The following is a 57,671-nucleotide window of genomic DNA, read 5'->3' on the forward strand; positions in this document are numbered from 1 at the left end:
CCGAGTCTTTCTTTGAATGTCCCTTACCCATTCCAATTACTTCGCCATTCAACAGCACTTTTGACGTAAACTCACGCGCATGAGCAGGACCCTTTTCCGTCACAAGCTCATAATCCAGTTCACCTAAACTTTTTCGCTGAATTGTTTCTTGAAGCTGGCTTTTGTAATCCATCACATGGGAAAAAGAGCCATCGCTAATCCTCGGATAAACCACTGATTGCAGAAACCGTTCGACTTCGGATAAACCCTGATCAAGATAAAGAGCACCGATAAATGCCTCGAATACATCCGCAAGAAGCGATGGCCTTTGTCTCCCACCTGTCACTTCTTCTCCGCGCCCCAGGAATATCTTATCCTCAAAAGATAGGGAAGAAGCGAATTGGAACAATCCGGTTTCGCATACAATCGCTGCACGAAGTTTTGTCATATCTCCTTCAGTAAGATCTGGGAAGTACTTGAATAAATGTTGGGAAATCAGTAATTCCAGCACTGCGTCTCCGAGAAACTCGAGCCGTTCGTAATCTTCCTGTGACTCACGACGGTGCTCATTCACATAAGATGAATGTGTGAACGCTTGTTTCAGCAATTCTTCATCATTGAATGAAAATGAGAAATCATTGAGAAAATGATAAAGTTTTTCTGTAATTTCTTTTTCCTGATCTTTCATTTTTTTTGAACCCGGCAAAACTGTCACCTCCACTCACTAAAAAACCAAAATCCATTTCAGCTATATTCTTTGAATTGAATAAGAAGAAGCCCCGCCCTTATAAACGTATTTATAAAAACGGGACTCATGGATAGCATGTCAGGATTTGTGGTTCTCTATGTAAGATACGACGTCACCGACGGTCTGAATCTTTTCCGCATCTTCATCGGAGATTTCCAAATTAAATTCATCTTCAAGTTCCATGACAAGTTCTACAATGTCAAGCGAATCTGCGTCTAGATCTTCTTTAAATGAAGCTTCAAGCTTTACATCCGCTTCATCTACGCCTAATCGGTCGACAACGATTTTCTTGACACGTACCAAAACATCTTCTTCTGCCATGTCTTCACCTCCTCTCGAGGACTTTTTCAATTTTTAAAACAGGTTCTCCGTCCTCCGCTAGATCGAGGAGGGGCAAAATACCCTTCTTAAAGCGTACCTCAATTATTTTATTGCATTGCCATACCGCCGTCAACACTTAATGTTTGTCCCGTCATGTATCGGCTCTCATCTGAGGCCAGAAATGAGACAACATCCGCCACGTTTTCTGGTGTACCTAATTTACCAAGCGGAATCTCACTCAGCATTTTTTCTTTAACATCTTCAGGGAGTTGGTCAGTCATCTCTGTTACGATAAAACCAGGTGCGACGGCATTCACTGTGATACCGCGAGAAGCCACTTCACGCGCTGTGGCTTTCGTTAAACCAATCAAACCCGCCTTAGCCGCCACATAATTTGCTTGTCCAGGATTGCCTAAAATACCGACAACAGAGGCAATATTAATAATTCTCCCCTGTTTTTGCCGCATCATCGGACGAAGTGCGGCTTTTGTGACAAGAAATACACCCTTCAAGTTCGTATTCAGAACGGCATCCCAGTCTGTTTCTTTCATGCGCATAAGCAGCCCATCACGCGTGATGCCTGCATTATTTACAACAATATCCAAATGTCCAAAATGATCTACGGATTGTTTGACCATGTCCTGAACAGATTGTTCATCAGAAATGTCGCTCTGCCAAACGAGCGCTTCAGCACCCGCAGCACGAATGTCAGCAGCTGTTTCTTCAGCACGAGCTTTATTGCCTGAATAGTTCACGATGATGGACGCTCCCTGCTTTGCAAGCGCAATCGCAATCGCACGACCGATACCTCTTGAAGCACCAGTAACAAGCGCCACTTTCCCTTGAAGTCCCATATTATTATACACGCTCCTTCAGTTTCTCAGACACCTCATTCAGACTCTGTGTGTCATTGACTTGAAAAACCGTAGATTTTCGATTAATTTTTCTGATCAAACCAGAAAGAACTTTGCCTGGCCCGACTTCTACAAACGTATCGACACCAAGCGCGTTCAAACGTTCCACGGATTCGGTCCAGCGCACCGGAGAGTACAGTTGTTCAATCAAATGATTACGAATATCCTCTGCACTTGATTCTTCTAATGCAGTGCTGTTTGCGACTACTGGGATCTTAGCATCCGCTACAGGTAAGCCGTCTAGCACCTCTCTCATTTTTTCCGCAGCAGGTTTCATTAACGATGAGTGGAAAGGGCCGCTTACTGAAAGCGGAACAACTCGGCGTGCACCTGCATCGGCAGCCAATCGTGAGGCTTCATCCACACCGGCAACCGTCCCAGAAATCACAATCTGTCCCGGACAATTGAGATTAGCAGTTTGCACAGGCTCCCCCTTTTCAGAGACACTCGCACAAATCTGCTTCAGTTGCTCTGCATCCAATCCAAGTACCGCTGCCATAGTTCCTTTACCAGCAGGTACAGCAGCCTCCATCAGCAGTCCTCTCTTACGCACAGCATAGACTGCATTTTCGAAATCAAGAACACCTGCGGCAAACAATGCACTGTATTCACCAAGGCTATGTCCCGCCAGATAGTCCGGTTTAATCCCATTGTTTTCGAGCAGAGCGCAGAGCACCGCACTGACCGTAAGCAAGGCAGGCTGAGTATTTTCAGTGTTCTTCAGCACATCCTCCGGTCCATTCAAAATCAACTCTGTCAATGGAAAATCTAAACGTCTGTCTGCTGCTTCGAACATTTCTTTCGCTTCAGGAAATGTCTCGATCAAATCGGCACCCATTCCCACCGCTTGTGAGCCTTGTCCTGGAAAAACAAATGCGAGTTTACCCAAAATTCATCAACCTCCGGATCCTATTGAAACAAAATTCATTTTGGCTGCTCATTTAGCAAACCTTGCTGCTTCAGCCTAAGTTAACAGAGCATTTCCGCTAATCTTGAGTCTTCTATTATCCATCTAAGCAAATCAAGCGTTAGCGAAAATTGCTGCTCACTCTTTTGATTAATCTTTCCCCCCATGGGCACGGTACATCGTAAATACGCCTTTAAAAACATGATCATGTCCTGAATAGCTATTGACTTCAACAATTGTCCGCACTCTTTCCTTGCGAGTGACTTTCGCCTTAGCTACCACACGCTCTCCTGATTTCACAGGACGAATATATTGAATCTCCGCTTTTGAAGTTAGGGCTAAGTCATCATTGATCACAGCCACAGCAAGAGAATTCGCCTGCGCGAATAGGTGGTGACCACGAGCAATACCTGTTCTGGAAAAAACAAGTTCGGAAGTGATTTCAAGGATAGAAATTGCACTTGTATCAAGCTGCAAATCAAGAATATCCCCAATCACTTCTTCTTGGTGAAGTGCCTTGACTTCGTCGAATTGCCGTTTTGCCACGTGTTTAATCCGTTCTCTCAACTCAGGAATGGAAAGTTCGAGACGATCCAATCGAATCGTTTGCACACTAACCGTAAACTTTTTTGCCAGCTCGTCATCCGTAATAAATGGATTGTCAGCGATCGTCTGCTTTAGGGACTCTTGACGATCCTTTTTACTTTTTCTCATGAAATGAACACCGCCGCCGTTCATGTTCGTCATTCATTGTGAAGTTTCACAATTAAGACTAGGTAATAATAGTTAGTATATCATAACTTGCTTGCAGCGGGTAGCTAGGCAATGATTACGGAAAAGGACATCTGTGAGAAGCACGCATAACATACGTGCTTTTGTATGTAAGGGTTTCGTTTTATTACTTATTTAAAAAACGTAACAATTTTTGAAATAAAGGCTTGAACACCCTAATAAACAAACGGTCCATGAAACCACAAGGAATAAGCCAATTCCCCCCTTAAGGTTCATGAACCGTGCGTAATCATTGAGATAGCTACAAAGGTATTAACACCAGCCTAATCCAAATGAAGAGAATCCGTCAAACCCGATGCGATTAACGGATCGCGCAGCCTAGCATACACGTCATCGTGCCAAAATTGTGGATCTTGTACCAATCTTGCTGCGTCATCTCTGGCTACGGCCAGTGTCCGATAATCATGTACCATGTCGGCCAATTTAAAGGAAGGCAGTCCGCTCTGTTTCTTCCCAAAAAAATCACCTGGTCCTCGAAGTTTCAGATCATAAGCAGATAGCTTAAATCCATCCGTTGTCTCGGTCATCATCCTCATTTTTTCCCTGCTCGTTTCTGATTTAGCATCTGCGAGAAGTATGCAGTAGGATTGATAATTTCCACGACCAACACGCCCGCGCAGCTGATGCAGCTGGGATAATCCGAAGCGATCAGCATCATAGATCACCATCAGTGACGCGTTTGGAACATTCACGCCGACCTCGATAACCGTTGTTGAAACAAGAACATGAGCCTGCCGCCTCTTAAATGCATCCATGACTTCATCTTTTTCCTCAGAAGACAGCTTGCCATGCATTAGAGCAACATTGTAGCCGGATAATGCATGAGATAAATATGCGTGAACATCGAGCGCATTCTGAACATCCAGTTGTTCAGATTCCTCGATTAATGGACAAATGACATAAGCCTGCCTTCCCTGATTAAGTTCTTTTTTCATAAACTCGATAACACGATCCATGACATTTTCCTGTACCCAATACGTTTTAATTTCTTTTCTTCCTCCGGGAAGCTCATCAATGGTTGACACATCCATGTCACCAAATACAGAAAGCGCAAGTGTTCGCGGTATCGGTGTCGCCGTCATATATAAGATGTCCGGTTCTTTGCCCTTAAGTCGCAACTCACCACGTTGCTGAACACCAAAACGATGCTGCTCATCCGTGACGACCAGCCCAAGCTTCAGAAAATGTACCTCAGGCTGAATTAACGCATGTGTGCCCACCAGAATATGGATCTTCCCTTCTGCCAACTGCTCGAGCAATTCTTTTCTTTTTTTTCCACGGACTGCACCCGTCAGCAAACCGACGCTTATTGAAAAAGGAGCAAATAACGTCTGAAGATTTTCAGCATGTTGTTCAGCCAGTATTTCCGTAGGTGCCATTAGTGCACCTTGATAACCACCGGTGACAGCTCCATATAGTGCAACCGCCGCCACAATGGTTTTTCCTGAACCCACATCGCCTTGAAGCAGACGATTCATCGGAGCAGCATCAGCCATATCTTTTAAAATTTCACTGATCACCCGATCTTGCGCCTTGGTCATTGCATAGGGCAACCGGTCAATAAATAGGCCGATCGCTTCTTTGTCCAAAGAAATACTAAGACCTTTGGTTGATTGACGTTTCACCCGTTTATAAGCCTGTAATTTCAGTTGATAAATTAAAAATTCTTCATAAACAAGCCGTCTTCTTGCCTGATGAAGGCTATTTTTCTCACTCGGGAAGTGAATAGTCCGGACTGCTTCTTTTCTTCCGATCAATTTATAGGCTTTAAGTAAGTTCAAGGGCAGATTTTCTTGTACGTAATCTGGAAACTGCGTAAATGCCTGCTTTATCAGCATTCTTAATCTTTTTACCGACACCCCTGATTTTACAGGGTAGACAGGCGCCCACTGTGCCTCCTGATAAGGCGAGCCCACATGAAAATCAGTCGACGTTAGCATTGCACGATTTCGGTCCCACTTTCCTGTTACCGTCACCGTTTCGCCCAGTTTCAGATTTCGTTTTAAATAAGACTGATTAAAAAAAATGACCGTGATCAGGTAACGGCCGGATAGTACCCGTACGGTCAATCTCGATTTCTTCTTTCCGTAAAAGCTGAGAACTGGCTCACTTTGAATTTTACCTACAACCGTTACATGTTCTTGATCCTGAACTTCGGCCAGATCGCGGAGTTCATAATCATCATAACGGTATGGATAATAGGCGAATAATTCATCTAGTGTCACAATTCCAAGCCGTTCCAATTCCTCTGCTAATCGGACGCCGACCCCTTTGACTTCTGTAATCGGCAGGTGCTTCACTGTCACTGTCATTGCCCTTCAGTCACAGATGCGTGAGCATCCGATCCAAAAATTTTCTTTTTCAGTGCGCGCCCTGTCTTCGTATCGGCAAGTCCTCCAAGTGCGGTCTCTCTTAAGGCGACCGGCATCATACGTCCGACGCGATACATGGCTTCAATCACTTCATCGCAAGGAATCAGGCTTTTAATTCCTGCAAGCGCCATGTCGGCAGCGACAATCGCGCTAGATGCGCCGATCGCGTTCCGTTTTACACAGGGCACTTCTACTAAGCCTGCGACCGGATCACAGATTAGTCCCAACATATTTCCAAGTGCAATCGCCATCGCGTGTGCAGACTGTTCCGGGGTTCCTCCCGCCAGTTCTACCGCAGCTGCGGCTGCCATCCCGGTCGCCGAGCCCACTTCTGCTTGGCATCCACCTGCGGCGCCTGAAATAGACGCGTTATTTGCCACAACAAATCCAAAAGCGCCAGCCGTAAAAAGAAAATCAACCATCTGCTTACGGCTAGGATTCAGCTTTTGTCTAAGCCCAAACAGCACGCCTGGAACAACGCCAGCAGAACCCGCTGTGGGGGTGGCGCAAATTATGCCCATGGCTGCGTTTACTTCATTCGTAGCCATCGCCTTGCTTACAGCATCAAGCAAAACGGATCCGGAAAGAGAACGTCCGCTATCCAGATAGTGCTGTAAAAGGCGCGCATCACCACCTGATAAACCTGAACGCGACTTGATGTCCTCATTAATACCACGTTGAACTGCCTGTTCCATAACGTCCAGATTCCCGGCCATTTTAGAAAAAATTTCTTCACGGCTTCTTCCGGTTGTTTCCATTTCCGTTCGAATCATTACTTCAGAAATAGATATTTGTTGGCGATTAGCGATGTGTACTAATTCCTCTATTGTTTGAAACATTAAGCCCCCTCCTTTTTCAGTTAATCGATTTATTATGACAACACCGCAACATTTAATATATTCGGCAGACCTGCAATCTCAGCGGCAAGCCCTTCATTGATCTCTTCATCGGTTTGGATGACCATCAATGCGAGTCTCCCCTTTTCTTGGCGGGAGACTTCCATATAGGAAATGTTCAATTCATATTTTGCAATTAATCCGGCAACTTCAGCGACCGCACCGTATTTGTCATAGTGAAGCACGAGAAGAGCGGGGTTACTTCCGGTCAGAGAAATGGAGAAGCCGTTCACTTCAGTTAACTCAATTTTCCCGCCGCCAATCGATACACCGACCAACTCAAGTTCAGTGTTTTCCGCAGAAAGATGAACACGCGCTGTATTAGGAGCTTCCACCTGGGTTTCTTTATCTACGATAAATGAAACATCCATTCCTTTTTTTTCAGCGATTTCCAGGGATTGAGGCAATTGCGTATTACTTTCATCGAAATCCAGCAATCCAGCTACAATGGCTACATCTGTACCATGCCCTTTGTACGTTTCTGCAAATGAACCATAAAATGTCACAGTTGCATGTTCGGGAATTTTTCCTAAAAGTTTTCGGGCCATTCGTCCGATTTTCGCGGCGCCGGCTGTATGCGAACTTGAAGGACCAACCATAACCGGTCCGATGATGTCAAATACACTGCGGTATTTCATAACTGGAGCACTCTCCTCACGCCTGCAAGCTTTGATCTTCAGGCACGTTTTCTTCCTCTGTCAGGCGAACGCCCTGAACAAAAATATTAATTGCTGCAGCATTCAAGCCCAGCATATCATTTAAAGTTTCTTTGACTTTGTTCTGTACATTGATCGCCACTTCTGAAATGCGTGTTCCATAACTGACAATAATATACATATCAATGAGTAAGTTCTGTTCCTCATCGAAACGAACAATGACTCCGCGGCTGAAGTTATCCTTCTTTAGCAATTCTGCAAAGCCATCCTTCAATTGATTTTTGGAAGCCATGCCGACGATTCCGTCACAGTCCGTCGCTGCTCCTCCGACAATTTTTGCTATCACATCAATGGATATATCAATTTGCCCGTAATTATTAGTTATTGAAACAGTCATCAATGAACCCTCCTGGTCAGGCTGTTTTTTTGTTGTCACAACAAAGATAGCATTTGAAAGCTCCTGCGAACTTCACTTTGTCTACTTATTTGACTTATCGTTATTTTACACTAGCCGTCTTGAATTTTAAAGCAGGAGGCGGACCGGGTGTGTGAATATTTCATTTCGGATCTTTCTCTAGTTGCACGCTAACGATGGACGTGTTACTATAAAGCTATTGCGTTAATGAATTGCATGGTCAGGGAGGTCATATATATGGGACGTCGATGCTTTGTTACCGGCAAAACAACGAAGTTCGGTCAGAACCGTTCATTTGCTGAAAATAAATCAAAAAGAACGTTTAAAGCAAATCTGCAAAAAGTTCGTATTCTTGTTGACGGTAAACCAAAACGTGTTTATGTATCAACAAAAGCGTTAAAAGCAGGTAAAGTTGAACGCGTTTAATGCGCCTTCACAAATCATTTGTACCCGCCGCGTACAAAAAAGCCAGATCCCTTTTTATTTGGGATCTGGCTTTTTTCATTCTCACAAAAATAATTACCTTAACCAAAAAAGGTCTCTCTGTGGAGAGACCCTTTTTGATGATGCGAGTGTCTTACCCCTTCCGAAAACCGAGGAGGGCTCTCACAATACTAGCCAGAAATCTTGGCAACTTAATCGTGTAAAATTTCATTGCACTGCTCCTCCTTGTCTCAAGCGCCGTCATCCTTTATCACGTGCTTCTAGAATATATGAGACGTTTGCAAAATCTATGACCGGAAATAGACAAGTTAGTCACTGCAACGCATCATTAATAGATATCCCTGTGAAAAGGTGACGGCAAGGATATCCTCCTCAGCTTCATTGCTGATGCAGAGACTTGATCCCATCGGCAGAACAGCCTCTTGAAGCGGGTACTTCACACCAGACAATGTCAGCCCAGCCACTTTTTCAGTAAAAGCAAGAAATGAAAGATATCGGTAATCTGGATTCTTCTGTATATGATATGCGCCCGGTGTGAGTAAAGTGATACAGTTTTTCTGATCGACGATCGCAAGTTCCGTCTTCAAATCAACTGCTTTCATCAGCAACTGCACACTGGCCAGAGCATGATCCTGGCGTCCGCCGGTCACTCCAAACAACAGACAGCGTTCAGGATTTTGGCTTAATGCCCAGTCAAGAGCCAGTTCGAGATCTGTCTTGTCCTTCTCTGCAGGATATTTATAAAGGCGGAGTCCGAGTTTGGCAACGTCTTCTTTTTCGTTGTCAGATAAGGAATCAAAATCACCAAAAGCACGAATGGGACGGATCTGATTATTCATCAGCACAATGGTTCCATGATCTGCACCAATCCATTGATAATCGCAATATTCAGGAGATCTGAGATCAGGTAAAAGGCTTTCCGGACCGCCAGCTACAATTGCCAGCTTCATATGAATTCACCCTCCATTCTTAGATCACAGTTAGCAACTTGGTACTGATGACTAATACTTTTTCCTCTGACTAATCTCTTGAAAGAATAGTTGATAATGCTTGTAACGTCCCTGATCAATTCTGCCTTCCGCCAATGCTTCTTTCACTTTGCAGTCAGGTTCCGCTAGATGCGTACATCCTCTGAAACGGCAGCTCTCACGATAATCATTGAATTCAGGAAAACATCTCTCCAGGTCAGCCAGAGTCATGTCCGGCAATTCTAATGAACTGAATCCTGGTGTATCGGCAACATAACCATTGAGAGCGATTGGAAGCAATTCAACATGACGGGTGGTATGTTTCCCCCGCCCCAATGACTGTGAGATGGCTTGGGTATCAATGTTTAATGATTGATCAAGGCTATTTAGAAGTGAAGATTTCCCCACTCCTGATTGTCCGGTAATAACACTGATCCGGTTTTCCATGTGTTCCTTGAGCATCGCTATACCTTCTTTTTTCAGGCTGGACGTGACCAAAATCGGATACCCTATTTTTGCGTAGGTAGTGAGCCGATCGTGAAAAGATTCTGCTTCCTCATGTGTCAGCAGATCCCATTTTGTCAAACAGATTAATGGCTCAATATGGTACGCTTCCATTTGAACGAGAAAACGATCAAGCAAATGACTGTCAAAAGCAGGCTCAGCCACTGAAAAAACAAGGATGGCCTGATCTATATTAGCAATCGGCGGACGCTTCAAGGCATTTTTTCGTTCTTTTATTGATAAAATGTAGCCGTCCGTCGGTTTCTTTGCCTCATAACTGACATGATCCCCTACCAGCGGACTGACGCCCCGCTTTCGAAAAACACCTCTTGCTCGGCACTGAATCTGTTTTTCGCCGTCCTTGACATAATAAAATCCACTTAGTGCCTTAACAATCGTTCCTTCCAACATGTTTGAACTCCTTAATGAAGGCTATGCTCCGTTTCAATCCGGATAGTTGACCGTTCCGGTTTTCTGTTCTACTCCATCAATTAATACCCTGTAGGAACCACTCTCATTCGGGTTGATTGTAAAAGGAATTGTATATGTTTTCGTTGCTGTTAGTTCTTCGTCAGCAAAAACCGAGTTGTCATGATTTGCATCGGTATAATAAATTTGCACGTGAATCGGTGTATTGCCCTCACTGGAGTCGCCTGGCGCGCCGTGGTCACCAGGGTAAACAACCTTTATCGGCTGATCAATCTCTTTAGGTTTAGGGGCGCTGCCTTTGGACAAAGTAACGATGATCGTTGATCCCTTCTCTACTTGACTTCCGGCAGCAGGATCTTGATCGAGCACACTACCTTTTTCGACATCATCCGAATAGTCACCGACTGAAAAATCTGCAGTCAGCTCCTGAGACTTCAGCAATTTGTTCACATCATTCTTGGTCATTCCTTTTAAATCGGGAACCGTTACTTGAGGATTTCCTGTGCTGTATGTCAGCTCCAGAATCGTATCCGCCGGCACAACTTTTGTTCCGGCAGCTGGATTTTGATGAATAATTTCATCCGTCGTTTTAGAAGACTCTTGTTCATGCCAGACGACATCCTTGAATCCAGCATCCTTAATAGCGCTTGTAACCGTGTCGCGACTATAGCCGACATAGTTGTCCAAAGTAACCTTTTTTGATCCTTTACTGACAACTAAAGTGACTTCAGCGCCTTCCTTAACTTCGGCGCCTGCTTCAGGAGTCTGGCTGATCACGTTCTCTTTAGCTACTGAGTTGCTGACCCGATCCGTGCGAACAACTTTCAAATTTTGATCGGTCAGCGCTTGTTTTGCAACCTGATACGTCTTGCCTGTGACATCAGGTACCTGAACATTTGATACATAAAAAAGTTTTGGCAGCATTGTCATGCCGAGAATTAGCCCTGCGGTGATTAACAAAATTAAGATGCCGGAGATCGTCAGCCATTTTTTTGCTTTCGATTTTTTCGTTTTTTTCCCCTTCTCCGGGTCTTCAGAAATTGCAGCCTTCTCTTGAACTGACTTGTCATTATTCTGCTGATAATGAGCAACTGGTGCCATTTTTATTGTTTTTTCATCGTCAGGTGACTCGTCCTCATTCTGAGGGTCAGCAAATATCAGCCTTTCCTCATTCGCTCTTTCTGGATCCAAAGCGGTGAGCAAATCTTCATACATATCAGTTACGTTATCATATCGATCAGCAGGATTTTTAGCCAGGGCACGAATCACGGCATTTTCAACAGATTGAGGAATATCTTCCCGAAAATCACGTGGGAAAGGCATCGGAGCACTAAGGTGTTTTAGCGCCACAGTTACAGGTGAAGTACCTGGAAAGGGCAGCTTCCCGGTTAACAGTTCGAACATCACAATACCGATTGCGTATATGTCGGACTTGACCGTTGCTTTCCCGCCCCTCGCTTGCTCAGGTGATAGATAATGAGCTGATCCCATAATGGAACGGGTATATGTGATGGTTGCCCCACTCACAGCAAGTGCAATGCCGAAGTCTGTGACTTTTACATGCTCAGTTTCATCAATTAAAATATTTTGCGGTTTAATGTCACGATGAACGATTCCACGCTTATGTGCATGCGTGATCGCAAGCAAAATCTGTTTCATGATATGTATTGATTCATTAATTGAAATAGGTGAATAATCTTTAATAAATTCTTTTAAAGTCATGCCTTCGATATATTCCATGACAATGTAATAACAGTCTTCTTCTCCAATATCGTATATAGCGACAATATTCGGATGCGACAAGCTTGCAACAGATTCGGCTTCCCGATGAAAACGGCGCACGAATTCTTCATCATCTGCCAGTTCCGGCCTGAGCGTTTTCACCGCAACAATCCGGTCAAGAATCAGATCTTTCGCTTTATAAACGACTGCCATTCCGCCTTCTCCAAGACGTGACAAAATTTGATATCTCCCGCCGACTCTTTTTCCAATCATTGTTTTTCACCACCACCATCTTGAGAGATAATGATCACCGAAATATTATCCTCACCACCCGCGTGGTTTGCCTCATTGATCATTTTCTCCGTTTTTTCATGTAAACCTGTTGCTTCTTCCATAATCTCACTTAACTTTTCACCAGAGAGCTTATTGGTTAATCCATCAGAACAAATAAGAAGATGTGATCCTTTTGACCAGTCAAAAACAGACGTATCCAATGCAATGGTTGGTTCTGTCCCCAGCGCCCGCATGAGAACATGTTTTTTCGGATGAATTTCTGCATCTTCCTTGGAAATTTGCCCGGATTTTAACAGTTCATTGACCAGGGTGTGATCTTCTGATATTTGCCTTGCGGTGCTACCTTGATTCCATATGTATACTCGGCTGTCGCCGACAGTGGAAACCACGACAAAATCATTTGTACAAAAAGCCGCTGCGAAGGTCGTTCCCATTCCTCTGCATGCTTCATGGGTTCCGGAGTATTCATAAATACGCAAGTTGATACTTCGCACAAGATGATTCAGCCATGATTCTGCTTCATCTCTAGTTGGGGTTCCCGAACGTTCAGCCCACTTTGCTGATGAGAGATCCACAGCCATTCTGCTAGCGATCTCGCCAGCCGCATGCCCTCCCATCCCGTCGGCAACAATGCCAAGCAGGCAGTTTTCCCCGAAAAAAACGCCAACACTATCTTCATTGTGATCCCTGACTTTCCCCGGATCGGTACAATATGTGGATTCCATTTTTCGCACTCCTTTCAAGAGGATCAGTCCGTTGCATCATTCATACGTTCAAGACAGCAAATGAAAAAACCATCCGTGTCAAATTGATACGGCATAATCTGCACCATGCCAGGACGATAGAAGGATTGATCATGCGTCAGCACACTAGGAATTCTTTCTGAAAAAGTCGGTTCTACTCGATACTCCTTATGTGTGGATAAAAATCGTTCGATTTGTCGCTCATTCTCTTCTTTATGAATCGTGCAAGTACTGTAAATCAGCCAGCCGCCTGGTTTAACAAGTGATGCTGCTTCTTCCAAAATCATTTTTTGAATCGGAATGAGTCCGCAAATGTCTTCAGCGTTCTTCATCCATTTAATTTCAGGCTTTCGCCTGATAACGCCCAATCCTGAACACGGCACATCAAGAAGAACGCGGTCAAAAGCTGCATCACCAAACGTGTCACGTGCCGACCGTGCATCCATGGCGATTGTTTTTACATTTGAGAGTCCAAGTCTTTCTGCAGCATGATCGATTAATTGCGTTTTATGCGGATGCAAATCGAGGGCAATGATTTTACCTTTGTTTCTCATCCGTTCGCCAAGATGCGTCGTTTTTCCACCGGGGCCGGCGCAGGCATCAAGCACCGTCATATGATCTTGGGGTGCGACGACATCAGCCACAAGCATGGAACTTTCATCCTGAACCGTGAACCGCCCTTCCGCGAACGCTCGAGTAGCCGTCACATTCCCGCTCTCCACGATCAAACAGTCCTTGGAAAGTGCTCCATTTTTCGTTTGAATTCCTTCATTCTCTAGCCGATTGGCCAATTCCTGTCTGGATTCCATGAGCTGATTTACACGAATAGTGACATGCGGCGCCCGATTATTCGCTTCAGCAATCTGAAGAGCAATAGCTTTGTCCCATTGCTCTTCCCACAGACTTAGAAGCCATTCAGGATGACTGTACTGAATGGAAAACCGCTTGCTTTCGATAATAGATGGTCCCAATTCCGGCTGCCCTTCACGGAGAAACCTACGGAGCACGCCATTAACAAATCCTGCTATACCCCGATGACCTCTTCTTTTTGCGATATCCACCGCTTCATTCACCAATGCGTGATCAGGAATTCGATCAAGGTACGTGCGTTGATAAAAAGAAAGCAGCAGAAGCATTTTAACCCAGTCATCCATCTTTCTTTTTTCGCCGACTAATGCTGTTAAAAAATAGTCCAAGGTTAGCTTGTGCTGCAATACCCCATAAACAATGGTTGTAACCAAGCCTTTATCTTTATCGGACAATCGACTCGCAATCAATGTTTCATTTAGAGCAATCTGGCTGTAGGCATGCTTTTTCGTTACTAACAGTAAGACATCCAGGGCGGTTTCGCGCGCCGATGGCTGATTCATGATTTGCCCCCCAAGACGATACCTTTATCCAGCGTTTTTCCACGCAGAAAATCAGCAGCACGCATCCGTTTTTTCCCGGCAGGTTGACATTCTGTCACTTTGATGACTTGTCCTCCACCTGTTGCCACGAAAAATCCATCATCATCTTTACCGATAATCGTGCCCGGTTGTTCATGAGTTTCCTGACTTGTTAATTCTGCGGCATAGATTTTAAATACATCGCCAGTAAGATACGTAAATGCGCCTGGAAATGGATTTAATCCCCGAATCAAATTGCGAACGTCAGAGGCTTGGTTCACCCACTGAATTTCTTCATCCTGATGCTGAATGCTTGGCGCAAATGTCGCCTCGGCTTCATTTTGCACAACAGGTGTCAAGCTTCCAGCTGCAAGCTGGGGTAATGTTTCCATTAATAATTTGCTGCCCGCCGCACTCAGTTTGTCATGAAGACTTCCAAACGTATCTTGTTCATCGATCGGAACACGGACTTGAGTCAGAATATCTCCGGCATCTAGCTTCTTCACCATGTACATGATTGTTACGCCCGATTCCGACTTGCCATCAATAATCGCTTGCTGGATCGGCGCTGCGCCTCGATAGTCCGGCAATAAAGAAGCATGCACATTGACACATCCTAAAGCTGGTCCTTTCAGAAGCGACTCTGGTAAGATCTGTCCGTAAGCTGCCGTAACTAAGAGATCAGCCTCGAAGTCCAGTATTTCCTGTACTGCTTCCGGTTTGCGTACTTTCTCCGGTTGAAGAACCGGGATATTATATTTTTCAGCTAGTGATTTAACCGGTGGCGGTGTCATTTTATGTTTTCTACCCTTGGGACGATCCGGTTGAGTCACAACACAGACTACTTCATAACTTGGGTCATTTAATAAATTTTGGAGAACAGGAACAGCAAAATCCGGTGTTCCCATAAAAGCGATTTTCATTCAATCATCCTCTTAACTTGAATCCCAATTTAGAGCCTGTTCGAAAGCGAGGGAACGTTCCTTCCGCATGCATTCGAACACCCTCTATTACATTAACACAACGGGATTGAGATCTATGGATACCTGCAAGCTGTCTTTACCAGACTCTTGAAAGTGCTGCATAATTTTCTGCAGTACCGGTATTAGAGCAGGTTCTCTTTTGTATTTTACCATGCACTGATAGCGATATCTATCTTTAATCTTTGAGATGGCGGGCACGACCGGGCCATAGACCAATGACGCCTCCGACAGGTTTTTTTTCAGAATTGATACAATTCGTTCCGCAGCATCCGCTGCTTTCGCAGGTTCTGAATGTGTAAGGCTAATGAGTGCCAGATAAAAAAATGGAGGATAACCCCCGCGGTGGCGAAGTTCCATTTCTTGTTGATAGAAGCCTTCATAATCATGACGTGCTGCATCAGATACAGCATAATGGTCAGGTGTGTAGCTCTGAATAACGACCTCACCAGGAAGCCTATGTCTTCCCGCACGTCCAGATACTTGCGTGATGAGTTGAAACGTTTTTTCCGATGCGCGAAAATCTGGAAGATGCAATAATGAATCTGCCGCAAGCACGCCAACGAGCGTGACTTTTGGAAAGTCCAGTCCCTTTGCGATCATTTGTGTACCGAGCAGGATATCCGCTTTTTCATCGCCAAATTGACGCAGCAATTTCTCGTGACTCCCTTTTTGTCTCGTTGTATCAACATCCATGCGAATCACACGAGCTTCAGGCAACAGACGATTAAGCTCAGCTTCCACCTTTTGCGTGCCTGTCCCAAAAAAGCGCATTGCATCACTGCCGCAAGTCGGACAGGTATCCGGCGCCTTTTGCTCATAACCGCAATAATGGCACTTTAATAGATGATGTGCACGGTGATATGTCAATGAAATATCGCAATGCGGGCATTTCACGACTGTTCCACAAGACCGGCACATGACAAAGGTAGAGTAACCGCGCCGATTGAGAAACAGTACTGTCTGTTCCTTCTTTTGCAAACGGTCTTTTAATTTTTCCAGAAGCAGCCGTGAAAAGACCGAATGATTTCCTTCACGCATTTCTTCCCGAAGATCAACAACTTGAACAGATGGCAGCGGACGTCGGTTCACTCGCTCCTTCAAAGTCAGTAATGTGTAGACTTTCTTGCGTGCGCGAGCAAATGACTCGAGTGAAGGCGTAGCGCTGCCAAGAACAACCGGACAGTGATGAATCTTCGCACGGTGAATAGCCACATCACGAGCGTGATAACGCGGCGTATCTTCCTGTTTGTAACTGGATTCATGCTCTTCATCGATGATGATCAGACCTATTTTTTTAAAAGGTGCGAAAACTGCGGATCTTGCACCGACAGCAACTTGCACTTTTCCCTCACGAATTTTACGCCATTCATCATACTTTTCACCTCGACTCAGTCCGCTGTGCATCACGGCGACTCGATCGCCAAAACGTCCTTTAAATCGAAGGACCATTTGCGGAGTCAATGAAATCTCGGGAACAAGCACAATCGCTTGTTTTTCCAGCTCAAGTACCCGTTGAATCGCTTGCAAATAGATTTCTGTTTTCCCACTGCCGGTAACGCCATGGCAAAGAAAGACGCGATGCTCACCTGTGTTCATGGACTGCATAATCGGCGCGAGTGCTTTATGCTGTTCATCCGTTAAGTCAAGAGGCTGGGTTTGCTGTACATAATTTGCGTACGGATCACGAAATTGTTCAATCTGTTCTAAACGCAGCAACGATTTATCTGCTAATCGGGTGATTGCCTCTCTACTCAACCCGTTTTGAACAAGTGCGTTCATCGTCGGTTTGTATGATGCATCTTCCGATTTACCGATAAACAGGTTAAGCACTTCTTTTTGACGTTTTGCCCGATCACTCAGTTGTGATACTTCCTCTTTCAGACGTTCCGATGATACAGCAGCAGATACTGTAATTACTTTTTTTGCATTTGCCTGATTTTGGACGAGCTGGTGAATGGAAAGCAATCCTTTTTTTAACATCCGATTAATCCTTTTTAATAGCTCAGGATTGTTCTTCGTTATTTCTGTCCAACTTAACTGTCTTCCCGTTTCAAAAATCTTTGCCAACTCAGGATCTTCTGCTTTCAGCTGTTCAGATTCCTCAACTTGCAGCATTTTTTTATACTCGGCTTTCATTGCTGCAGGAAGCATTGCCTGGAATGCAGTTACGGTTGCACAAAGTGTCGCCTCTGCTAACCAGAGTCCGACATCGAGCAATTCTTGTGTAAGAACTGGAGCATGATCTTCTATTGAGTCGATAGCCCTCAGCTGTTTAAACTCAGATTGTTCCTTCAACCCCGTTACAAAACCAAGTCGACGCGTTCTGCCGAACGGAACAGTTACACGCATACCTGGTTGGATAACTTCATCTAAATAGTCCGGGATTCGGTAATCAAATGGTTTGTTCACAGGATTTGCAGGTATGTCTATATATACTTCAGCGATCACTCGTTCCCACTCATTTCAAATAATCCGGCAAGCGCATCGCAGATCTTCTCAGCTACTCGTTTCTTCGGCATGCGTTCAAATGCTTGTTTTTTCCCGCTTGAAAAGTACAAAGTTATCTTGTTTGTATCATTTCCGAAACCATCGGATGCATGATTGGCAACCAACAAATCAAGGTGTTTCTTTTCCAGTTTTTTCAGAGCATTTTCTTCAAGGTGATCGGTTTCAGCTGCAAAGCCCACAAGCAGTTGATTTTTTTTCATTTTGCCAAGTTCCAGCAGAATATCTGGATTACGCACCATTGTCACTGTCAGTTGTCCATCTGTTTTTTTTATTTTGCTTGAACTGATCGTTTCCGGGCGATAATCGGCCACTGCCGCTGCTTTAATCACTGCATCAGCCTCTTCATAATGTTTCAAGACTTCATCATACATATCACGAGCTGATCGAACATGAACCGTTTTTATCCCACTAGGACTTTCCAGCGAAGCACCGGTCACGAGTGTTACAATCGCTCCCGCGCGACGTGCCGCTTCAGCGATCGCGTAGCCCATTTTACCGCTTGAATGATTGCTCAAAAAGCGAATTGGATCAAGCGCTTCTTTAGTCGGCCCCGCTGTTACCAGTATTTTTTTCCCTTTTAAAGGACTCGGGGTAAAATAAACATCAGCTTCACGTACAATTTCTTCAGGCTCGGTCATTCGTCCCGACCCTGTCCAGCCGCAGGCAAGATGTCCTTCGACCGGACCGATCAATCGATAGCCATAACTTTCGAGCGTGCGCAAATTTTGCTGGACGGCTGGATGACCGTACATATTAACATTCATTGCCGGAGCGATCCATACCGGAGCGCGCGTTGCAAGCACGGAAGTCGTCAGCATATCGTCCGCCATTCCTGAAGCTAACTTTGCGATTGTATTTGCCGTTGCCGGAGCTACGATCACAAGATCTGCCTGATCCGCCAAGTCAATATGAGCGATCTGTCCTTCCTTCTCATCAATAATTACACGGTCAAAGACTTGATGTCTTGTTAGCGCCTGAAAAGTGGCTGCACCTACAAAGTGTTTTGCCGCTTCTGTCATTAGAACATGAACGTCCGCCCCGGATTTCACCAGAAGGCTCGCGAGATCTGCGGCTTTGTATGCAGCGATTCCGCCTGTCACGCCAAGCAGGATTTTCTTCCCTTTCAGTGTCATAAAGATCACTTCCTTAGATTTATAAGACCATCTATCTCTTAGATGAAGCTTACTGTTATCCTCTAATTACGTCAAAATATATCGCTTTGTGTCAAACAGCAATGTAATCTTTGTATACAAAAAGCAACAACCTGATCATAGGTTGTTGCCGTGACGTGCTTTCATGGTCATCAATGTTTGTAAGATAGAAGACCTGCATTGACTTCTTCCAAAGCCTGGCCAACCTCTTTCACCGAACGCGGATGTTCGACCATCAAATGGCCTGAGCCGTCTTGCAACTGGCGAGCTCGCTTCGCTGAGAGAGTCACCAGTGTGTAGGTTGAATTTACTTTTTCAAGCAGATTGTCAATAGACGGATAGATCATCATTGTCCGTCAGCTCCTTCCAAATTTGTATATTTTTCAATCAGCCGATCAACTCTGCAATGTTCGGCGAGCACGATCGCTTCGATCCGATCACAAGCTTTCTCAACCTGATCGTTTTCCACAACATAATTATAATTCTGCATTAATTCCATTTCTGATTTGGCAACCGTCATACGGCTTTCAATCAGATCGGCCGTTTCTGTACCGCGTCCGATAATCCTTTTCTTTAACTCCATTAGGTTTGGTGGAGCAAGAAAAATGAACAGAGCCTCCGGAAAACGGCGCTTTACTTGAAGTGCTCCCTGTACTTCAATTTCCAGTATAACATCCTGTCCTTCGTCAAGTGTTTTCCGAACGTAATCAGTCGGCGTTCCATAACAGTTGCCGACATACTCCGCCCACTCTAACAGTTTCTCTTGTCTGATCATTTGCTGAAACTGATCGCGCGTTTTAAAAAAGTAATGAACACCATCAATTTCGCCTTCTCTTGGTTTTCTCGTGGTCACTGAGATGGAGTATTGCAACTGTGTGCCGCGACTCCTAAGCGCTTTGCACACCGTGCCCTTTCCAACACCGGAAGGTCCGGAAAGAACCACCAGCAAACCCTTTTCCTTAAAACTCATCACTTTGCCCCCAACTATTCCGCTCATCGATTAAACATCTATTCTACATTTTGCACTTGTTCACGCAATTTTTCAATCTCGCTCTTGACCAAGACCACAAAACGGCTTACTTCTGCATGATTTCCTTTTGATCCGATCGTATTCATCTCACGGTTCATTTCCTGAATTAAAAAGTCAAGCCTGCGGCCAACCGGATCATCTTGCCCATCTTCTAGAAAACCTCTAAATTGGGTCAAATGACTTTTCATCCTTGTCAATTCCTCATCAACAGCAGATTTATTGGCGAACAAAGCAATCTCATTCATGAGTCGATCTTCATCGATTGCCTGATGTTGCTCTAGAAAATCGCTGACCGCATCGCGCAATTTATGTTCGAAATGGGTGCGAACCTCAGGCATGAATGCTTCCAGATTTCTTACTTCCAACCGGATGCATCCCGCTTTTTCCATAAGATCCCGCCTGAGCGCTTCGCCTTCCTTTTCACGCATTGTCTTCAATTGAACACACGCGCCGCGCACTGTCTCAAGTACGAGCGGTTCAACTGTTCTTGCCGACAGGCTGTCCGCATCACGAAGCGAAAAAACACCTGGAAGCTGAAGTATAGAACTAATATCCAGTATCTGAGCGCCGCTGCGTTTTTGAATTTCTTGGGCTGCGCTTATATACTGATCGACTACGGACCAATTTGTTTCAATTTGAGGGTTGAACGCTTCACTGCCTTCAACAGAAAGAAATAGAGAAACCGATCCTCTTTTTACAAAGGAATGGACGATCTCCCTGATCTGATCTTCCAGATAAATCAATGGTTTCGGGCAGTTCAATGAAAAATCGAAAAACCGGTGATTGACAGATTTAAGTTCAACACGCACATGCGTCTTGCCTGCATTTTGTGAAAACATGCCGAAACCGGTCATGCTCTTCATCATCCAATCACTTCCACTTTCCCATTTTAAACAATTGTATAGAGGTGAAGCAAGTGTCCACGGCAAATAAATTACCGATACAGAATAATATAGTCATCCGTTCGCGTGCGTCTGCGGCTTTTCTCTCATTTTTAAAATATGTGATTCATCCGGCGTAACATAAAGTGTTTTCTGATCAGTATAAATGACAAAACCAGGTTTTGCGCCGCTTGGCTTCTTCACGTACTTTACCTTTGTATAATCCACGGGAACGCCACTCCCCATCCGTGACTTGCTGAAAAAAGCTGCAAGAGTTGCTGCTTCTTTCAAGGTTTGCTCGCTCGGATCTTGAGAACGAATGATGACATGCGAACCCGGAATATTTTTTGTGTGCAGCCAGATTTCTTCACGTGCCGCTGCTTTTGTCGTCAAGTAATCATTCTGCTTATTATTCTTACCCACCAAAATTAACGTGCCATCTGCAGCGTAATATTGATCAATAACAAGCTTGTTCTTCTTCTTTTTATCCTTGCCTGAGCGTTTTCTTCTGAGGTATCCACCTTCTTCCAGCTCTTCACGAATCTCTTCGATGTCCTTTAGAGAAGCGGACTCCACTTGCTGCGTCAGGCTTTCAAAATACACAATTTCCTGCAGAGTCTGTTCGACTTGCTCGCCGACCACACGTTTCGCAGTCTTCGCTTTGCTATACTTTTTAAAATAGGCCTGCGCATTTTCTGACGGTGTTCGATTTGGATTTAGCGCAATCGTAACGGTCGACTGATTTTCATCATAATAATTAACAACATCAACTGTGAGGGCCCCACGCTTAAACTGATGCATACTTGCCGTCAATAGTTCGCCTTTCAGGCGGTATTTGTCGGCATCCTCCGCATCCTTTAGCGTTTTTTCCAGTTTCTTAAGTTTCACTTTATTTTTCTTTAATTCTAATGCGATAAAGTGGCTCAGGTCGCCTGCTTTTTGCTTGACCGCGTCCGTCTGTGACTTAACGGCATAAAAGTGGTCAAGCATCTGATGTACATCTGGAAACGTCTCGCTTTTTCCTGACTGATGTGTCAGTTCCAGCACATGAAAATCATCTTTCCCATTCTTTTTGTAGATAATCGTCGGATGATAATCTAGCTTCTTAATCTCCGACTGGATCTGCTCAAATGCGCGTGCAATCGCTTCCTGATGCGGAAGACCGGCTCGATGAACAATTTCCATGCTAATCTGAGGCGAGAATCCGATAACGGCATCAACGATCTGCCGGTCAATACGTCCAGCATTCCATTCAATACGTCTGACCAAATCCTGAGCAGTCATCTCAAGTGGATTGAGCTTGCCTTGATCCGGCGGTGAGACATAGAGTTCGCCAGGAAGGACTGTGCGGTAACGATTGACGGCAGGTGTCAGATGTTTCATGCTGTCTATGATCCGGCCACTCGCTTTATCTGTCAAGATTATATTGCTGTGCCTGCTCATCAGCTCAATAATCAACTGCTTTTGGGTCAAATCGCCTAATTCATTACGCGAGCGCAGGTCAATATGGACAATCCGTTCAAAGCCCACCTGAGCAATTGCATCAATCACGCTGCCTTCCAAATGCTTGCGTAGAAGCATACAGAACATCGGAGGTTCCTGCGGATTTCCTTCCGTCTCTTCGGTCAAATGCAATCGAGCGAACGCTGCATTAATTGAAATCACCAGTTTTCCTCGTGCGCTACGCGAACGCAGATGAAAAACAAGATCTGTTGGCGTCGGCTGGTATATTTTTGCAACCCGTCCGCCGACAAAGTCTTGCAAACTTTGAACAGCGGCATGGGTGACAATGCCATCATAAGACATTGCACATCCCTCACTTCCAAAAAAAGCGGGCATCAGCTGCTCGCTTTTTCAACTTCCGATTAAATATCGAATTCTATTGTCTCACTCTATTAAGGTCTCCGTCAAGAAAGACTGCTTTAAGAGGATGTTCGAAAAGTCCGGGAAAAATTACCGGCGAATCTCTGCGTCAACTTGCTTTTCCTCTCCTCACGTATTATTCTCATACGCTCCGGTGTTCAAAGCTGCGTTTCCTTGATCTTCTTGGTTCTTTTTGTCCTCCTTTTCGAACAAACTTAAAAAAGCTCATCTCTTGATTTCTTTTACAAAACCGGAAGTTTAATCGTTACTTTGAACAGATCACCATCTAAATCAATGAGAAACATGCCATCATGAAGGTCAATGATTGATTTGGCAATGGCAAGGCCAAGACCCGAACCTTCCGTATGTCTTGACGCATCCCCACGCTTAAACCGTTCAAATAATTCATCAACATTGGCGCCAAGTTCATATTTTGTAATATTTTTAAACGTCACAATCGCTTCGCCATTCTCCACATCCATTGCTATATATACCCTCGTGCCTTCCATTGAATATTTAAGAATATTTCCGATCAGGTTATCAAAAACGCGCCATAATTTTTGCCCGTCACCGAACACATTGATTGCTGTATCAGGTGATTTAACACGAAAATCAAGCTGCGCTTGTTGTATCGTTTCATCATATTCAGCTAGTGATTGTTTCAATAATTCATTCAGATTCACTTTTGTCTTATTCAGCTCAATCGCGCCGCTCGCCATTTTTGACACTTCGAATAAATCATCAATTAATCGTTTCAAACGTTTCGCTTTGCGGTCAATGATTGACAGATAGTCCTGGCGCTCAGCTTCAGTAACATCTGATTTCTTCAACAAATCATTGTACATAATGATTGAGGTCAGCGGTGTGCGCAAATCATGGCTGACATTAGTAATGAGTTCCGTTTTCAATCGTTCGCTTTTCAATTGAGCGTTTCGCGATGTTTTTACACCATGTTTCAATGTATTCAACGATTGGGAAAGACGGCTCAGCGCGCCTCTGCCATGCTCCGGAAGAGCCGGAAGATCCTGCCCGGCAGCTGCGGATTCCGCATGGAGGATGATTTGGTTAAGCGATGTAACGCGTCTCAAAGTTATCCACAGTAATGGAAGAGCTGTGAACATTAAGAATACGAAAGCCAATGCAAAGCTGCCATTCACTGTAAAAAGTGGTGCGGACATTCCTAGGAAAAAGATTAATGCAAACACAACAAGCATTTTCAAGCCCAGAAATGGAGCAACGAAAAGATTGCTCAAAATTACTCCGGTCTGCATGAAGATGCTTTGCTTCCAGCATTCTGTGCGTTTCACAGGGTCACGAAACAGGTCAATCAACCACTGAACTTGATACAAAAGTGTGATCACCGCACATAGAATTCCAAGCACAAAAATCGCGAGTCCTCTACGTGAATCAAACATGCCTAGCGCAGGATGATAATAACCGGAAACATAACCATTTATTTGTACTCTTGTAAGAACATCAACAAAAATCAATAGTTCTACTGTGAAAATGAACAGCCTGCTCTCAATCGGTACACACGCGTATACCTTTTTTATTTTTTCAAATCCAGCGAGATAAAAAATGGATTTCTTCCATCCGAGATACACCCCTCCGGCAATAAATGCAACTGCCAGTGCAAGAACGATAAAACTGATGATTTTGGTTGTGACAAAACCTTGATAATCTGCTTCGGGACCTAGTTTATCTAGTGACGTGTTCTTTTCAATATAGATCCGTCCGGAATAATCACTCGCGGAAAGGTAAAGTACTCGATCAACAATTTTATTGTTACTATTAATAGAACGACCGGTTGAAAGTGAATGAAGCGTTTTTTCAAAGCGCTTAGGGATCTGTTTGTTCTTACTTTTTTGCTCTGCAGATGGAACATTGGTAACGACATCACCGGTTTTCTTATTTACAAAATGATAATAAAAAACCGATGCCAACTGATTAAAACTCTCTTGTTCATAGGTTATCGTGCCACTATAGTATTTTTTCATATACGCAACACGTTCACTGCGGACCTGCTTGATGACATGCGAATCACTCTTAAAATTCAGCTCGACTGCCTTTATTTTTTGATCCCGCTCTTTTTTATAATAAGCAGCAACCTTCTTATCCTTGACGTCTTCTGCCTTGGCAATAGCATTTTCATATTGACTCCGAACATTAGCCAGTTGCTTCGGCAAATCCCCGTAACGATAACGGAACTCATTAATATCACTAGAAGTGACCGGAAGCTGTTTCACCTCATTTAGCGAAGGATGGTTCAGTTTAGCAACAATTAGACTGTATTGAAACTGATAATAGGCGTTTTTAAAGCCCTCGGATTTTTCGAAACTACCGAACAAATAAGACTGAAAGGCTGAGAGGACAAGTAGTAAAAGTGACAAACCAATGATCATCATCCATGAAATAAACTTTGCCGCCGAATTATTTTTCAATTTTGTAGCCAATGCCCCACACCACCTTCAGGTACCTTGGATTCTTAGGATCAATTTCGATTTTTTCGCGAATCTTGCGAATATGTACGGCAACGGTATTCTCTGCATTATAGCTCGGTTCTTGCCAAACACGTTCATAGATTTCATGAATAGAAAAGACGCGTCCGGCATGACGCATCAGCAAATCGATAATCCTGTACTCAATGGGTGTCAGACGAACCGGCTCTCCATTTACCAGCACACGTTTTTCTGCCTGTTCAAGAACAAGCCCATTCAGATCAATGATCTCATTCTTTCCTTCATAAGTACCAAGCGTGACATAACGGCGCAACTGCGACTTCACCCGCGCTACAAGCTCTAAAGGATTAAACGGTTTTGTCACATAGTCATCTGCGCCGACTTGTAACCCGAGAATCTTGTCCATGTCTTCGCTCTTCGCACTGATCATGATAATCGGAATGTTCTTTTGTTCACGTATTTTAAAGGTCGTTTGAATACCATCCATATGCGGCATCATGATATCGAGAAGAATCAAATGCACCGTTTGGCAGCGCAATACGTCAATTGCCTCTAGTCCATCCTCCGCTTTCAATACCTTAATGCCTTCATTTTTTAAATAGATGCCAATGACATCTCGAATCTCTTTATCATCGTCAACAACAAGCACGTTGTAGTTTTCCACACACACCTCTCCCTGCCAATCAAAAAACTTACTCTAATTATTGTAAAGGCAGCATCTTAAAAAAGACAAACAGAAAATATGAAGGATTTCTTAAGAAATTCATCTAGTAAGCGATCGTCCGCTATTGCTTATTAAACAGTAGTATGTCATAATACTACTGTTTAATAAGCAGTAATGAGAGGGATGAGTTATAATGAATCAATCCGAATTTATTCGCATCTTAAAAGAGCAGCTTCAAGATCGAATGTCTGAACATGAACTCACGGAAATTATTAACGATTATGAAAGCTTTTTTGTTTCCGGTAGAGAGGAAGGACGCACAGACAATAAAATTGCGGAGGAACTCGGTTCACCTATTATTCTAGCTACTTCTCTTTTGGAGCAGCAGAATGAGTCTAAACCAAAGATTGCCAATCCCGGCAAGCGGCTTTGTGCATTTTTGATTGATTCGCTCATTGCCGTCCTTCCCGCCTCCATCGCTTCTTTATTTATCGGGGGCCTTGCTGCACCGATCCTATTATTGATCTTGTCATATTCAAGCCCTGCTATAGGTGTCCTCATGTATGCAGGGACCGGTGCCTATTACACAGAACAAACAACCACAGTCGTATATGATGACCATACAGTTAAACATACAACTTACGACTCCAACAAGCCTTCCATGCTCATCATTACGACTAGTTATGCAGTCATTTTCTTCTACTTATTTTACGCTTTGATCTGTACATGGCTCATGAACGGCCAAACACTAGGTAAAAAATTGTTAAGGATCCACGTACGTGCTGCTACAGCAGTACCCGCCACCAGAACAACTCTTTTTATTCGTGAATTTTTAGGAAAAGTACTCATTAATTCAATACCTTTCGTTCCGTTGGTTTCTCTATTCACAATGTTGTTCACTAAAGAAAATAAGTCTCTTCATGATCTTCTGGCTGGTACGATTGTCACCAAATGATAGGAGGTTGATCATGGATACACAAATGAAAAAAGGAATTCTCGAAATGTGCATTCTTTTTATGTTAAAAGATGAACCGCTCTACGGTTATGAACTGATGAAATCTGTAAGACAGATCTTTCCAGATGTATATGAGGGGTCTGTATATACCATACTTCGCCGCCTAAAGGCGACCGGATACACAAATGTGATCCAAAAAGAATCGCCGAACGGGCCGATACGAAAGTACTATGCGATTACACCAAACGGCCAATATTACATGGATCAAAGTGTCAAAGAATGGCAATCCATCGTTAAAGGGGTGATTCAATTAGGCATTAAATCTTAATGAATTTATCAATATGTATTTCAACACAATGTTTCATATTCAAATAGACGGATTGACTCTTTAAAAGTTAATCTCGTGGTTATTTCCGTCGAAAATTTATACACAATAAGATGACTAAAGCTGCGAGACAAAGAATAAAACCAGCAATGATCCATGGAAAAATACTGGTTAAGAAAAAAATCCAATGACTCGTGTTTGTTTGAGCAGAAATCGCCATAAAGTCTCCCCTTTCTAATTAAAAACACTTATATTAATCTATATCTCTAATTTGAAAATAGTGAAGCGGGTGGGTAGCAGACAATTTTAGTTTCTGACGCTGAATGCGTTCGGACACCGGCTTTATTGAATATTTTTTGAAATTCTCACCAAACATGTAATCAATTTCTCGGCGCTTCAAATATTCCGCTCGCGTGTATAGTTCACGCACCTTTGCATCCTTAAAGTAATTTTCATAATCGCCATTATAAGATACATCAAAGAACATTTCATTTCGCGTTCGAAAACTGTACTCATACAAATACTTGCGATCCTTTTTAAAGTGAACTTCATAGTAATAACCGCCGAATTTCAAATCCGGAAATGCTCGATATTGGGCTATATCATCTGTCGAAAGTCCCTGCTTTGCCAAATAGTGAACGAAAACAGGATAAGTCCGCGCCGCTGTCCAAGGATAGAGATACAACCAATGACTAAAGGGGATAATGGAAAGAATCAAGACAATGATCCATTTCCACCACTGCTTCCATGACTTGTAGAAGAAGATCGTTAAGGTATTAATAAATATAAAAAGAGTAGTAAAAAGAACGGTCGCTGTGAACATGCTGTTGACCACATCGATCAAAGTCTCCGCGCCAATAAAATGATTGAAATAGTTTATATAAATGACAAGCAATAAAAAAAGAATGATACACCGCTTTACATACTTCATCTATGACTCCAATCATTTACTTTTCTTCTATTATAAAGTATTTATTCACTGAAAAAACCGCACACATTAAGGTGAAGTCCGCATATTTCGTGCGTGACCCCGCATTTATGATGCGGGATTGCACATTATGCACCCTTTTAAAACGAAAAAAGAATCCACATAAGTGGATTCCCAACATAATTCTTATTATTCTTTCTAAAACGTACTGATTACTTCTGCACTTGCCAGTCTTCCGAAGTTGGATCGGCGTACCATTTCTTCAGCTGTTCAAGTTGAGTACCGCTGATCGTTCCATTCTCAACTGCCAAGTGGATCAATGTTTCAAAATCAGTCAGCGTCTCAAGTGCGATTTTTGCTTCCGTAAAGTTGGTGTCAGCTTTCGGAAGCTGATATGTAAAGATGGCGGCAACACCAAGGACTTCTGCCCCGATTTCTTCAACAGCGTGAGCTGCAGTAAGCACACTTCCGCCTGTTGAGATCAGGTCATCAATGACAACTACTTTTTGTCCTGGATTAATGATTCCTTCAATCTGTTTTTTTCGTCCGTGCGACTTGGCTGACGAGCGAATATAAGCCATCGGCAGACCCATTGCTTCAGCAATTAGGGCTGCATGCGGAATCCCTGCAGTTGCTGTACCAGCGATTACGTCCGCATCAGGATAATGTGTTTGGATTAAGTTCACAAAAGCAGCGATGACATCTTTACGGACGTCCGGATAAGCAAGGATTAGTCGATTATCACAATACACCGGCGACTTAATACCGGAAGCCCACGTGAACGGTTCTTCCGGACTGAGAACCACCGCATTTATTTTTAATAGATGACTGGCAATTAATTTGTTATTTTCCATGTTTCATTCCTCCAATCTTCAAGTACACGCTGGAACGCTGCAGCCGGATCCGCTGCAGCAGTTATGCTGCGGCCGACGACAATAAAATCACTTCCAAAAGCCCTCGCCTGTGCTGGGGTTGCGATCCGCTTTTGGTCACCTGCTGCGTCATCTGCAAGACGGATGCCAGGAGTTACTGCAAGAAAGTCCGGAGATGTGCGTGTTTTAATCTGGTTTGCTTCCAAAGCGGAGCAAACCACTCCATCGAGACCGGATGCGCTGGCAAGTGCAGCGTACTCGGAAATCACATCGGTAATCGGCCGATTAATTAACAATTCATTTTCCAGCATCGCTTGGTCAGTGCTGGTCAATTGGGTCACTGCAAGGCAAATCGGTCGATATAATGATGTGCCTTCATCAAGCCCTTCTACAGCCGCGCGCATCATTTCGGAACCTCCGGCAGCATGGACATTAACCATGTCCGCACCAAGTCTTGCTAAACCTTTCATCGCACGATTTACCGTATGTGGAATGTCATGCAACTTCAAGTCGAGAAAGACTGAGTACCCGCCGGCTTTAAGTTCTCGTACAATGTCGGGTCCTTCCTGCATATAAAGCTCCATACCCACCTTGACATAGCAACCGGGCTGATCAATCTTCTTTAACACACGGAACATTTCATCTTTTGAAGAAACGTCAAGCGCGACAATGATGTGCTCTTCTTCACGCATGCTTCCAGCTCCTTCCGACCAATTCGTTTATATCGGAGATGCCCATACCATTCAGTTTTTCGGGAAGCTCCTTAATGATTTTCGGGCAGACAAACGGATCAACAAAGTTTGCCGTACCAACGGCGACAGCGCTCGCCCCTGCTAGAAAATATTCAATCACATCATCTGCATTCTGAATTCCGCCCATACCAATAATTGGTATCGATACTTTTTGACTGACTTCATAAATCATCCGGATCGCAACCGGTTTAATCGCCGGGCCGCTCAGTCCTCCAGTCAGGTTTGATAAAACAGGCTTTTGGCTTTTTAGATCAATCCTCATGCCAAGCAAAGTATTAATCATAGATAATCCGTCTGCGCCAGCTGCTTCCACAGCTTTAGCCATCGCTACGATATCTGTAACATTAGGCGACAATTTTACATATACGGGTTTTTCAGAAACAGCTTTAACTTTACTGGTCAGTTCTGCAGCGATTTCAGGAACTGTTCCAAAAGTAATGCCGCCGTGTTTTACGTTCGGGCAGGAAATATTCAGTTCAAGTGCCTTGACCACGGGCTGCTTTGACATTTTTTCCGCCGTTTGCACGTAATCTGACATCTCACTGCCGGCAATGTTGGCAATCACCGGAACATCGTACTCCGCTAGTCTAGGCAGCTCTTGGCTGATAATTTTATCAACACCTGGGTTTTGAAGCCCGATCGCGTTCAGCATACCGGCAGGTGTTTCCGCCACTCGCGGTGTCGGATTGCCATAACGAGATTCGAGCGTCGCTGCTTTTATAATTACTGCGCCAAGCACATTTAAATCATATAGATTGCCGTATTCCTTCCCAAATGCGAAACAGCCGGAGGCCGGCATGACCGGATTTTTCAAATCCAAGCCGGGTAGATGAACGTTTAGCATAATTCAACCTCCCTCGCTTTAAATACGGGGCCGTCACAGCAGACACGGCGGTAACCTTTGCTGTCCCCCGGATCGGTTGTATGGGTGACGCAAGCCATGCAGGCACCAATGCCACAGCCCATACGTTGTTCCAATGATACGAAAAGCGGTTTCTCGGTGATTTCACGTTCAAGCGCTTTTAACATTGGAGTCGGACCGCAAGAATAAGCTACATCAAAATCAACGGTATTAAGCACATCCGTAACCCTGCCCTTCTGTCCGCATGTGCCATCTTCGGTCATGACAATGGTTCGCCCCAATTTTTCAAAGGCATCCTGATAAAAAACATCTTTGGCGGAACGAAATCCCAGTACATGCGTCACCTGAACACCTTGGGCAGTCAAAGCCTGAGATAAACCATAAAGTGGAGGAACACCGACTCCACCGCCAATGACAAGTGCTTTGCCACCTGCTGGTACGGCATCAATGGGGAATCCATGGCCAAGCGGACCGAGAACATCGACTTTTTCGCCGACAACTGCCTGTGAAAGTAAACCTGTGCCAAGGCCTCCACTACGATAGATCAAGGTCATTATTTCAGATGAAGGATCTGCAGAACAGATACTGATCGGTCGCCGTAAAAGTGGCGCAACTGTTTGTGCTCCTCCACCTACCCGGATATGAACAAACTGTCCGGGCTCGGTAATCTCATTAACCATTCCGCCCTTTAGCTTTAGTTCGAAAATAGCGTCCGCGATTTTCTCATGCGCGAGCACACGCATGGCTTCCTGCCTCATTGACCAACACCTGCTTTATCATCAGTGCCCTTCTGCGAAACTGAATGACCTTGCATTTGCGGCATGCATTCGGTTTGGAATGCCAGTGATTCAAGTACTGTAAGCAATGCTTCAGTTGTATCCAGTGATGTGAGGCAGACAACACCATTTTCAACCGACTCACGGCGAATTCGGAAGCCGTCTCTTGCCGGTCTTTGACCCTTAGTTAGGGTATTAACCACGAATTGCGCACCGCCATGCCGGATGACATCAAGCAAATTCGGCGTTTCTCCACCAATTTTATTGACTACAGTTACCGGCAGATTTCGTTCCGAGATCATCGATGCTGTGCCTTCTGTTGCCAAAATATTGTAGCCGATATCATAGAACCGTTTAACGAGATCAAGTGCTTCTTCTTTATCTTTATCTGCAATCGTGAAGAGTACTGAACCATGTGCTGGGATCGTCATGCCGCTCGCGAGCAAGCCTTTGTAAAGTGCCTTTTCCAGTGTTACATCCTGGCCCATGACTTCACCGGTTGACTTCATTTCCGGTCCAAGGGTCACATCAACACGGCGTAGTTTGGCAAATGAGAAAACCGGTACTTTGACATAGACGCCACGTTTAGGCTCCGGATGGATCCCTGTTTCATAACCTAAATGTTCGAGTTTCTCTCCAAGAATCAGTTGAGTCGCTACCTTTGCCATCGGTACACCCGTGATTTTGCTCAAGAAAGGAACCGTGCGGCTAGCACGCGGGTTTACCTCGATCACATACACATGCTCCCGATGAATAACAAATTGAATGTTCAGCATGCCTACCACTTTGAGGCCGCGTGCAATCTTAATCGCAGTGTCTACAACCTCTTGTTTTACATGAACGCTTAGTGTTTGTGTCGGATACACCGCAATTGAATCTCCGGAATGGACACCTGAGCGTTCAATATGTTCCATGATTCCCGGGATATACACATTTTCACCATCAGATAGCGCGTCAAGCTCAATTTCCGTACCAACCAGATAGCGGTCAACCAATACAGGATGGTCGGGATTAATCAGGACTGCGTGATCCATATAGTGTTTGAGCGAGGTTTCATTATATACAATCTCCATTGCGCGTCCTCCAAGTACGTACGAAGGACGAACAAGAACCGGATAATCCAGCTTATTGGCAATTTTCACTGCTTCTTCGGTCGAGAAGGCTGTATCGCCTGCCGGATGATCAACATTCAGCTTTAACAGCAGCTGTTCGAAACGGTCACGGTCTTCGGCTTGATCCATTGCATCAAGTGTTGTTCCCAGAATCTGAACTCCGTTTGCGGCAAGTCCAGAAGCCAGATTAATCGCTGTCTGACCACCAAACTGGACAACCACTCCCTTTGGTTTCTCCAGATCAATCACGTGCATGACATCTTCAAGAGTCAGCGGTTCAACGTAAAGCTTATCAGAAACACTGAAGTCAGTCGATACTGTTTCAGGATTGTTATTAATCATGATCGCTTCATAGCCTTGCTGCTTGATTGCCCAAACCGCGTGTACAGTTGCGTAGTCAAATTCAACCCCTTGACCGATACGGATTGGTCCCGAACCGAGCACAATCACACTCTCGCGTTCAGATACGATTGACTCATTTTCATCTTCGTAGCTGCTGTAGTAATAAGGCGTTTCAGAAGCAAATTCTCCAGCACATGTATCTACCATTTTGTATACCGGACGGATGCCGCGTTCTTTGCGCCAAGCAGAAACTGCTTTTTCAGTCATTTTCCAGCATTGCGCAATTTTCCAGTCGGAAAAGCCATGCTTTTTGGCATTAAGGAGCGCTTTTTCGTTATCCGGCGCTGCTTCCAAATCCTTTTCAATCGCAACAATCTTGGCAATCTTATTCAAGAAGAATCGATCAATTTGTGTACAAGCCCAGATCTCTTCAATATCAGCGCCTCTACGTAGCGTTTCAGCAATCAGGAACAATCTGCGATCATCTTTCTTCTTAATGATGTTAAACAGATCTTCCATACTCATATCTGCTGTTTCTTTAAGCTCTAGATGTAATGTGCCATTTTCAAGTGAGCGAACAGCCTTAAGAATAGACTCTTCAAAATTTCGACCCATAGCCAGAACTTCGCCGGTTGCCTTCATTTGTGTACCCAGAGTTCGTTTTGCATCATCGAACTTATCAAATGGCCATCGAGGAATTTTGGTAACGACATAGTCCAGTGTTGGTTCAAAGCTTGCATAAGTTGTTCCGGTTACCGCATTCTTGATTTCATCTAGATGATAGCCAACTGCAATTTTAGCTGCTACTTTCGCGATCGGATACCCTGTTGCCTTTGAGGCGAGTGCCGAAGAGCGGCTGACTCGAGGATTAACTTCAATAATATAATAGCGGTCGCTGTTCGGATCCTGTGCCAGTTGGACATTGCAGCCACCCTCAATTTTCAGCGCGCGTACAATTTTCAACGAAACACTTCGCAAATGCTGTAAGTCGCGATCGCTCAATGTTTGGCACGGCGCCGTAACAATTGAATCACCGGTATGGATCCCGACAGGATCAATATTTTCCATATGGCAGACAGAGATGGCACCGTCATTGGCATCACGCATCACTTCAAATTCAATTTCTTTAAATCCGGCAATACTTTTTTCAATCAGTACTTGGTGAACCGGGCTCAATTTCAAACCATTTTCAGCGATGGTGTCCAACTCTTCATCGGTTGACGCGATCCCGCCGCCTGTGCCACCTAACGTAAACGCAGGGCGGATAATTACCGGAAGCTGGACTTTCGCTACAAAAGCACGTGCCTCATCCAAACTTGTCACAATCTCACTCGGAGGAACAGGTTCACCTAGCTCAATCATTAAGTCCCGGAATTTCTCACGATCTTCAGCTTTCTCGATTGTATCAAGATTCGTTCCAAGAAATTGAACATTAAGTTCATCAAGTATGCCGGTTTGGTGAAGCTGTACAGCCAGATTCAAGCCGGTTTGTCCACCAAGCGTTGCAAGCAGTCCGTCCGGATGCTCTTTGCGAATAATTTTACTGACAAATTCAACAGTCAGCGGCTCGATATAGACGCGATCTGCGATATCTGTATCCGTCATAATCGTTGCCGGGTTCGAGTTAACGAGGACAACTTCATAGCCTTCCTCTCGAAGTGATTGGCAGGCTTGTGTGCCGGAATAGTCAAATTCTGCAGCCTGTCCAATAATAATAGGTCCTGATCCGATGACCAAAATCTTCTTTATATCTGTTCTCTTAGGCAAGCCGTGCACCTTCCTTCTTGTTTGTTTCAATCATGCTGAGGAATTCATCAAACAAATCCTGGCTGTCATCTGGTCCTGGCGAAGCTTCAGGGTGATATTGAACACTGAAAGCCTGATACTTCGTATGACGCAGCCCTTCAATTGTTCCGTCATTGATTGCGACATGTGTCACTTCGAGATTGGTTCCTTCGAGAGATTCCCTTTCTACAGTGAATCCGTGGTTTTGTGAAGTGATGACAAATTTTCCAGAGCGCAGATTTTTCACTGGGTGGTTAACGCCTCGGTGTCCAAAACGCATCTTCACAGTATTTGCGCCTGCAGCAAGTGCAAACAGCTGATGGCCGAGGCATATGCCGAATACAGGGATTTTACCCAGTATTTCTTTGACCATCTCAACCGCTTCAGGCACTTCTTTAGGGTCGCCAGGGCCGTTACTCAGCAAAACACCATCCGGATGGAGCTTGAAGATGTCTTCTGCCGATGTTTGATAAGGGACAATGACTACATCAAAATTCCGTTTGATACATTCACGTAAAATGCCTTGCTTCGCGCCGAAATCGACAAGAACAACGCGAGGTCCTGAACCAGGAGTCACATACGCCGACTTTGTGGATACGCGACTAATCTGATCAGTCGGAAGCGGCCACTTTTTTAATTCTGCAGCGACTTCAGCCGGATCTGCTTCCGCCGACACAATCTTTCCTCGAAGCGTTCCGTATTCACGAATCACTTTTGTCAACTTGCGCGTGTCGATACCTTCAATACCTGGAACATCATATTCTTCAAGCCATTCGCTTAGTGTTTTGTCCTTCTGCCAATGTGACGGTGTTTTCGCGACCTCTTTGACAATTAATCCAGAAATGCTCGGACGCCCTGATTCGTTATCTGAACGGTTAATCCCATAATTACCAATCAAAGGGTAAGTCATCGTTACGATTTGTCCGCAGTAGGAAGGATCAGTTATCAGTTCCTGATACCCCGTCATCCCCGTATTAAAGACGACTTCCCCCTTCATGTCGGCAGTGCTGCCAAAGCTTTCGCCAACGAAAGCTTCACCGTTTTCCAATACAAGCTGTCTTTTCAATCGATTGCCACTCCTTTTATACAAATGAGCTCGCTCATCTGATATCATCTAAATCAATTATGCCAGGCTTTCTTTGATCACCATTTTTCAGCGACACGTTCAGTTACTGTTGCAATTTTTTTTGAACTTAACGCCCATTCGAGACTGGCCATACGTGCTGAAACACCATTTTTGATTTGTTTAAAATAACGTGAACGACTGGATTCAACGAGTTCATTATCAAGCTCGACACCTCTGTTAATTGGTCCTGGATGCATGATGATGCTCTGCGGTTTCATTCTCATGGATCGCTCAAGAGTGAGTCCGTACCTCGTGTGGTACTCCTCTTTTGTCATGTTCATCGCTTGTTCATGACGTTCATGCTGAATGCGAAGCATGATGACAGCCTCAGCTGTTTCGATCGCTTCATCAACTGTCACGTAGGTGCCGGGCAATGATTCGTTCCGCCATTCTTCAGGGCCGGAGAGAAGCACACGGCACCCCAGTCGAGTCAATACTTCTGCATCTGATTTTGCCACCCTGCTATACCGCAGGTCGCCGATGATTGCAACGGTCAGACCTTTCAGAAGGAGGAATTCTTGACGCAATGTCAGGAGGTCGAGCAGCGCCTGTGTCGGATGATCACCTGCGCCGTCGCCAGCGTTGAGAACAGAGATTCCGATGCCTTCAAGTGCTCGGTAGTAACCGATATCTTGATGACGAATTACGACTGCGTTAGCCCCAATCGCTTCCATTGTTTTCACTGTATCATAGAGTGACTCGCCCTTCAGCGCACTCGATGTCTTGCTGCTAAAATTAAGAACTTGGTAACCAAGCCGTTTCTCAGCAGTTTCAAAACTAAAGCGGGTACGGGTGCTCGGTTCATAAAAGAGGTTGGCAACGAGTGTATTTTTCGGTGCAAACCATCCTTCTTCATTCATTTCATGTATTTGTTCCGCGCGAGCCAAAATATCATTAATTTCCGTTACCGACAGATCATTCAAGCTGAGCAGATTTGCCATCTTAAAATCCCCCTCTAGTTTTTAATGTGCGCCTATTTTCGTCGCCTTTGCATCTATTTCATAAACTTTTTAGATACTAAAAAACCTCTCTGCCAGAATATGACAAAGAGGTTGTGTGCAAAAAAGCTGTACTGTGCGAAGCCACTCTTTATCAGTCTCTCTGGACTGCCTTTAAAAGATACTTTACGTTCCGCTAAGCTATTAACTTTTCGTTCGAATCATGACCGTGTCTGTTCCATCGATCTCATTCAGCTGAACCGCAATTTCTTCTTCTTTAGAGGTCGGAACATTTTTGCCAATATAATCGGGCCGGATCGGCAACTCACGATGCCCTCGGTCAATTAATACCGCCAGCTGAATACGCTGCGGCCGGCCGATATCCATGAGTGCGTCCATTGCTGCCCGAATTGTACGTCCTGTGTAGAGCACGTCATCAATCAGGATAACAGACTTTGATTCGATGGACACCGGCAGAATGCTGTCGATCAGTTTCGGATCATCTGTTTTCTGTTTTAAGTCATCACGATACAAAGTAATATCAAGTTCCCCGACTGCCACTTTCTTTTTTTCAATTGCTTCAATGCGTTCTGCAAGACGGTTCGCTAAATAAATACCTCTTGTTTTGATACCGACCAGAACAACCGCATCCACACCCTCATTGCGTTCGATGATTTCATGTGCAAGACGTGTAAGCGCTCGTCCGATCGCTTTTTCATCCAATATTTCTTTCTCTTCCAAATGCTCTTCACCCGCCATTTTACTGCGGTTTATTAATAAATCTTCTCCTGAATTCTTGCCGACGGCATAAAAAAAGCCTTGCCGTTTAGAGCAAGAGACCGCAGTGTTGTCAATAGACATTGACAATCATCACCCTTCTTAGTCTCTCTGGACTAAATTTAAAAGGAACTCATTCAATTTTTAAGCTATAGCAAGTATAGCCAAGTTGTGCCTGACTTGTCAATGAACATTCGACGTTTTTTACTCTTTATTTTTGGCATTTGCTATTACTTGAAAACATTGGTACGAAGTCCGTCAAGCAATTGCTCCATATCTCTAGGAAGCGGCGCTTGAAAGAGCATGAACTGATGAGTCACAGGATGCGTGAATCCGAGTTCAACCGCGTGCAGCGCCTGTCCCTGAATCGGCAAGGTCTTGCGTGGACCGTATTTCGGATCACCGGCTAGCGGATGCCCAATATAAGCCATATGCACACGAATTTGATGCGTCCGACCGGTTTCTAGCCGGCAGGCAACATATGTATAACGTGAAAAACGCTCAAGCACTTTGAAATGTGTCACTGCATGCTTGCTGTTCTTTTCAGTCACCGCCATCTTCTTACGGTCCTTATCCGCTCGTCCGATCGGCGCATCAATGGTTCCCTCATCATGAGGCAGAATACCGTGGACGATCGCCAAATAGAGACGTTGTGTCGTTTTATCCTTTAACTGAGCAGCGAGAGAGTGATGCGCCTCGTCTGTTTTTGCAACCATTAGAAGCCCGGACGTCTCTTTGTCAATTCGATGCACAATCCCCGGGCGCATAATACCGTTAATTCCCGACAAGTCATGGCAATGGCCAAGCAGAGCATTGACTAAGGTTCCCTTAAGATGACCAGGGGCAGGATGCACGACCATTCCTCTAGGTTTATTGATTACAATGACTGATGAATCCTCATAGACAATGTCTAAAGGAAGATCTTCTGGTTCAACATCAAGCGGTTCGGGTTCAGGAAGATGAACGAGCACCTCATCATCTTCCTTCATCCGATAACTCGTTTTTACAGCAGAACCGTTAACGAGAATGTTGCCATCCTTGATCAGCTGCTGGAGCCGATTTCTTGATTCACTTGTGATCTGTTCACTTGTCCAGCTATCAATACGTTTTCCTTCGTCACTTGCCTCAACTATTTTAACAATATCCGGCATTATTGTTCCTTCTTTCCATCAAGGAACAGATATATGATAAGCAGAATGACACCGATAAAAAGTGAAGAATCCGCAAGATTAAAGACCGGAAAGCTGTAATGAACAAGATAAACATGAATAAAATCAACAACTTCGCCTCGGAACATACGATCAAAGAAATTACCGAGTGTTCCACCGATAATAAAGCCAAGTGAAGTCCCTAAAAGAGGATGTTTTCTGCCATACTTTTGCATGTAATAGATGACAACGGCCAAAACAACTACTGTGATGATGAAAAAGAAGAAAAATTGTCCTTCTAAAATGCTCCAGGCTGCCCCCGTATTACGTATTGATGTTAAATAGAAGAAACCCGGAATGATGGTAACACTGTCACCAATCTGCATATTTTGGATAACAAGCCATTTTGATAACTGGTCGATCAATAAAACAAAAACTGCAAGTGCGTAATAAATCATGTATGAATTCCTCCAGAACGGTCGCAGGATATAGTCTGCGTTTTGCCTTTTTCCTCTTTCTGCATTTTAGCATAATTTTTTCGAAAGATATATGTATGCAGCGGGCAAGCCCGCTGCTCAAATTACTGTTCGATCGGATCCATGTACTCATAATCATTTCTAGATGCCCATTGATCATAGTACTGATTCTTTAAGACCTGAATATCATCGTCTCCAGAAAAGCCTTCAATACCGGTCGCGGCAAATCCCTCCAGATCTTCAACAAAACCCATGCCTTCTTCATAATCAATAGTATACGGGGAATCCTCATAAATTCCTTCCTGATCATTGTACTGTGAGACAAGATCAAAAGCGTTTTGCTCATTAAAACCGTTACTTTCAAAATCTGTTACTCCACGCTCTTCCATATCGATAATCACAGATTCTTCAACGGGACGCACCTTATGCCCATGATCGGTTTGCGCATTTTGAATGGATGTTCTCGCTGTAGGTAAAGCATTCAATCGTGCGCGGGGTATTTTCTCACCGGTCTTCTCATCATATCCATAGGTCCCATCTTTAATCTTTTTTAACGCGTGATTGATTTCATCTAATTCATTTTGGTCAAGCTTATGAAAAGCCAAATCTTTTTCCCGATCATAAAGCTGGGTCGCTGACTCGGCCGGATGGTTATCATAAGCCGACAGTTCGCCAGATGCAATATCGGTTGTAGAGCCTAATTCTTTGGCAATTTCCATATCACTCGTCAATTTTGCTTCAAGTGCTTGTTTACGTGTCATCAGTCTCTTCTTTATTCTTCGATAACCCCACATCGATAAAAAATCCCCCTTATTGCTCCCGCACACATTTATTAGTGTGGGATAAAGGGGGATTTTTAATATGCGTAATATTTACGCGTAATGGGAAACATTTTCTTGATTGATCATGCGAATTCAGTCAAGCTGCATATCCGCATAATCATGGCGAACCGTTTCCGCACAATGCGCACATAACTTAGGATGTTCAGTATCCTCGCCGACGCTTGGCAGGACAGCCCAGCAGCGTTCACATTTTTCACCTTCAGCTTGAGCGACTGCGACCGCAATGTTCGTATATTGATCAGCTGCTTCAGGAACATCATTTCCTTCAGCAACCGTTACCTGGGATACGATCAACAACTTATCAAGATCCTGTGTGTTCTTCAAAAACGCGGTCTCCGCTGTTACATAGAGCGTTACCGATGCTTCAAGCGATTTTCCAATGAGCTTGGCATCACGTGCTTTTTCCAGCGATTTCAGAACATCATCACGCACAGTGATGAGTGCTGCCCATTTCTTTTCGATCTGTTCCGAATCAGATACCTGTTCAAGTTCAGGCATATCGGTCAATTGAACATAGGTGGAAATTTGTTCTGTGCCAGGAATATGCTGCCAGATTTCTTCTGCGGTATGTGGGATGATTGGCGAAAGAATCTTTGTCAAAGCGATTACCGTCTTATACAAAACAGTTTGTGCAGAACGGCGAACAAGCGAGTCTTTCGGCTGGACATAGAGCGCGTCTTTGGCAATATCCATATAAAATGCACTCAAATCGAGTGAGCAATAATTCTGCAGCGCTTTGTAAACATTCAAGAACTGGTAATCATTATACCCATTCAGACAAGTATCAATGAATTGGTTCAATTTTACCATCATATATTGTTCAAGTTCAGGCATATTTTCTGTTGGAACAGCATTATCTAATGTAAAATCATTAAGGTTGCCAAGCATAAAGCGAACGGTATTACGGATCTTGCGATACACTTCTGCAACCTGTCCCAGAATTTCATTTGATACTCTTGCGTCTGCCTGATAATCAACCGATGCGACCCACAAACGGATGATGTCGGCACCGTATTGCTGCATGACTTTCATCGGATCGATGACGTTTCCGACTGACTTACTCATTTTCAAGCCTTTTCCATCGAGTGTGAAACCGTGACTGAGCACTTGCTTGTATGGAGCGTGGCCAGTAACAGCAACAGACGTTGCTAGTGATGAATTGAACCAGCCGCGGTACTGATCTGAGCCTTCGAGATACAGATCCGCTGGGCGTCGCAAACCTTCCCGAGTGGTCAAGACTCCTTGATGAGATGAACCTGAGTCAAACCAAACATCCATGATGTCTGTTTCTTTTCTGAAAACGCCGTTCGGGCTGTGTTCGGAAGTAAAGCCTTCTGGAAGCAATTCTTTAGCTTCCCATTGGAACCAAATGTTTGATCCATGTTTACGGAACAGATCAGCGACATGCTGAATCGTTTCATCCGTTATGATCGGTTCACCATCTTCGCCATAAAATACGGGAATCGGGACGCCCCAGGCACGCTGACGAGAAATACACCAGTCTTCACGGTCCTTGATCATGTTTGTCATACGCACATCGCCCCATGATGGAATCCAGCGCACTTCATGGATTGCGTTCAGAATATCATCACGAAACGCTTTGATGGAGGCAAACCATTGTTTGGTTGCCCGCCAGATGACCGGCTTCTTCGTTCTCCAGTCATGTGGATATGAGTGAGTGAACGTGCCGGCTTTCAACAAGGCATGTTCTTCTTCAAGCTTTTTGATGACCGGTTCATTTGCTTTTTCATAAAATAAGCCTTCAAATCCCGGAGCTTCATCGGTCATACAGCCGCGATCATCGACTGGACAAAGGATATCTAAGCCGTACTTTTTGCCGACATAAAAGTCATCGGCACCAAAACCAGGTGCTGTATGCACGCAGCCGGTTCCGGCATCTAATGTAACATGATCGCCAAGAATTACAACAGATGGGCGATTGTAGAACGGGTGACGGCAAACCACATGTTCCAGAGATTTACCATTGAAAGTGCGCAGTACTTGCGGATCTTCCCATCCTAACGTTTTGGTTAGTGATTCAACCAAATCAGCAGCCACAACGAATTTGCGATCCCCCACCTGAACCACACTATAATCAAACTTTGAATTCACTGCAATGGCCAAGTTTGCCGGCATCGTCCATGGGGTTGTTGTCCAGATCACGACTTCTTCATCCGGATTCAGCACATCTTTTCCATCAGTGACATGAAATGCAACGTAAATTGAGTAGGATTTTACATCCTTGTATTCAATTTCGGCTTCAGCTAATGCTGATTCGGAAGATGGAGACCAATAAACCGTTTTTTTGTCTTTATAGATATAACCCTTCTTCGCCATCTCGCCGAAAACTTCAATTTGTTCTGCTTCATACTCTTTATGGAGTGTCAGATAAGGGTGATCCCAGTCTCCGCGAACACCTAACCGTTTAAATTGCTTTTTCTGATGTTCTACCTGTCCAAGTGCATATTCTTTGCATTTTTCGCGGAGATCAGCGACGGACATCTTTTTACGATCAATCCCTTGTTTCGCCAGCTGTTGTTCAATAGGCAGCCCATGAGTATCCCATCCAGGCACGTAAGGTACTTGGTAGCCACTCATCGATTTAAATCGATTAATAATATCCTTTAACACCTTGTTTTCAGCATGGCCAATATGAATATTTCCGTTCGCATAGGGAGGGCCATCGTGAAGAATAAAGGTTGGTTTCCCTTCGTTCGCTTTTAATGATTGCTCATAAATATGGTCTTGATCCCACTGTTCCTGCATGTGTGGCTCTTTGTTGGGAAGACTACCGCGCATCTTGAAATCAGTTTTCGGCATCAATAAAGTCTTCTTATAATCCATTGAAAAACGCCTCCATCATTTCTGTCTGTCAAAATTCACATCAAACACCTATATAAAAAGGTCCTTCCATCCCAAAGGGACGGAAGGACCGCGGTACCACCCTAATAGCAAAAAAATCTGCCACTCAATGTCTTCTTAACGCGAATCAACGTCAGGTATTACTAGCCCGGATTCAATCCGGAACCGTTCACACCCGAACTCAAGGGTGATTTTTCTCGCTGCCGTCCACGCCGGGCTCACACCTCATCCCAGCTCGCTGAGCGACCTTGCAGCGAGTACTTTCCCTATCATAGTATTTAATCGAATATTAATGAAATTTCATAAGGCCGTTAGCAATTATGCAATGTAAATCATTCGCAATTATCGCTATATCGTGCGGACATCTTATGTAAGCACAGTATATGCAATTAAAAGCTCCACGTCAAGCTTGTGAGTTGATCATTCCATCATTAAATTCATTTGTCGACGTTTCATTGTCTTTATCCACAGACATGCTCTTCCAGTCATCGCTTTTTAGCAATTCAAGTTGAGCTTCAATCAGCATCTGAAACCGTGTCCGATAAACGTTTGCTTCTTTTTTCAATTCTTCAATATTCAATGTTACTTTACGAGATTTTTCGAGCGCCTCGTTAATGATCCGATCAGCATTTTTCTTCGCTTCCATGACGATCAGCTTGGCTTCTTTGTTCGCATTCTGCTTTACTTCTTCAGCTGTTTCCTGAGCGACAAGAATACTCTTGTTCAATGTCGTCTCAATGTTTGAAAAATGGCTAAGCTTCTCATCCGAATTCTTGATCTTCTGTTCAAGATCTTTTTTTTCACGGATCAGCGTTTCGTAGTCCTTAATGATCTGATCAAGAAAATCGTTGACTTCATCTTCGTCATACCCGCGAAATCCCCGGGAAAAGACTTTATTATGAATATCCAAGGGTGTTAATGGCAACCCGGTCACCTCCAAGTCATTGTACAAACTATACGTTTATTTAAGTTTACCATATTGCACACGGATTTTGTTCTTTTTTGTCAAGCCGCCAGAAGATAAAATTTTGCTTCTTCCAAAGCCTCGGAGCGAAATGCAGTCGCCTTCACAAATTTCAAAATCTCGTTTCTCGACAATCTTCCAGTTAACCTTTGCAAATCCTCTTGAGATCGCTTCTGAAGCCTTTGTCCGTGGCAAGTGATAGATTTCGGAGAGCACAGTGTCCAGCCTTAATGAGGAAACTGTGCCATCATGCTCTTGCCATTCGTCTTCGCTATGTATTAAATCTTGCCGAGTTATCGGAACACAGGTGACAGCCATTCTACCGACAGAGGTTAAATTAAGCATAAAAAAAGATTCCAGTTCTTTTGCACAGACAAATTGAGCACGTCCCTCATTGATCAGTAAATCGCCGAGTTTATCTCTTGAAACACCTGTCCCGATCAACGCCCCAAGAAGTTCAGGGTGTGAAACGGAACCGAATTTTGCCGGATATTGCACTTCTAAATATGAAAGCTGGAATGAATTCTCTTCCTCTTCAAAATAAGACGGGAGAAGCAACGCCCGCTCCCGTTCGGCATGCTCATAGCCGCCTGATGCAGACAGATGGATCTCCTCTTCTCCTCCAATGACTGATTTCAAAATGGTTTGCTGCCGGGGGTCAAGAAAATCAGTCAGTTTCGGTGTATAATGATCGATCACCTGATCTTTCAAATCAAGAAAATGATCAATAAGAGACCGCTCTTCAGGCCGAAAATGTTCATAAATGGACACGATTTATTACCTCATCAAAAGAGATATTCCAAGTAAAAGATACCCCGAGTTGCAAGTTGCAGCACAAAAAAAGCGATAATCGGCGAGATATCAATTACTCCGCCGATTGGCGGAACGATTCTTCGAAACGGCGACAGAAACGGTTCGCATACTCTCGCAAAAAGCTGACCTATCGAAGAGTCCTGTACGCTTGGCACCCAAGACATCAGAATGTATATAATCAAGATCCATGAATAAATCTGTATGGCTTCTGCTAATAAAGAAAAAATACTCAACTGATTCACCTCAATATAGTTAATCTTCCGGCCAAGTGCTTATCATTCCTGAAATATCGACTTGTTCAGGAGCGAAGAGAAATGTGTTTTTCCCGATTTTACGAATTTGACCATTTAACGCAAAAGCTGTTCCGCCGATGAAATCAAGAATTCTCTGCCCCTGATCCTTGTCAGTTCCTTGAAGGCTGCAGATAATGGTCTGCTTATTTTTCAGATAGCCGACGATTTCCTCTACTTCTTCAAAACGTTTTGGCTCAACAAGAACCACTTTATTCTGTTGATGAATATTCTGAATGGCAACAATTCTGCCATTCTTTTCAAGTTTGCGCTTTTCTTGTGCTGGTTTCCGCTCCTCCGATCCATACGCTGCTGTTAATTCTTCCTCTGGGCTGTCCACTGTCTCTTCAAGATCAAAGAATCGTTTAAATGTGCCTTTTAAACCCATGATTCCTTTCTCCTTTCATTCATTGCCAACGAGTGAAGTGCCAATTCTCACAAAAGTTGCGCCTTCTTCAACAGCAATCTCATAATCGTGTGACATCCCCATTGAAAGTTCTGAGCAAGGGGCGTAGATGATCTTACGGTCGCGGATACGATCCCGTAATATTCGTAACCGGTGAAAAACCTGGCGAATAACATCAGAGTCTTCTGTATTAGGCGCCATGGTCATTAAGCCAACAACTTGAAGATGATCAAATTCGGCAAGTTTGTCGATAAAATCATCCAGTTCTGCCTCAGTAATGCCATGTTTCGACTCTTCACCAGAGATATTCATTTCGACAAAACATTTTAATTTTCCTTCTGTAATCCGTTTATTTAATTCATTTGCAAGTTTCAAACGGTCAAGTGCGTGAAAATAGTCTACTTTTCCAACAATTTCTTTCACTTTTCGGGTTTGCAGTGTGCCAATTAAATGCCAGGTGACTCGATCATCATGAATGGTCTCCTGTTTTTCAAGCAAGCCTTCTTTGCGGTTTTCCGCAAGATGTAAAACCCCGCTGTCAACCGCTTCCTGTGCACGCTCATTACTGACATACTTTGTGACGGCAATAACCGTAACATCTTCCGGCCGGCGTCCGGAGCGCTCGCAGGCCTTTTCAATCTTTGATTTCACTTGGCAAAGATTTTCCGCAACTTTCACAATTCATTAGTCTCCTTTACTTCATCCCAATAAATCCCATCATCCGTCCGGTTTTCCCATGGCCGTGCCTGAAAGAAAAAAACAAATCAGGACGCGCGTACGTACTGTATCCGGTCATATGAATTTGCCGTTCGGGAACGCCGCTAGCGATCAGAATTTCCCGGTTCAACAGCCTCAGGTTGAGAAGATAATGGCCATTTCCGTGATCGATAACCGATTTTTCCCACAAAGCTTGATCAAGTTTGCTGACTTCATCGATTACTTTTTGGTCAACCTCATAATCTTCTCCGCCAATTGATGGTCCAATCACTACATTGAGTGATTCTGGCAAAAAGCCAAGTTGCTGGCTCATCATTTTTGCCATTTGTGCTGCGCCGCCTCCTACAGTACCTCGCCATCCGGCATGCATGATTGCAACTGCATCAGGTTCAGAAGTCCAATAAAAAATTGGGACACAATCGGCAAAGCAAAGGGCAAGCAGCAATCCAGATTCAGTCGTGAACAAACCGTCAACGCCCTTGATCGTCGAATCAAGATTCTCGCTGCCCGCACCTGCTTGATCTCTGGTCACACGTGCGACTTTCGTGCCGTGAACTTGCTCAGCGCATACCCAAGAATCTAGCGGACAGGCAAGTCGATCTGCAATAAGGCGACGATTCGCCAAGACATGATCCGGATCATCGCCGACATGAAGACCTAAATTCATTGAAGAAAAGGGAGCTTGGCTTGTTCCCTCAGTTCGCAAGGTCATCCCCGAATATACTTCGTGGGTTGGGGTTTTAACAGTCTTCATCATCAGCAATGGGCCGTTTCGTAATGAAAAGGGTTCACTCAACATTCTTCCTCCTCTCATTATCAAAATGACCGAGTCTTTTTCTTTTTATTTTACCATAATCAGTGAAAAAACTCTTTAAATGTTTATTCTTCGCTTTTTATCGTCGAATTGTGTTCTGTATAAAAACGAACTAGAATTACATCTGCTCCGATACGAACAATATTGTTCCAAGGAACGACGATGTCATTCTCCTTTCCAAAAAGGCCCATGATTTTTCCTGTACCCGGTATGATCAAATTATCAATTTTTCCCGAAGATAAGTTCACATCAAGGTCTCCGATATGTCCCAACCTTTTCCCATTTTCAACATTGACCACTTCTTTTGCTTGAAAATCTGAAATTCTCGGCATCAATGCCCCTCCTCTCACTGTCCCTAATATATATGGGCAATTAGCGGCATTGAGAAGTAAAAAATGCACCAGTTCATTGCCTAGGAAATAGATCAGCGTCATAAAGGGTCTGTCAATGTTCTGACACCTTCTGCATTCTTTTCAGGCATGCAGAAAAAAACGCTTGCTGACGCAAGCGTTACGGACCGATTTCCTGATTCATCTCTTTAATGGCCATTTTCTCAAGCCGTGAAACTTGAGCTTGTGAAATACCAATCTCCTGAGCGACTTCCATTTGCGTTTTTCCATAAAAAAAGCGCATGGCGACAATTCGCTTTTCACGATCATGGAGTTTGCTCATCGCTTCCTTCAATGCAATATTATCTACCCACTCTCTGTCTTTATGTTTGTCGTCACTAATCTGATCCATGATAAAGATCGGATCACCGCCGTCGCTATAGATCGGCTCAAATAGAGATACAGGATCCTGAATCGCATCCATGGCGAAAACGACATCCTCAACCGGCAAATCGAGGATCTTAGCAAGTTCTGCCGTCGTCGGCTCAGTCGAATGCTTCGCTATGTAACGCTCCTTTGCCTGAAGCGCTTTATAAGCCATATCCCTTAATGAACGAGACACACGAATTGGGTTGTTATCTCTTAAGTAGCGGCGTATTTCACCAATGATCATTGGAACCGCATAGGTTGAAAAGCGGACATTTTGACTTAAATCGAAATTATCAATGGATTTCATTAATCCGATGCATCCGACTTGAAATAAATCGTCTACAGATTCGCCTCGATGATTGAAGCGTTGAATGACACTGAGGACAAGCCGCAGATTGCCGTTCACAAGCTTTTCTCTTGCTTCAATCTTTCCTGACTGCAATTCTGTGAATAACTGCCGCATTTCTACGTTTGTCAGGACCGGAAGTTTCGATGTGTCCACTCCGCAGATTTCCACTTTGTGCCGTGCCATAAAGGATGACCTCCCATTGTCGAAAACTTGCGTTAGCGGGTTGAAAGAAGAAGGCTTGCCGATCTTGCGAATCCGCAAACATCGACATCTTTTTCAACCTCTGCTATATGGTCAAGTATCTCCGTAGGAAATCATTTTATGCACTGCAAAATCATGGCAAAATGATTGTCGAGTTTGAACACGCGTCACTAAGCCATTTTGCTAAATTCTTTTTTTAGACGTTTAATAATTCGTTTTTCTAACCGTGAAATATACGATTGTGAGATCCCAAGTTCATCGGCAACATCCTTCTGAGTTTTTTCTTTTCCCCCTGCCAATCCAAAGCGTAGGGTCATAATTTCCTTTTCCCGGTCGCTCAGCATCAGCATCGCCTTTTTCAGAAGTGTTCGCTCGACTTTGCGCTCCATATTTTTTGTGGTGACATCATTTTCTGTGCCCAGCACATCGGACAAAAGCAATTCATTGCCATCCCAATCAACATTAAGCGGCTCATCCAGTGAAACTTCTGACCGCGTCCTGCTGTTTCTGCGCAAATACATAAGTATTTCGTTCTCGATGCAGCGCGAAGCATATGTCGCAAGTTTAATCTTTTTTTCGGGGTTAAATGTATTCACTGCTTTTATCAGACCGATGGTTCCGATGCTGATGAGGTCTTCAATATTAATCCGTGTATTGTCAAACTTTCGGGCAATATACACAACAAGACGCAAATTGCGCTCGATCAGGGTTGCCCGTACTTGCTGATCTCCGGATGGAAGTTTTTTCATCAATTCAGCCTCTTCCTCCTTCGACAACGGAGAGGGGAGACCGTCGCTTCCACCGATATAATAAATTTCTTCCGGCTTAACACCTAATTTTACTAGTATCCAATGCCATACTTTCAAAAAAGTGATTTTCATCCCGAGTCAACCTCCTATTTTTTCACATGGTTATGAAGCAGTTTCAATCATTTTTCCATGGAGCAGCATGTCCGGGTGCAAGATACTGCTGAAGTCTCCGGATGAACTCAGTGAATGATCAACAAATGCGACAAGCGATTTCGTGCATTCAATCCGCTTGCCCTCATACTTAATAAGCACTTGGTCGGGGCGAACCGCTAGGGTCATTCGGCTTGTTCCGTCAACGGCACGATATGGGACCCAGGCGACACGGTTTTTCCAGTCACCGGTGAGGTTCTCTAAATCAAGTGATCCAGCCGGGGCTTTTTCTGCCTGGAAAAACACTTCCGGCACATTTTCCTGACATACCTCTTTGCTGAGAAACATGACCGGTGCCTGAGTCAGCGGATCAGAGAGTTTATTACCGCTGTCAATCATTGCTTTTGCTTCAATGGTTATATCAGAAAATCGAACAATAACATCAGCGATAGTTGAACTTTGCCATTTCCGCGTAACTGTCTGATCCAGCCGTTTTTTTGAAAAAAACCAGAGCATCGGAAAGCCGATGATAACCGTCATCCAGCTGATTGGATCACCGTAATTCATTGTGTTTAAAAAGCGGTTGCTCGCATAAAATGAACCGTCCTGAAAGAAATAGTGAACAGCGAACAATCCTCCGCCGATTGCAAAAGCAGTGAAATAAAAAGCAGCCAGATTTTGCAAAAAAACAGTGATCCTATGAAAACCAAAAGTGACGAAAATAATAATAACAGAGTAGATCAATTTCCCGATCGGATGATCCACAAGGAAGGCTGCAGGTGTGAAAAGAATGAGTACCACCGCAGAAGCAATCAATGCACCTGACCACAGATGGATCCAGCTGGTTTGGCGTTTAAGCATTAGTGCAGTCAGTTTCAAAAGACATGCGTCAATCAATAGATTAAGTACCCAAACAGCATCCAGATAGACAACCAACGTCTCACCTTCTTCGCGTGTTTAGGATTAGTATACGGGCCATCAGCAGTAAAGTCTGTCATTCTGTGGGCGGAATTTTGCTGTTATTTTGGCTGCTTTTGTCGCAACAGTGAGGATAGGAACACTTTGCTTCTCCACACTTTTTGAGGAGACTCGGAGGCATTTCGGGCTAATCTTTTATAGAACATGAGAAAATAAAAAATCCCGGAAACAGGAGCGTGTCATCCTGTTTCCGGAACTTATTTTCTTGATTCGGATCGTGTAGGGAGAAAATACAGTAGGTGAATCTATTGAAACAAACACGGTTAATCGTTTTTCCTTCTCCGGTTACGAAGAAAGGTTGGAATATCAAGTGTGTCCTCATCATCAACAATAGTACGCGATCTGCGTGCCGGCTGTTGTACCGGGCTAACCGGTTCCTCGCGATGGTGATCGCGTGGTTTCACGCTACTCAGACCTTCAGGATTCTGTCTGCGCCGCGCGAAAAGCTCCTGCTCTACTTGCGCCGCATCAGCAACCTTTTCTTTTTCCTCAAATCCAGTCGCAATAACGGTCACGACGATTTCATCTTCCAATTCTTCTCTGATTACTGATCCAAAGATCATATTGACTTCCTCATCTGCAGCCGTTGCGACGATATCAGCAGCCTCATTCACTTCATACAAGCTAAGATTCGTGCCGCCGGTGATGTTCATAAGCACGCCTTTTGCCCCATCAATGGATTTCTCAAGCAGTGGGCTTGAGATCGCCTTTTTTGCTGCTTCTGCAGCACGATTTTCTCCTGAGGCAACACCAATCGCCATTAATGCAGAGCCGCCTTCGGTCATGATTGTTTTCACATCAGCGAAATCCAAGTTGATCAGGCCGGGAACAGAGATCAGATCCGATATACCTTGGACACCTTGGCGAAGCACATTGTCAGCTTCCCGGAAGGCATCAAGCATTGGGGTGTTCTTGTCAACAATCTCTAACAGCCGATCATTAGGAATAACGATCAGTGTATCCACTTTTTCCTTAAGATTGCCGATTCCGCTTTGCGCCTGCTTAGCGCGTTTTCTACCTTCAAACGTGAAAGGACGTGTAACAACACCAACGGTCAATGCGCCAACTTCTTTTGCAACCTCAGCAATAACTGGAGCAGCTCCGGTGCCTGTTCCGCCGCCCATTCCGGCAGTCACAAAGACCATGTCGGCTCCTTTCAAAATTTCCTCTACTTGATCATGGCTTTCTTCCGCCGCTTTTTTCCCAACTTCTGGATTTGCGCCTGCACCTAAACCGCGAGTCAGCTTTTCCCCAAGCTGCAGCTTAACATCCGCCTTAGAAAGCTTGAGTGCCTGAGCATCCGTATTTGCGCAAATAAATTCCACGCCCTGAATGCCGCTTTCGATCATTCTGTTGACTGCGTTATTTCCGCCGCCACCAACGCCAATCACTTTGATTTTGGCTAGATGTTCCATCTCCATATCGTGATCATACATTGTTCATTTCCTCCCATTTAGTCATTCCGCCACCCGATCAATCAAAGAACAGATTAAACCAATTTTTCACTTTTGCTGTAACGCCTTCATGAGGTTTCGGGTTCTGTTTAACTTTTTTCTGTTTATGCTGTTTCTGTACAGCTTCATAACGTTCATGTTCAGGTGCAATAGCCGCTGCGATCTCCTTGCCCTGTATTTTGACGTTGTGATAGGCAAACTGAATTAATCCGATGCAAGCTGTATATTTAGGTTCACGTACGCCGATGTAATCCGGCGCCGCAATTCGAACGCTGGAATTTAGATGGTGAGCCGCAAGATCAACCACGCCAGGCATTGCAGCAACGCCGCCGGTCAGCACAAATCCTCCGGGAAGGTCATAGACACCGATCCTCTGTAATTCTTCGCGAATAATGTCGAACATCTCTTCCATGCGCGCCTGAATAATTTCAGCGAGATCTTCCTGATTTAAAGACTGTTTCTGTGCGCTACCAATTTGTGACACTGAGAATGTATCTTCATCAGATGCCGCACCGAGATAAGCCACACCATGCTTTACTTTCAGCTGCTCGGCTTCGTCCAATGGTATCCGCTGAATAATCGAAATATCTTTTGTGATATGGTTGCCCCCAATCGGCAACTCAAATGTGGAGACTAGAGATCCTTGATCGAATACAGCCACGCTTGTGGATCCGCCTCCGATATCTACCAAAGCAACCCCTAGATTTTTCTCGTCCTCAGACAACGCGACCTCACCTAACGCCAGAGGCTGGAGACAAACGTCTGAGATTGTGAGCCCGGCCCGTTCGACACATCTCAGGAGATTATGCAGCAACGTTTTGGAGCCGGTGATCAATGTCCCTTCCATTTCTAGCCGGACACCGATCATTCCTCTTGGATCATGAATTTCATCTACACCATCAACAATGAACTGTTCTGGAATAACATCGACAATCTCTCTTTCAGGAGGAATGGACATCACTTGAGCCGCATCAATGACTCTGGCAATATCTTCATTTCCAACTTCATGGGTCTCGCCGGATACGGCAACAACGCCGTGGCAACGTCTAAGTTGAATGTGATTGCCGGAAATGCCAACAATCACACTCTTGATATTAATACCGACCATGCGTTCTGCCTGTTCAACCGCGCTTCCAATTGAACGGACGGTAGCATCGATATCTACGATCGAGCCTTTTTTGATCCCGTATGAAACCGCTTCTCCAACGCCAATGACATTTAGACTATCTCCTGTCATCTCACCGATTACGGTTTTTATACTGGACGTGCCGATGTCCAGGCTGACAAAAACATCCTCACTGTTCATTTTGTGGCACCCCCTTTTTCTTGAGTATCTTCGATGAGTTCTCTAGTCAGGGATGTTTGGATCGAGCGAACGACAATTGAATATTTACCATTCTTTTTAAGAATCATTATTTTCAGCCCAACGCTTTCTCTGTTCCTGTTGATAGAAACACACCCTACTGTTTGTATTCTACAAATTGGAACATTTCCCTTTTAAAAGTTTCATTCATAATAAAAACTGACTTATTTCATAAATACATCGTCACTTTTTCAAAAAAATGAATAGACATAAAGACCTATTCAATAAAAAATATCAAAAAAGTGCAATGTAATAAAGATATGTAACTAAATAATAGTCTACACCAACTTGAATAACTAGAAAAGATAAAAGTTAATAGATACGACAAAAGAGTGAAGAGAATTCCAGCTCAGTCATTATTGACCATCCTGTTGATTTGATTCTTGTCCGGCATCACTCGGAATAAAATAAGTACCAACACTTAAATGAACAGTACCGTGTTTTCCTTTTGGCAGATTGGCCGCAATTTCGGGATAGAGTTTGATATTTTGGACAAATGTCCGAGTACTAGCAACCACTTTGTTCCCATCGTTCATATACAGTATCAGATCGTCTCCACTTCCTGATTTTCCTATGTAGTGGATGTCGGAAATATTATGCGTCATTTGTCTTGAGATGGTGTCAAGACCCTCTGCAACATTTTTCAAGGCGGCAGACTTCGAGAAACCAAATAGAACAGGCGCATCCACAGGCATCTTGCCTTTCTGAAGTTTGCTTAAGATCGCACCATTTTGCAAAATCGGATAATAATTTCCATTTTTCTGGAGATAGGCCTTGCGGTCATACTCTTTAATTTTGATCAGGACTTGATTTGGAAACTTTTTTTCTACGGTCGCTGACTGAACCGTTGGGAGACTCTCAATCTTTTTCTCAACTGCCTTCTTCCTTATGTCCCATATATGAGTTTTATTCGAAATACCACTTGTTTTTATGACTTTAACGCCACTCACAATTTGTTCGCCTTTCACTGTAACTGAGTGTACTTTGCTTAACGGCGATTGAAAATAGACGACCACAAGAATCAGGAGGAAAAAGACGGATGCATAAAAAGCAAAGCGGCGATTAGCTTTCTGTTTCCGTTCCTTCTTCAATTGGGGCAGGCGGTCTTCCAGTGCGACAACTTTTTTCCTGTCCATTCTGTTCTCCTCCTCAAACGGTGTGTTCATGACACATGATGTGAATTATCCAAGCAATGACTAAGCCGTAAATTTTAGTTTTGTCGGATCATCTGATCACGACTTCGCCCTTCAAGAGCTTTTTTCCATAACCGACCCACTCTATTGTATTTTCTTTTCCAAAAAACAGCAAACCCTGTTTTCATAAAACAGGGTTTGCTAAAGTATTATGATTACCTCGAGAAATAGCAGTGATCAAGCGTTTTTGCTGACATTAAGCAAAATGCCGATTGACACGAGCATCAACGTTAATGAAGAACCTCCATAGCTAAGAAATGGCAGCGTGATGCCTGTGACAGGGATCAAGCCGGTCACAACAGCAATATTAATCATAATCTGGATCGCAATCATGCCTGTAATGCCCACAGCTAGAAGCGTACCGAATAGATCTGGAGCCTTTATTGCAATTAAGATTCCCCGCCATAACAGAAGACAAAAAAGTAGTAAAACCATTGCCGCGCCGATAAAGCCAAGTTCTTCAGCAACAATAGAAAAAATAAAATCGGTTTGCGGTTCCGGCAAATACTGATATTTTTGCCTGCTTTGACCAAGCCCAAATCCTAGCAAGCCTCCCGGACCAATCGCAAGCAGTGACTGGATGATTTGAAATCCGCTTCCCTTAGGATCCTGCCAAGGATCAACAAAGGAAGTCAAACGTTTCATTCTGTACGGCGCAGATAAAATTAAACCGACAACGCCAAGCACTCCGATAGCCCCCATGATTGCAAAGTGCTTGATTCGCGCACCTGCGATAAAAATCATGATCAAGCAAGTAAGCACCAGTACCATACCCGTACCTAAATCCGGCTGAAGCATGATCAAGCCGAAAGCAAGCAAAACAGGCATGAAGGAGGGAATGAGCCCTTTTTTGAAAGACGGCAAATTCGATTGATGCTCCGAAAGGTATTTAGCCAGAAACAAGATGAGTGCCACCTTCATAAATTCAGAAGGCTGAATTGAAAAGGCACCGACACCCAGCCAGCTGCTTGCCCCCCCGCGTACGAGTCCAACACCCGGTATTAAAACAAGAGCGAGCAGAACATAACAGCCTGCCAAACCTATTTTCGCCCAGGATCTCCAAAAATGGTAATCAATTCGCATGACCGCGAACATAAGACCAACACCGACAGCAGCAAACAGCAGCTGCCTTTTCAGAAAGTACAGCGAATCGCCGAAACGATTGGCGGCTAAAACCGCGCTTGCGCTATACACCATCATTAGGCCGATCGCGAGCAACACAAATGTGGTCACAAGTAAGAAGAGGTCTGGTGACTGACGATACTTGCGCATATGCAACACTCCGTTCAGATCAGGGACCTGATTCGCCGGAATGAAACGCCAACCGGCCTGTCCCCTTATCTAAACTTATTCACTTCCGTGATAAAAATGTCACCACGCTGTTCAAAAGATTCATATTGATCCCAGCTTGCACAAGCCGGAGAAAGAAGAATCACATCGCCTGGCTGTGACAAAGCGAATGCCTCAGGTACAGCCGCCTCAACGTTTTCAACTTCCTTGATAACCGGGATTCCAGCCTTTTTGCAAGCATCCAGCAGCTTCTTTTGCGTTTGTCCAAAGAGAAGCACCGCTTTTATCGGAGCCTTTTTCAAATCAGGGATCAATGCATCAAAAGTATTTCCACGATCAAGTCCTCCGGCTAGAAGCACTATTTCCTTGCCAGGAAACGCGTGCAACGCTTTTGAAGTCGCAATAATATTCGTTGCTTTCGAATCATTGTACACGGTCCGCCCTTGTACAACATCCACGTATTCAAGACGATGGCGGGCTCCTTTGAAAGTACGGAGCACTTGTGCGATGTACTTCACCGGAACACCATACACTCCTGCTGCAGCAACAGCAGCCAACGCATTCGACAGGTTATGATCACCCGGCAAGCCCATCTCATCGCACTTCATGATCGGCTCATCTTTAAAATAAATCGTGCCTTCTGATACGTATGCGCCGTTCTCTACTCTTCCCTTTAAAGAAAATGGAACCTTCTCTGCTTTGCTGCTCTCTGCAATAAAATGGACAACTCTTTCACTGTCAGCATTATAGACAAGCGCATCTGATGCCGTCTGATTGGCTGTAATGTGAGCCTTTGCTTCCGCATAATTCTCAACTGTTCCGTGATAATCAAGATGGTGATCAAAAATATTCAGGACAACTGCGACATGCGGGTGAAATTGTCTCGTCCCAAGTAATTGGAAACTCGAAAGTTCAGCGACGATCACATTACGCTCCGTAGCTTTCTGCACAACCGATGTTAGTGCTGTACCGATGTTTCCGGCGACAATCGGTTGATAAGCTGAACCCTTCATCATTTCGCCAATAAGCATCGTCGTAGTCGTTTTTCCATTTGAGCCGGTGACCCCAATGAATGGTGCTTCGGATAAGCGTCCGGCGATCTCCACTTCAGTCACTACAGGCACATCGAGTTCAAGCGCTTTTTTAATAAGCGGATTCTTATATGGAATACCTGGGTTTTTGATCATTAATTTAACACTGCTGTCAATCAAATCAAGCGGGTGCCCGCCGTCCACAACTTTCACGCCGATTGCTGCAAGGTCCGCCGCATGCGTATTGCTGCTCAAGTCGCGTTGATCGTTAACGGTCACATCCGCGCCCAGACTCATCATCAATTTTGCTGCCGCATAGCCGCTTTTCGCCAAACCTAGAACAAGCACTTTCTGATTCGCAAAGTCATTCAGCGTTTTCAAATTACAATCCCTACTTTCAGATAAATTCCAAGAACAGCCAGCGTCAGGCCAACAAGCCAGAACACAGTAACCACTTTCCATTCCGACCAACCTGACAATTCAAAATGATGATGGATCGGACTCATCTTAAAGACCCGTCGGCCTGTCGTTTTAAAAGAAATGACTTGAATAATAACAGACAATGTTTCGATTGCAAATACTCCGCCGATAACTGCGAGCAATATCTCTGTATTCGTAAGGATGGCCATACCGGCAAGTGCTCCGCCTATAGCAAGCGAGCCGGTATCGCCCATGAACACACGCGCAGGATGAGCGTTAAAAATCAAAAAGCCGAGCAACGCGCCAAGCATGACGGTTGCAAAAACAGCCACACCGAGATTCATGGCAAACCAAGCGATCACCGCATATGCAGCAAAGGCAATCACCGAAAGTCCGGACAGCAACCCATCCATTCCATCTGTAAGGTTCGTTGCATTCGGTACACCGATCAAGAGAAAAACCACGAACAATGGATAGAACCAGTGCAGATTAACCATAAAATTTGTACCTGGGAACGAAAGATAGGTCGAATAATCATAGCGAGTCATGATGATCCAAAAAACAATTGAAATGATCAGCTGGCCCGCAATCTTCTGTTTTGAGGTCAATCCCATATTTCGTTTCATAGATATTTTTATAAAATCATCAAGTAGGCCAATAAGGCCAAAACCTAAGGTAACAAAGAGAAGCATGTAGGTGTCCTGCGTGGTCATATGATACTTCAGCGCCATCACAAGAATGCCTGCAACCAAGCCGATCAGAAAGATCACACCGCCCATTGTCGGTGTTCCCGCTTTTTTCTGGTGACTTTTTGGTCCTTCC

At 44.2% G+C, this 57,671-nt stretch carries 56 protein-coding genes and 1 other annotated feature (2 of these 57 running past the window's edge); of the genes, 3 read left to right on the forward strand and 53 right to left on the reverse strand.

Annotated elements, in window-relative coordinates; genetic code table 11:
- The 9 genes from rnc to P343_RS22300 all read right to left on the reverse strand — a co-directional run.
- Nucleotides 1-685, reverse strand: partial view of a ribonuclease III gene (gene rnc / locus P343_RS22260; protein ID WP_023508932.1) — the 5' portion only. 44 nt of this gene lie to the left of the window's left edge; only the first 685 of its 729 coding nucleotides appear in the window; the start codon lies at nucleotides 683-685; its stop codon lies beyond the left edge, outside the window.
- Between the two features lie 120 nt (nucleotides 686-805).
- Entirely contained in the window at nucleotides 806-1,048 is a 243-nt protein-coding gene (acpP, locus tag P343_RS22265; RefSeq protein ID WP_031263602.1) for an acyl carrier protein, read from the reverse strand.
- 107 nt (nucleotides 1,049-1,155) lie between these two features.
- On the reverse strand, nucleotides 1,156-1,902 hold the full coding sequence (gene fabG, locus P343_RS22270; protein WP_023508934.1) for a 3-oxoacyl-[acyl-carrier-protein] reductase: 747 nt from the start codon (nucleotides 1,900-1,902) through the stop codon (nucleotides 1,156-1,158).
- A 4-nt stretch (nucleotides 1,903-1,906) separates the two neighbouring features.
- Complete coding sequence (fabD, locus tag P343_RS22275; protein WP_023508935.1) at nucleotides 1,907-2,851, reverse strand: ACP S-malonyltransferase; 945 nt, start codon at nucleotides 2,849-2,851, stop codon at nucleotides 1,907-1,909.
- A gap of 168 nt (nucleotides 2,852-3,019) precedes the next feature.
- On the reverse strand, nucleotides 3,020-3,583 hold the full coding sequence (gene fapR, locus P343_RS22280) for a transcription factor FapR (RefSeq protein ID WP_031263603.1): 564 nt from the start codon (nucleotides 3,581-3,583) through the stop codon (nucleotides 3,020-3,022).
- 341 nt (nucleotides 3,584-3,924) lie between these two features.
- Nucleotides 3,925-5,967, reverse strand: a complete 2,043-nt coding sequence (gene recG, locus P343_RS22285; RefSeq protein WP_422784802.1) for an ATP-dependent DNA helicase RecG — start codon at nucleotides 5,965-5,967, stop codon at nucleotides 3,925-3,927.
- A gap of 2 nt (nucleotides 5,968-5,969) precedes the next feature.
- Nucleotides 5,970-6,872: an L-serine ammonia-lyase, iron-sulfur-dependent, subunit alpha gene (gene sdaAA / locus P343_RS22290; RefSeq protein WP_023508938.1), complete on the reverse strand. Its 903-nt coding sequence runs from the start codon at nucleotides 6,870-6,872 to the stop codon at nucleotides 5,970-5,972.
- Between the two features lie 32 nt (nucleotides 6,873-6,904).
- The gene (sdaAB, locus tag P343_RS22295; RefSeq protein ID WP_023508939.1) at nucleotides 6,905-7,567 is read right to left on the reverse strand and encodes an L-serine ammonia-lyase, iron-sulfur-dependent subunit beta; all 663 of its coding nucleotides are present in this window, start codon (nucleotides 7,565-7,567) and stop codon (nucleotides 6,905-6,907) included.
- Nucleotides 7,568-7,583: 16 nt separating this feature from the next.
- The gene (locus tag P343_RS22300; protein ID WP_023508940.1) at nucleotides 7,584-7,982 is read right to left on the reverse strand and encodes an Asp23/Gls24 family envelope stress response protein; all 399 of its coding nucleotides are present in this window, start codon (nucleotides 7,980-7,982) and stop codon (nucleotides 7,584-7,586) included.
- Nucleotides 7,983-8,237: 255 nt separating this feature from the next.
- On the opposite strand from P343_RS22300, the gene rpmB reads away from it, so the two are divergent.
- Nucleotides 8,238-8,426: a 50S ribosomal protein L28 gene (rpmB, locus tag P343_RS22305; protein WP_023508941.1), complete on the forward strand. Its 189-nt coding sequence runs from the start codon at nucleotides 8,238-8,240 to the stop codon at nucleotides 8,424-8,426.
- Between the two features lie 151 nt (nucleotides 8,427-8,577).
- On the opposite strand, the gene spoVM is transcribed toward rpmB, so the two are convergent.
- The 15 genes from spoVM to P343_RS22375 form a co-directional block, all read right to left on the reverse strand.
- On the reverse strand, nucleotides 8,578-8,655 hold the full coding sequence (gene spoVM, locus P343_RS36620; RefSeq protein WP_152525253.1) for a stage V sporulation protein SpoVM: 78 nt from the start codon (nucleotides 8,653-8,655) through the stop codon (nucleotides 8,578-8,580).
- Between the two features lie 97 nt (nucleotides 8,656-8,752).
- The gene (locus P343_RS22310) at nucleotides 8,753-9,394 is read right to left on the reverse strand and encodes a thiamine diphosphokinase (protein ID WP_023508942.1); all 642 of its coding nucleotides are present in this window, start codon (nucleotides 9,392-9,394) and stop codon (nucleotides 8,753-8,755) included.
- Nucleotides 9,395-9,445: 51 nt separating this feature from the next.
- Nucleotides 9,446-10,327, reverse strand: a complete 882-nt coding sequence (gene rsgA, locus P343_RS22315) for a ribosome small subunit-dependent GTPase A (protein WP_023508943.1) — start codon at nucleotides 10,325-10,327, stop codon at nucleotides 9,446-9,448.
- A gap of 33 nt (nucleotides 10,328-10,360) precedes the next feature.
- Nucleotides 10,361-12,340, reverse strand: coding sequence for a Stk1 family PASTA domain-containing Ser/Thr kinase (gene pknB, locus P343_RS22320; RefSeq protein ID WP_023508944.1), 1,980 nt, complete (start codon nucleotides 12,338-12,340; stop codon nucleotides 10,361-10,363).
- Complete coding sequence (locus tag P343_RS22325) at nucleotides 12,337-13,086, reverse strand: Stp1/IreP family PP2C-type Ser/Thr phosphatase (protein WP_023508945.1); 750 nt, start codon at nucleotides 13,084-13,086, stop codon at nucleotides 12,337-12,339. Before P343_RS22325 ends, pknB begins: the two co-directional genes overlap by 4 nt.
- A 23-nt stretch (nucleotides 13,087-13,109) precedes the next feature.
- A complete protein-coding gene (gene rsmB / locus P343_RS22330) occupies nucleotides 13,110-14,474 on the reverse strand; it encodes a 16S rRNA (cytosine(967)-C(5))-methyltransferase RsmB (RefSeq protein ID WP_023508946.1) in 1,365 nt (454 codons plus the stop codon).
- Nucleotides 14,471-15,415, reverse strand: a complete 945-nt coding sequence (fmt, locus tag P343_RS22335) for a methionyl-tRNA formyltransferase (protein WP_023508947.1) — start codon at nucleotides 15,413-15,415, stop codon at nucleotides 14,471-14,473. Before fmt ends, rsmB begins: the two co-directional genes overlap by 4 nt.
- A gap of 87 nt (nucleotides 15,416-15,502) precedes the next feature.
- Complete coding sequence (gene priA / locus P343_RS22340; protein WP_023508948.1) at nucleotides 15,503-17,923, reverse strand: primosomal protein N'; 2,421 nt, start codon at nucleotides 17,921-17,923, stop codon at nucleotides 15,503-15,505.
- A complete protein-coding gene (gene coaBC, locus P343_RS22345) occupies nucleotides 17,920-19,116 on the reverse strand; it encodes a bifunctional phosphopantothenoylcysteine decarboxylase/phosphopantothenate--cysteine ligase CoaBC (RefSeq protein ID WP_023508949.1) in 1,197 nt (398 codons plus the stop codon). The genes priA and coaBC overlap by 4 nt, the downstream gene beginning before the upstream one ends.
- 170 nt (nucleotides 19,117-19,286) lie before the next feature.
- Nucleotides 19,287-19,481, reverse strand: a complete 195-nt coding sequence (rpoZ, locus tag P343_RS22350; protein ID WP_031263604.1) for a DNA-directed RNA polymerase subunit omega — start codon at nucleotides 19,479-19,481, stop codon at nucleotides 19,287-19,289.
- Complete coding sequence (gmk, locus tag P343_RS22355) at nucleotides 19,481-20,104, reverse strand: guanylate kinase (RefSeq protein ID WP_023508951.1); 624 nt, start codon at nucleotides 20,102-20,104, stop codon at nucleotides 19,481-19,483. Before gmk ends, rpoZ begins: the two co-directional genes overlap by 1 nt.
- Before the next feature lie 38 nt (nucleotides 20,105-20,142).
- On the reverse strand, nucleotides 20,143-21,030 hold the full coding sequence (locus tag P343_RS22360; protein ID WP_023508952.1) for a YicC/YloC family endoribonuclease: 888 nt from the start codon (nucleotides 21,028-21,030) through the stop codon (nucleotides 20,143-20,145).
- 90 nt (nucleotides 21,031-21,120) lie between these two features.
- Nucleotides 21,121-22,851 (reverse strand): Rqc2 family fibronectin-binding protein, encoded by a 1,731-nt coding sequence (locus P343_RS22365; RefSeq protein WP_023508953.1) that lies wholly within the window; start codon nucleotides 22,849-22,851, stop codon nucleotides 21,121-21,123.
- A 299-nt stretch (nucleotides 22,852-23,150) separates the two neighbouring features.
- Complete coding sequence (locus tag P343_RS22370; RefSeq protein WP_023508954.1) at nucleotides 23,151-25,361, reverse strand: sensor histidine kinase; 2,211 nt, start codon at nucleotides 25,359-25,361, stop codon at nucleotides 23,151-23,153.
- The gene (locus P343_RS22375) at nucleotides 25,339-26,031 is read right to left on the reverse strand and encodes a response regulator transcription factor (RefSeq protein WP_023508955.1); all 693 of its coding nucleotides are present in this window, start codon (nucleotides 26,029-26,031) and stop codon (nucleotides 25,339-25,341) included. Before P343_RS22375 ends, P343_RS22370 begins: the two co-directional genes overlap by 23 nt.
- Before the next feature lie 193 nt (nucleotides 26,032-26,224).
- Between P343_RS22375 and P343_RS22380 the strand changes: the two genes are divergently transcribed.
- Entirely contained in the window at nucleotides 26,225-26,986 is a 762-nt protein-coding gene (locus tag P343_RS22380; protein ID WP_023508956.1) for an RDD family protein, read from the forward strand.
- Between the two features lie 13 nt (nucleotides 26,987-26,999).
- Entirely contained in the window at nucleotides 27,000-27,314 is a 315-nt protein-coding gene (locus P343_RS22385) for a PadR family transcriptional regulator (protein ID WP_023508957.1), read from the forward strand.
- Nucleotides 27,315-27,564: 250 nt separating this feature from the next.
- Here the strand turns inward: P343_RS22385 and P343_RS22390 are convergent, their stop codons facing one another.
- The 29 genes from P343_RS22390 to mraY form a co-directional block, all read right to left on the reverse strand.
- Nucleotides 27,565-28,242 (reverse strand): DUF3139 domain-containing protein, encoded by a 678-nt coding sequence (locus P343_RS22390; protein WP_023508958.1) that lies wholly within the window; start codon nucleotides 28,240-28,242, stop codon nucleotides 27,565-27,567.
- Nucleotides 28,243-28,451: 209 nt separating this feature from the next.
- Entirely contained in the window at nucleotides 28,452-29,093 is a 642-nt protein-coding gene (pyrE, locus tag P343_RS22395; protein WP_023508959.1) for an orotate phosphoribosyltransferase, read from the reverse strand.
- The gene (pyrF, locus tag P343_RS22400) at nucleotides 29,075-29,803 is read right to left on the reverse strand and encodes an orotidine-5'-phosphate decarboxylase (RefSeq protein ID WP_023508960.1); all 729 of its coding nucleotides are present in this window, start codon (nucleotides 29,801-29,803) and stop codon (nucleotides 29,075-29,077) included. The genes pyrE and pyrF overlap by 19 nt, the downstream gene beginning before the upstream one ends.
- Entirely contained in the window at nucleotides 29,796-30,707 is a 912-nt protein-coding gene (locus P343_RS22405) for a dihydroorotate dehydrogenase (RefSeq protein ID WP_023508961.1), read from the reverse strand. The genes pyrF and P343_RS22405 overlap by 8 nt, the downstream gene beginning before the upstream one ends.
- A complete protein-coding gene (locus P343_RS22410) occupies nucleotides 30,701-31,483 on the reverse strand; it encodes a dihydroorotate dehydrogenase electron transfer subunit (protein ID WP_023508962.1) in 783 nt (260 codons plus the stop codon). The genes P343_RS22405 and P343_RS22410 overlap by 7 nt, the downstream gene beginning before the upstream one ends.
- Nucleotides 31,480-34,722, reverse strand: coding sequence for a carbamoyl-phosphate synthase large subunit (carB, locus tag P343_RS22415; RefSeq protein WP_023508963.1), 3,243 nt, complete (start codon nucleotides 34,720-34,722; stop codon nucleotides 31,480-31,482). The genes P343_RS22410 and carB overlap by 4 nt, the downstream gene beginning before the upstream one ends.
- The gene (gene carA, locus P343_RS22420) at nucleotides 34,715-35,806 is read right to left on the reverse strand and encodes a glutamine-hydrolyzing carbamoyl-phosphate synthase small subunit (protein WP_023508964.1); all 1,092 of its coding nucleotides are present in this window, start codon (nucleotides 35,804-35,806) and stop codon (nucleotides 34,715-34,717) included. Before carA ends, carB begins: the two co-directional genes overlap by 8 nt.
- A gap of 77 nt (nucleotides 35,807-35,883) precedes the next feature.
- Nucleotides 35,884-36,807 carry an aspartate carbamoyltransferase catalytic subunit gene (locus tag P343_RS22425; protein ID WP_023508965.1) on the reverse strand — a complete coding sequence of 308 codons (924 nt, stop codon included), beginning with the start codon at nucleotides 36,805-36,807 and terminating at the stop codon, nucleotides 35,884-35,886.
- A 201-nt stretch (nucleotides 36,808-37,008) separates the two neighbouring features.
- Nucleotides 37,009-37,563 (reverse strand): bifunctional pyr operon transcriptional regulator/uracil phosphoribosyltransferase PyrR, encoded by a 555-nt coding sequence (gene pyrR / locus P343_RS22430; RefSeq protein WP_031263606.1) that lies wholly within the window; start codon nucleotides 37,561-37,563, stop codon nucleotides 37,009-37,011.
- A gap of 248 nt (nucleotides 37,564-37,811) precedes the next feature.
- A complete protein-coding gene (locus P343_RS22435) occupies nucleotides 37,812-38,732 on the reverse strand; it encodes an RluA family pseudouridine synthase (RefSeq protein ID WP_023508967.1) in 921 nt (306 codons plus the stop codon).
- Nucleotides 38,732-39,187 carry a signal peptidase II gene (lspA, locus tag P343_RS22440; protein WP_023508968.1) on the reverse strand — a complete coding sequence of 152 codons (456 nt, stop codon included), beginning with the start codon at nucleotides 39,185-39,187 and terminating at the stop codon, nucleotides 38,732-38,734. The genes P343_RS22435 and lspA overlap by 1 nt, the downstream gene beginning before the upstream one ends.
- Before the next feature lie 122 nt (nucleotides 39,188-39,309).
- Nucleotides 39,310-39,999, reverse strand: coding sequence for a TraR/DksA C4-type zinc finger protein (locus P343_RS22445; RefSeq protein WP_023508969.1), 690 nt, complete (start codon nucleotides 39,997-39,999; stop codon nucleotides 39,310-39,312).
- A gap of 120 nt (nucleotides 40,000-40,119) precedes the next feature.
- Nucleotides 40,120-42,891, reverse strand: a complete 2,772-nt coding sequence (gene ileS, locus P343_RS22450) for an isoleucine--tRNA ligase (protein ID WP_023508970.1) — start codon at nucleotides 42,889-42,891, stop codon at nucleotides 40,120-40,122.
- Nucleotides 42,892-42,963: 72 nt separating this feature from the next.
- Nucleotides 42,964-43,191: a binding site (T-box leader), on the reverse strand.
- Nucleotides 43,192-43,312: 121 nt separating this feature from the next.
- A complete protein-coding gene (locus P343_RS22455; protein WP_023508971.1) occupies nucleotides 43,313-43,834 on the reverse strand; it encodes a DivIVA domain-containing protein in 522 nt (173 codons plus the stop codon).
- 36 nt (nucleotides 43,835-43,870) lie between these two features.
- On the reverse strand, nucleotides 43,871-44,644 hold the full coding sequence (locus tag P343_RS22460; RefSeq protein WP_023508972.1) for a YlmH family RNA-binding protein: 774 nt from the start codon (nucleotides 44,642-44,644) through the stop codon (nucleotides 43,871-43,873).
- Between the two features lie 14 nt (nucleotides 44,645-44,658).
- Nucleotides 44,659-44,919, reverse strand: coding sequence for a YggT family protein (locus P343_RS22465; RefSeq protein ID WP_023508973.1), 261 nt, complete (start codon nucleotides 44,917-44,919; stop codon nucleotides 44,659-44,661).
- A 19-nt stretch (nucleotides 44,920-44,938) separates the two neighbouring features.
- On the reverse strand, nucleotides 44,939-45,364 hold the full coding sequence (locus P343_RS22470; protein WP_023508974.1) for a cell division protein SepF: 426 nt from the start codon (nucleotides 45,362-45,364) through the stop codon (nucleotides 44,939-44,941).
- Nucleotides 45,365-45,379: 15 nt separating this feature from the next.
- Nucleotides 45,380-46,060: a YggS family pyridoxal phosphate-dependent enzyme gene (locus P343_RS22475; RefSeq protein ID WP_023508975.1), complete on the reverse strand. Its 681-nt coding sequence runs from the start codon at nucleotides 46,058-46,060 to the stop codon at nucleotides 45,380-45,382.
- 16 nt (nucleotides 46,061-46,076) lie between these two features.
- Entirely contained in the window at nucleotides 46,077-46,898 is an 822-nt protein-coding gene (gene pgeF, locus P343_RS0118475; protein ID WP_236620315.1) for a peptidoglycan editing factor PgeF, read from the reverse strand.
- 80 nt (nucleotides 46,899-46,978) lie between these two features.
- On the reverse strand, nucleotides 46,979-47,245 hold the full coding sequence (locus P343_RS22480; protein ID WP_023508976.1) for a YlmC/YmxH family sporulation protein: 267 nt from the start codon (nucleotides 47,243-47,245) through the stop codon (nucleotides 46,979-46,981).
- A 178-nt stretch (nucleotides 47,246-47,423) separates the two neighbouring features.
- Entirely contained in the window at nucleotides 47,424-48,203 is a 780-nt protein-coding gene (gene sigG, locus P343_RS22485; protein WP_023508977.1) for an RNA polymerase sporulation sigma factor SigG, read from the reverse strand.
- Nucleotides 48,204-48,391: 188 nt separating this feature from the next.
- Nucleotides 48,392-49,102: an RNA polymerase sporulation sigma factor SigE gene (sigE, locus tag P343_RS22490; protein WP_023508978.1), complete on the reverse strand. Its 711-nt coding sequence runs from the start codon at nucleotides 49,100-49,102 to the stop codon at nucleotides 48,392-48,394.
- A gap of 30 nt (nucleotides 49,103-49,132) precedes the next feature.
- On the reverse strand, nucleotides 49,133-50,056 hold the full coding sequence (gene spoIIGA, locus P343_RS22495; RefSeq protein ID WP_023508979.1) for a sigma-E processing peptidase SpoIIGA: 924 nt from the start codon (nucleotides 50,054-50,056) through the stop codon (nucleotides 49,133-49,135).
- A 305-nt stretch (nucleotides 50,057-50,361) separates the two neighbouring features.
- On the reverse strand, nucleotides 50,362-51,534 hold the full coding sequence (gene ftsZ, locus P343_RS22500; protein WP_023508980.1) for a cell division protein FtsZ: 1,173 nt from the start codon (nucleotides 51,532-51,534) through the stop codon (nucleotides 50,362-50,364).
- A gap of 37 nt (nucleotides 51,535-51,571) precedes the next feature.
- Nucleotides 51,572-52,858: a cell division protein FtsA gene (gene ftsA, locus P343_RS22505; RefSeq protein ID WP_023508981.1), complete on the reverse strand. Its 1,287-nt coding sequence runs from the start codon at nucleotides 52,856-52,858 to the stop codon at nucleotides 51,572-51,574.
- Between the two features lie 413 nt (nucleotides 52,859-53,271).
- A complete protein-coding gene (locus P343_RS22510) occupies nucleotides 53,272-54,051 on the reverse strand; it encodes a cell division protein FtsQ/DivIB (protein WP_023508982.1) in 780 nt (259 codons plus the stop codon).
- A 234-nt stretch (nucleotides 54,052-54,285) separates the two neighbouring features.
- Nucleotides 54,286-55,380, reverse strand: a complete 1,095-nt coding sequence (gene spoVE / locus P343_RS22515) for a stage V sporulation protein E (RefSeq protein WP_023508983.1) — start codon at nucleotides 55,378-55,380, stop codon at nucleotides 54,286-54,288.
- Between the two features lie 65 nt (nucleotides 55,381-55,445).
- Complete coding sequence (gene murD, locus P343_RS22520) at nucleotides 55,446-56,810, reverse strand: UDP-N-acetylmuramoyl-L-alanine--D-glutamate ligase (RefSeq protein ID WP_023508984.1); 1,365 nt, start codon at nucleotides 56,808-56,810, stop codon at nucleotides 55,446-55,448.
- Nucleotides 56,807-57,671: the 3' portion of a phospho-N-acetylmuramoyl-pentapeptide-transferase gene (gene mraY / locus P343_RS22525; RefSeq protein ID WP_023508985.1), read on the reverse strand. 113 nt of this gene lie beyond the right edge of the window; only the last 865 of its 978 coding nucleotides appear in the window; its start codon lies beyond the right edge, outside the window — the gene reads right to left on this strand; its stop codon occupies nucleotides 56,807-56,809. Before mraY ends, murD begins: the two co-directional genes overlap by 4 nt.

Origin of the sequence: Sporolactobacillus laevolacticus DSM 442, from assembly GCF_000497245.1 — a bacterium.
Taxonomy (GTDB): Bacteria; Bacillota; Bacilli; order Bacillales; family Sporolactobacillaceae; genus Sporolactobacillus; species Sporolactobacillus laevolacticus.

What these genes read in the sequence shown, in the direction of transcription:
- sigG (WP_023508977.1), bottom strand. Translation starts at nt 48,203, where the DNA reads ATGGCACGGCACAAAGTGGAAATCTGCGGAGTGGACACATCGAAACTT.
- P343_RS22445 (WP_023508969.1), bottom strand. Translation starts at nt 39,999, where the DNA reads ATGTGGGGTTATCGAAGAATAAAGAAGAGACTGATGACACGTAAACAA.
- sdaAB (WP_023508939.1), bottom strand. Translation starts at nt 7,567, where the DNA reads ATGAAATACCGCAGTGTATTTGACATCATCGGACCGGTTATGGTTGGT.
- pgeF (WP_236620315.1), bottom strand. Translation starts at nt 46,898, where the DNA reads ATGTTGAGTGAACCCTTTTCATTACGAAACGGCCCATTGCTGATGATG.
- P343_RS22325 (WP_023508945.1), bottom strand. Translation starts at nt 13,086, where the DNA reads ATGGAATCCACATATTGTACCGATCCGGGGAAAGTCAGGGATCACAAT.
- P343_RS22510 (WP_023508982.1), bottom strand. Translation starts at nt 54,051, where the DNA reads ATGGACAGGAAAAAAGTTGTCGCACTGGAAGACCGCCTGCCCCAATTG.
- P343_RS22380 (WP_023508956.1), top strand. Translation starts at nt 26,225, where the DNA reads ATGAATCAATCCGAATTTATTCGCATCTTAAAAGAGCAGCTTCAAGAT.
- P343_RS22425 (WP_023508965.1), bottom strand. Translation starts at nt 36,807, where the DNA reads ATGGCAAATCTGCTCAGCTTGAATGATCTGTCGGTAACGGAAATTAAT.
- P343_RS22360 (WP_023508952.1), bottom strand. Translation starts at nt 21,030, where the DNA reads ATGATGAAGAGCATGACCGGTTTCGGCATGTTTTCACAAAATGCAGGC.
- spoVM (WP_152525253.1), bottom strand. Translation starts at nt 8,655, where the DNA reads ATGAAATTTTACACGATTAAGTTGCCAAGATTTCTGGCTAGTATTGTG.
- P343_RS22310 (WP_023508942.1), bottom strand. Translation starts at nt 9,394, where the DNA reads ATGAAGCTGGCAATTGTAGCTGGCGGTCCGGAAAGCCTTTTACCTGAT.
- spoVE (WP_023508983.1), bottom strand. Translation starts at nt 55,380, where the DNA reads ATGCGCAAGTATCGTCAGTCACCAGACCTCTTCTTACTTGTGACCACA.
- fapR (WP_031263603.1), bottom strand. Translation starts at nt 3,583, where the DNA reads ATGAGAAAAAGTAAAAAGGATCGTCAAGAGTCCCTAAAGCAGACGATC.
- ftsA (WP_023508981.1), bottom strand. Translation starts at nt 52,858, where the DNA reads ATGAACAGTGAGGATGTTTTTGTCAGCCTGGACATCGGCACGTCCAGT.
- P343_RS22410 (WP_023508962.1), bottom strand. Translation starts at nt 31,483, where the DNA reads ATGAGGCAGGAAGCCATGCGTGTGCTCGCGCATGAGAAAATCGCGGAC.
- sigE (WP_023508978.1), bottom strand. Translation starts at nt 49,102, where the DNA reads ATGAAAATCACTTTTTTGAAAGTATGGCATTGGATACTAGTAAAATTA.
- rpmB (WP_023508941.1), top strand. Translation starts at nt 8,238, where the DNA reads ATGGGACGTCGATGCTTTGTTACCGGCAAAACAACGAAGTTCGGTCAG.
- fabG (WP_023508934.1), bottom strand. Translation starts at nt 1,902, where the DNA reads ATGGGACTTCAAGGGAAAGTGGCGCTTGTTACTGGTGCTTCAAGAGGT.
- pyrR (WP_031263606.1), bottom strand. Translation starts at nt 37,563, where the DNA reads ATGGCGGGTGAAGAGCATTTGGAAGAGAAAGAAATATTGGATGAAAAA.
- P343_RS22300 (WP_023508940.1), bottom strand. Translation starts at nt 7,982, where the DNA reads ATGACTGTTTCAATAACTAATAATTACGGGCAAATTGATATATCCATT.
- P343_RS22405 (WP_023508961.1), bottom strand. Translation starts at nt 30,707, where the DNA reads ATGCTAAACGTTCATCTACCCGGCTTGGATTTGAAAAATCCGGTCATG.
- pknB (WP_023508944.1), bottom strand. Translation starts at nt 12,340, where the DNA reads ATGATTGGAAAAAGAGTCGGCGGGAGATATCAAATTTTGTCACGTCTT.
- rsmB (WP_023508946.1), bottom strand. Translation starts at nt 14,474, where the DNA reads ATGAATCAGCCATCGGCGCGCGAAACCGCCCTGGATGTCTTACTGTTA.
- acpP (WP_031263602.1), bottom strand. Translation starts at nt 1,048, where the DNA reads ATGGCAGAAGAAGATGTTTTGGTACGTGTCAAGAAAATCGTTGTCGAC.
- coaBC (WP_023508949.1), bottom strand. Translation starts at nt 19,116, where the DNA reads ATGACACTGAAAGGGAAGAAAATCCTGCTTGGCGTGACAGGCGGAATC.
- P343_RS22385 (WP_023508957.1), top strand. Translation starts at nt 27,000, where the DNA reads ATGGATACACAAATGAAAAAAGGAATTCTCGAAATGTGCATTCTTTTT.
- sdaAA (WP_023508938.1), bottom strand. Translation starts at nt 6,872, where the DNA reads ATGTTTCAAACAATAGAGGAATTAGTACACATCGCTAATCGCCAACAA.
- pyrE (WP_023508959.1), bottom strand. Translation starts at nt 29,093, where the DNA reads ATGGAAAATAACAAATTAATTGCCAGTCATCTATTAAAAATAAATGCG.
- P343_RS22435 (WP_023508967.1), bottom strand. Translation starts at nt 38,732, where the DNA reads ATGCCGGATATTGTTAAAATAGTTGAGGCAAGTGACGAAGGAAAACGT.
- P343_RS22390 (WP_023508958.1), bottom strand. Translation starts at nt 28,242, where the DNA reads ATGAAGTATGTAAAGCGGTGTATCATTCTTTTTTTATTGCTTGTCATT.
- P343_RS22480 (WP_023508976.1), bottom strand. Translation starts at nt 47,245, where the DNA reads ATGCCGAGAATTTCAGATTTTCAAGCAAAAGAAGTGGTCAATGTTGAA.
- lspA (WP_023508968.1), bottom strand. Translation starts at nt 39,187, where the DNA reads ATGATTTATTACGCACTTGCAGTTTTTGTTTTATTGATCGACCAGTTA.
- rsgA (WP_023508943.1), bottom strand. Translation starts at nt 10,327, where the DNA reads ATGTTGGAAGGAACGATTGTTAAGGCACTAAGTGGATTTTATTATGTC.
- P343_RS22470 (WP_023508974.1), bottom strand. Translation starts at nt 45,364, where the DNA reads ATGGGTTTAAAAGGCACATTTAAACGATTCTTTGATCTTGAAGAGACA.
- ileS (WP_023508970.1), bottom strand. Translation starts at nt 42,891, where the DNA reads ATGGATTATAAGAAGACTTTATTGATGCCGAAAACTGATTTCAAGATG.
- gmk (WP_023508951.1), bottom strand. Translation starts at nt 20,104, where the DNA reads ATGAGTTTTAAGGAAAAGGGTTTGCTGGTGGTTCTTTCCGGACCTTCC.
- P343_RS22365 (WP_023508953.1), bottom strand. Translation starts at nt 22,851, where the DNA reads ATGTCTTATGATGGCATTGTCACCCATGCCGCTGTTCAAAGTTTGCAA.
- pyrF (WP_023508960.1), bottom strand. Translation starts at nt 29,803, where the DNA reads ATGCGTGAAGAAGAGCACATCATTGTCGCGCTTGACGTTTCTTCAAAA.
- rpoZ (WP_031263604.1), bottom strand. Translation starts at nt 19,481, where the DNA reads ATGATCTATCCGTCTATTGACAATCTGCTTGAAAAAGTAAATTCAACC.
- ftsZ (WP_023508980.1), bottom strand. Translation starts at nt 51,534, where the DNA reads ATGTATGATCACGATATGGAGATGGAACATCTAGCCAAAATCAAAGTG.
- fmt (WP_023508947.1), bottom strand. Translation starts at nt 15,415, where the DNA reads ATGAAAATCGCTTTTATGGGAACACCGGATTTTGCTGTTCCTGTTCTC.